The 44,129-nt window shown below is 54.7% G+C and carries 42 protein-coding genes; 36 read left to right on the forward strand and 6 right to left on the reverse strand.

The window, feature by feature from the left end:
- Positions 1 to 12 precede the first annotated feature (12 nt).
- Entirely contained in the window at positions 13 to 474 is a 462-nt protein-coding gene (locus VHE34_RS11925) for a hypothetical protein (RefSeq protein WP_325588099.1), read from the reverse strand.
- A 203-nt stretch (positions 475 to 677) separates the two neighbouring features.
- Between VHE34_RS11925 and VHE34_RS11930 the strand changes: the two genes are divergently transcribed.
- The 5 genes from VHE34_RS11930 to VHE34_RS11950 all read left to right on the forward strand — a co-directional run bounded on the left by VHE34_RS11930 (position 678) and on the right by VHE34_RS11950 (position 5,115).
- Positions 678 to 1,433, forward strand: a complete 756-nt coding sequence (locus VHE34_RS11930; RefSeq protein ID WP_325588101.1) for a response regulator transcription factor — start codon at positions 678 to 680, stop codon at positions 1,431 to 1,433.
- Positions 1,430 to 2,797, forward strand: coding sequence for a HAMP domain-containing sensor histidine kinase (locus tag VHE34_RS11935; RefSeq protein ID WP_325588103.1), 1,368 nt, complete (start codon positions 1,430 to 1,432; stop codon positions 2,795 to 2,797). Before VHE34_RS11930 ends, VHE34_RS11935 begins: the two co-directional genes overlap by 4 nt.
- A 108-nt stretch (positions 2,798 to 2,905) precedes the next feature.
- A complete protein-coding gene (locus VHE34_RS11940; RefSeq protein ID WP_325588105.1) occupies positions 2,906 to 4,105 on the forward strand; it encodes an acetyl-CoA C-acyltransferase in 1,200 nt (399 codons plus the stop codon).
- Positions 4,106 to 4,113: 8 nt separating this feature from the next.
- Positions 4,114 to 4,698, forward strand: a complete 585-nt coding sequence (locus VHE34_RS11945; protein WP_325588107.1) for a hypothetical protein — start codon at positions 4,114 to 4,116, stop codon at positions 4,696 to 4,698.
- A 6-nt stretch (positions 4,699 to 4,704) separates the two neighbouring features.
- Complete coding sequence (locus VHE34_RS11950) at positions 4,705 to 5,115, forward strand: hypothetical protein (protein WP_325588111.1); 411 nt, start codon at positions 4,705 to 4,707, stop codon at positions 5,113 to 5,115.
- Positions 5,116 to 5,142: 27 nt separating this feature from the next.
- Here the strand turns inward: VHE34_RS11950 and VHE34_RS11955 are convergent, their stop codons facing one another.
- On the reverse strand, positions 5,143 to 6,582 hold the full coding sequence (locus VHE34_RS11955) for an ATP-binding protein (RefSeq protein WP_325588113.1): 1,440 nt from the start codon (positions 6,580 to 6,582) through the stop codon (positions 5,143 to 5,145).
- 168 nt (positions 6,583 to 6,750) lie between these two features.
- Entirely contained in the window at positions 6,751 to 8,202 is a 1,452-nt protein-coding gene (locus VHE34_RS11960) for a molybdopterin-dependent oxidoreductase (protein WP_325588115.1), read from the reverse strand.
- An 86-nt stretch (positions 8,203 to 8,288) separates the two neighbouring features.
- Here VHE34_RS11960 and VHE34_RS11965 point away from each other — a divergent pair, with 86 nt between their 5' ends.
- The 3 genes from VHE34_RS11965 to VHE34_RS11975 are packed head-to-tail and all read left to right on the forward strand — an operon-like array spanning position 8,289 to position 11,668.
- Positions 8,289 to 10,688, forward strand: a complete 2,400-nt coding sequence (locus VHE34_RS11965) for an ABC transporter permease (protein WP_325588117.1) — start codon at positions 8,289 to 8,291, stop codon at positions 10,686 to 10,688.
- Positions 10,685 to 11,269 (forward strand): Crp/Fnr family transcriptional regulator, encoded by a 585-nt coding sequence (locus tag VHE34_RS11970; protein WP_325588119.1) that lies wholly within the window; start codon positions 10,685 to 10,687, stop codon positions 11,267 to 11,269. Before VHE34_RS11965 ends, VHE34_RS11970 begins: the two co-directional genes overlap by 4 nt.
- A gap of 45 nt (positions 11,270 to 11,314) precedes the next feature.
- Positions 11,315 to 11,668, forward strand: coding sequence for a hypothetical protein (locus tag VHE34_RS11975; RefSeq protein WP_325588121.1), 354 nt, complete (start codon positions 11,315 to 11,317; stop codon positions 11,666 to 11,668).
- A 2-nt stretch (positions 11,669 to 11,670) separates the two neighbouring features.
- On the opposite strand, the gene VHE34_RS11980 is transcribed toward VHE34_RS11975, so the two are convergent.
- From VHE34_RS11980 to VHE34_RS11990, 3 genes are read right to left on the reverse strand one after another with little or no spacing between them, the layout of a single operon-like run.
- Positions 11,671 to 13,248: a DUF4836 family protein gene (locus VHE34_RS11980; RefSeq protein ID WP_325588123.1), complete on the reverse strand. Its 1,578-nt coding sequence runs from the start codon at positions 13,246 to 13,248 to the stop codon at positions 11,671 to 11,673.
- A 2-nt stretch (positions 13,249 to 13,250) separates the two neighbouring features.
- Positions 13,251 to 14,606, reverse strand: coding sequence for a histidine--tRNA ligase (gene hisS / locus VHE34_RS11985; RefSeq protein WP_325588125.1), 1,356 nt, complete (start codon positions 14,604 to 14,606; stop codon positions 13,251 to 13,253).
- On the reverse strand, positions 14,603 to 15,076 hold the full coding sequence (locus VHE34_RS11990) for a low molecular weight protein-tyrosine-phosphatase (RefSeq protein ID WP_325588127.1): 474 nt from the start codon (positions 15,074 to 15,076) through the stop codon (positions 14,603 to 14,605). Before VHE34_RS11990 ends, hisS begins: the two co-directional genes overlap by 4 nt.
- A gap of 151 nt (positions 15,077 to 15,227) precedes the next feature.
- On the opposite strand from VHE34_RS11990, the gene VHE34_RS11995 reads away from it, so the two are divergent.
- From VHE34_RS11995 to VHE34_RS12125, 28 genes are all read left to right on the forward strand, one after another.
- Positions 15,228 to 15,470, forward strand: coding sequence for a hypothetical protein (locus VHE34_RS11995; RefSeq protein ID WP_325588129.1), 243 nt, complete (start codon positions 15,228 to 15,230; stop codon positions 15,468 to 15,470).
- 2 nt (positions 15,471 to 15,472) lie between these two features.
- Positions 15,473 to 16,393 carry a substrate-binding domain-containing protein gene (locus VHE34_RS12000; RefSeq protein WP_325588131.1) on the forward strand — a complete coding sequence of 307 codons (921 nt, stop codon included), beginning with the start codon at positions 15,473 to 15,475 and terminating at the stop codon, positions 16,391 to 16,393.
- 43 nt (positions 16,394 to 16,436) lie between these two features.
- Positions 16,437 to 18,152: a tetratricopeptide repeat protein gene (locus tag VHE34_RS12005; protein WP_325588133.1), complete on the forward strand. Its 1,716-nt coding sequence runs from the start codon at positions 16,437 to 16,439 to the stop codon at positions 18,150 to 18,152.
- A gap of 130 nt (positions 18,153 to 18,282) precedes the next feature.
- A complete protein-coding gene (locus VHE34_RS12010) occupies positions 18,283 to 18,684 on the forward strand; it encodes an NADH-quinone oxidoreductase subunit A (protein WP_325588135.1) in 402 nt (133 codons plus the stop codon).
- A gap of 38 nt (positions 18,685 to 18,722) precedes the next feature.
- Positions 18,723 to 19,313: an NADH-quinone oxidoreductase subunit B gene (locus VHE34_RS12015; protein WP_325588137.1), complete on the forward strand. Its 591-nt coding sequence runs from the start codon at positions 18,723 to 18,725 to the stop codon at positions 19,311 to 19,313.
- A gap of 5 nt (positions 19,314 to 19,318) precedes the next feature.
- Positions 19,319 to 19,843 (forward strand): NADH-quinone oxidoreductase subunit C, encoded by a 525-nt coding sequence (locus VHE34_RS12020; protein WP_325588139.1) that lies wholly within the window; start codon positions 19,319 to 19,321, stop codon positions 19,841 to 19,843.
- Positions 19,844 to 19,873: 30 nt separating this feature from the next.
- Positions 19,874 to 21,100, forward strand: coding sequence for an NADH-quinone oxidoreductase subunit D (locus tag VHE34_RS12025; RefSeq protein WP_325588141.1), 1,227 nt, complete (start codon positions 19,874 to 19,876; stop codon positions 21,098 to 21,100).
- Positions 21,101 to 21,110: 10 nt separating this feature from the next.
- Positions 21,111 to 21,611, forward strand: a complete 501-nt coding sequence (locus tag VHE34_RS12030) for an NAD(P)H-dependent oxidoreductase subunit E (RefSeq protein ID WP_325588143.1) — start codon at positions 21,111 to 21,113, stop codon at positions 21,609 to 21,611.
- Between the two features lie 4 nt (positions 21,612 to 21,615).
- Positions 21,616 to 22,968 carry an NADH-quinone oxidoreductase subunit NuoF gene (nuoF, locus tag VHE34_RS12035; RefSeq protein ID WP_325588146.1) on the forward strand — a complete coding sequence of 451 codons (1,353 nt, stop codon included), beginning with the start codon at positions 21,616 to 21,618 and terminating at the stop codon, positions 22,966 to 22,968.
- A 12-nt stretch (positions 22,969 to 22,980) separates the two neighbouring features.
- Positions 22,981 to 24,072, forward strand: coding sequence for a 2Fe-2S iron-sulfur cluster-binding protein (locus tag VHE34_RS12040; protein WP_325588148.1), 1,092 nt, complete (start codon positions 22,981 to 22,983; stop codon positions 24,070 to 24,072).
- A 2-nt stretch (positions 24,073 to 24,074) separates the two neighbouring features.
- Positions 24,075 to 25,133: an NADH-quinone oxidoreductase subunit NuoH gene (gene nuoH / locus VHE34_RS12045; RefSeq protein ID WP_325588150.1), complete on the forward strand. Its 1,059-nt coding sequence runs from the start codon at positions 24,075 to 24,077 to the stop codon at positions 25,131 to 25,133.
- 34 nt (positions 25,134 to 25,167) lie between these two features.
- Positions 25,168 to 25,695, forward strand: coding sequence for an NADH-quinone oxidoreductase subunit NuoI (gene nuoI, locus VHE34_RS12050; RefSeq protein WP_325588152.1), 528 nt, complete (start codon positions 25,168 to 25,170; stop codon positions 25,693 to 25,695).
- 182 nt (positions 25,696 to 25,877) lie between these two features.
- Positions 25,878 to 26,423, forward strand: coding sequence for an NADH-quinone oxidoreductase subunit J (locus VHE34_RS12055; protein ID WP_325588154.1), 546 nt, complete (start codon positions 25,878 to 25,880; stop codon positions 26,421 to 26,423).
- Positions 26,424 to 26,451: 28 nt separating this feature from the next.
- The gene (nuoK, locus tag VHE34_RS12060; protein ID WP_325588156.1) at positions 26,452 to 26,787 is read left to right on the forward strand and encodes an NADH-quinone oxidoreductase subunit NuoK; all 336 of its coding nucleotides are present in this window, start codon (positions 26,452 to 26,454) and stop codon (positions 26,785 to 26,787) included.
- A 1-nt stretch (position 26,788) separates the two neighbouring features.
- Entirely contained in the window at positions 26,789 to 28,717 is a 1,929-nt protein-coding gene (gene nuoL, locus VHE34_RS12065) for an NADH-quinone oxidoreductase subunit L (RefSeq protein WP_325588158.1), read from the forward strand.
- A 13-nt stretch (positions 28,718 to 28,730) separates the two neighbouring features.
- A complete protein-coding gene (locus tag VHE34_RS12070) occupies positions 28,731 to 30,197 on the forward strand; it encodes an NADH-quinone oxidoreductase subunit M (protein WP_325588160.1) in 1,467 nt (488 codons plus the stop codon).
- Between the two features lie 126 nt (positions 30,198 to 30,323).
- Entirely contained in the window at positions 30,324 to 31,718 is a 1,395-nt protein-coding gene (locus tag VHE34_RS12075; RefSeq protein ID WP_325588162.1) for an NADH-quinone oxidoreductase subunit N, read from the forward strand.
- A 179-nt stretch (positions 31,719 to 31,897) separates the two neighbouring features.
- Positions 31,898 to 33,166 (forward strand): ABC transporter permease, encoded by a 1,269-nt coding sequence (locus tag VHE34_RS12080; RefSeq protein ID WP_325588164.1) that lies wholly within the window; start codon positions 31,898 to 31,900, stop codon positions 33,164 to 33,166.
- A 551-nt stretch (positions 33,167 to 33,717) separates the two neighbouring features.
- Positions 33,718 to 34,581, forward strand: a complete 864-nt coding sequence (locus tag VHE34_RS12085) for a MotA/TolQ/ExbB proton channel family protein (RefSeq protein ID WP_325588166.1) — start codon at positions 33,718 to 33,720, stop codon at positions 34,579 to 34,581.
- Positions 34,582 to 34,732: 151 nt separating this feature from the next.
- The gene (locus tag VHE34_RS12090; RefSeq protein ID WP_325588168.1) at positions 34,733 to 35,422 is read left to right on the forward strand and encodes a biopolymer transporter ExbD; all 690 of its coding nucleotides are present in this window, start codon (positions 34,733 to 34,735) and stop codon (positions 35,420 to 35,422) included.
- A gap of 171 nt (positions 35,423 to 35,593) precedes the next feature.
- Positions 35,594 to 36,133 carry a biopolymer transporter ExbD gene (locus VHE34_RS12095; protein WP_325588170.1) on the forward strand — a complete coding sequence of 180 codons (540 nt, stop codon included), beginning with the start codon at positions 35,594 to 35,596 and terminating at the stop codon, positions 36,131 to 36,133.
- A 66-nt stretch (positions 36,134 to 36,199) separates the two neighbouring features.
- A complete protein-coding gene (locus tag VHE34_RS12100; RefSeq protein ID WP_325588172.1) occupies positions 36,200 to 37,030 on the forward strand; it encodes a TonB family protein in 831 nt (276 codons plus the stop codon).
- A 105-nt stretch (positions 37,031 to 37,135) separates the two neighbouring features.
- The gene (locus tag VHE34_RS12105) at positions 37,136 to 38,062 is read left to right on the forward strand and encodes a TonB family protein (RefSeq protein WP_325588174.1); all 927 of its coding nucleotides are present in this window, start codon (positions 37,136 to 37,138) and stop codon (positions 38,060 to 38,062) included.
- A 60-nt stretch (positions 38,063 to 38,122) separates the two neighbouring features.
- Complete coding sequence (locus tag VHE34_RS12110) at positions 38,123 to 39,931, forward strand: gliding motility-associated C-terminal domain-containing protein (protein ID WP_325588176.1); 1,809 nt, start codon at positions 38,123 to 38,125, stop codon at positions 39,929 to 39,931.
- 211 nt (positions 39,932 to 40,142) lie between these two features.
- Entirely contained in the window at positions 40,143 to 41,552 is a 1,410-nt protein-coding gene (gene mnmE, locus VHE34_RS12115) for a tRNA uridine-5-carboxymethylaminomethyl(34) synthesis GTPase MnmE (RefSeq protein WP_325588178.1), read from the forward strand.
- Positions 41,553 to 42,256: 704 nt separating this feature from the next.
- Positions 42,257 to 42,562 carry an AbiJ-NTD4 domain-containing protein gene (locus VHE34_RS31125; protein WP_414709878.1) on the forward strand — a complete coding sequence of 102 codons (306 nt, stop codon included), beginning with the start codon at positions 42,257 to 42,259 and terminating at the stop codon, positions 42,560 to 42,562.
- Positions 42,541 to 43,116 (forward strand): AbiJ-NTD4 domain-containing protein, encoded by a 576-nt coding sequence (locus VHE34_RS12120; RefSeq protein ID WP_414709879.1) that lies wholly within the window; start codon positions 42,541 to 42,543, stop codon positions 43,114 to 43,116. Before VHE34_RS31125 ends, VHE34_RS12120 begins: the two co-directional genes overlap by 22 nt.
- A gap of 518 nt (positions 43,117 to 43,634) precedes the next feature.
- On the forward strand, positions 43,635 to 44,129 hold a 495-nt coding region (locus VHE34_RS12125), incomplete at its 3' end, for a helix-turn-helix domain-containing protein (protein WP_325588180.1).

Raw genomic sequence — 44,129 nt, forward strand, 5'->3', positions numbered from 1 at the left:
GCGCGGGGCCGCCTAAAAGGTCAGCAGGAAGCTGCGTTGGTTGTGGAAGCCGTTGGAGGTGATCTCGGTGAAGCCTAATTCGAGGAGGCATTCGCATTCGATATGACGGGTGCGGTCGATCGATACGCGGAGGCTGGTCAGGGTGCCGAGGTGGCGGAGGTGGGCGATGGATCGTTGCCAGGCGGCCAGCGCGCTTTCGCGGTGGTCGAGGACGCCTTTGGGGGCGGTGAGGAAGATCTCGTCATGGCCGGCAATTTCGAGGAAGAACAGTCTTTGTGTGCCTGCGAGGGCCATCCAGCTGGTTTGGCGGGTGAGTTTTTCGCTGTCGTGCCATTCCTGCAACAGGAGCTTCAGGAACTGTTGTTCCCATTTTGGTGTTTGTTGGAGGGACTCGGCGAGCCAGCGGCTGATGTAGGCTGCGTCGGAGCGTTCGACCAGACGAAAGTGGATGCGGGGTTTTTTGAAACCGGGCATGGGGTTGGCAAAACGGCGCACGGCGCCGGTGCCCGAAGGGCCATCATAGGCCCTATGAGATTGCGAAGCAATCGGTACTGTTCGGGGGCCTACTTTGGGCTACGGGTTTTTGAAGCAAAGAAAAGGCACGCCGCGGAAGGGACACCGCAGTCAAATTAGACAGCGGCGGCGGGAGACGCCCAAGATACCTACATTTGTAGCCTATGAATCATTTGCTCCTCGTGGAAGATGATCCGGCCATTGCGAAGTTGATCCATTTGCATTTGCGTGCCCCGGACTACCGGGTGACGGTTTGTGACCGGGGGGCGGCGGCGCTGGCGGCTTTGGGCACCGGGACTTTTGACGTGATCATCCTGGATATCCTGTTGCCGGACGGCAACGGGGTGGATCTTTGCCGTCGCGTCCGGGCCCTTCAAAATTGGACCCCGGTATTGATGCTCAGTGCTTTGTCCGATGAATCGGACAAGGTGGGGGCGTTGGAGGCGGGGGCCGACGACTATATGACCAAGCCGTTTGGGGTGGCGGAGCTGCTGGCGCGGGTACGGGCTTTGTTGCGGCGGCGGCCGGTGGGGGCTGCGGCGGGTGCGGATTCGACGGGTTCTGGCTCGGGGCCGGCAGGCTTGGGAGCGGCTGCCGGACCGGCGGATGCGGCTGGGGACGGGATCATTCGGTATCGGGACCTGGTGATCGACCGGAAAAAACGGAAGGTGACGATGCGCGGCGAGCGGCTGGAGCTGACGCCGAAGGAGTTCGATCTGTTGTGGCTGTTGGCGGATCACCCGGGCAAGACGTTCTCAAGGCACGAATTGCTGGAGATGATCTGGGGTTTTGCGTTCGCCGAGTATGAACATACGGTGACGTCGCATATTAACAGGCTGCGGATAAAGATTGAGCCGGTGCTGAATAAGCCTGAATATATTCTAACCACCTGGGGAGCCGGTTACCGGTTTGCGGAATGAAACGCCTTCCTCTTTTCCGGCGGGCCTATGGGGTCGTCTTCCTGCTCATTTTAGTGCTCGGGATGCTTTTCACGGGCATCACTTACCTGGCGATCACGAATTTCTTCGAGGCGAGTACGCAGTTGCTGAACAAGGATGTGGCGGGGCATATCGCCCGGTTTACGAGTCCGTACGGCCGGGAGGGGTTCGACCGGCGCAAGGCGGATTCGGTGTTTTATGATGCGATGGTGATCAGTCCGAGTGCGGAGGTGTACTTTCTCGATACGACGGGGCGGGTGATGTATTTCAATGGAAAACGGGGGGAGATAAAAGAGTGGCAGGTGCCGCTGGAGCCGATCATTCGCTATTTGAAGGCGAACGGGAAGAAACATATTGTGGATTTGGATCCGCGGGATCCCGAGCGGTGGAAGATCTTTTCGGCGGCGGATGTGTGGAGGGAAGCGGAGGACACTGGTAAGTATGCCGCTCCGCTGCGGTTGGGGTATATCTACGTGATCCTGGGGAGCCATCAATTTCGCAGCGTTTCGCAGATGTTGTTCAATAGCCGGATCACGCCGATGGTGCTGGGTTCGGTGTCCTTTTTGCTGGCCGTTTCCCTGTTGATCACGGTCCTGTATATCCAGCGCATGCGGGAGGCGGATAATATCCGGCGGATAACGGCTTCGGAGAAGGAACGGCGGGATTTTATGATCAACATTTCCCACGATCTCCGGACCCCGCTGGCCATCGCCCGGGGATATGCGGAGACCTTAGTGATGAGGAAGGGGGAGCTGGGGCCTGCCGACGAGCGGGCGTATGGCGAGCTGGTGGTGACGAAACTGCGACAGGTGGACCAGATGGTGAACCAGCTGTTCGAGCTATCGAAGATGGAGTCGGCGAGCTTCGAGGCGCACCGGGAGCCTTTTGTGTTCTCGGAGATGATGCAGGAGGTGTTGCGTGCGACGGATCCTTCCCGACGGATCAACCTTGTTAACGGAATGGATGGGAGCTGGATCTTTGCCGACGTGTCGATGATGGAGCGGGTGGTGCAGAACCTGGTGGTGAATGCGTTGGCTTATACGGTGGAGGGGCCTGGTGGTGGGATTGTTGTGCGATTGGACTCTTCGGCGGAGGAGCTGGTGTTTACGATTGCCAATACGGGGGCGCCTTTGGCGGAGGAACTGGTGCGGTGGATCAACGATCCGGATGCGATGCGGCCTGCGCGGCCGGCGATCGGGTTGGCCATTGTACGGAAGATATTGCAACTGCATGGATATGGATTTGCAGTGGCGGTGGGCGATGGACGGAATGTGTTTACGGTGAGGATGGGGCTTAGTGATCCCCGGAGACCCTTCCGGGCGGAAGGGTCCCACAGAGATCGATAGGCGCGGCTTGGATTAAGGGTATTCGACAAGGGACTATTTCTGAACGAGACCCTGGAGACAATACCCGGAAGGTGGTAATTTTGTACCTTGCCTCCGCAAAATTGGAATATGAATCCTGTTTATGTTATCGATAGTGTAAGGACGCCGATAGGCAAATACGGGGGCGCTTTGAGCTCCATCCGTCCTGATGACCTGTTGGCCCATGTAATAAAGGCGTTGCTCCAGCGTAATCCCGGCGTGGATGTCGCGGCGATCGAGGATGTGATCGCGGGCGATGCGAACCAGGCAGGAGAAGACAACCGCAATGTGGCGCGGATGGCGGCCTTGCTGGCGGGATTGCCGGTGACGGTGCCGGGTAATACGGTGAACCGGCTTTGTGCCTCGGGTCTGCAGGCGATAATGGATGCGGCGCGGGCGATAGCTTGTGGGGATGGCGATGTCTTTATCGCGGGCGGCGTGGAGAGCATGACCCGCGCGCCCTTTGTGATGGCGAAATCGTCTTCTGCGTTCAGCCGGCAGCCGGAGGTGTTTGATTCGACGATCGGCTGGCGGTTTGTAAACAGGCGGATGGCCGAGATGCACCATCCGTTCTCGATGGGCGAAACGGCGGAGAATGTGGCCCGGCAGTGGAAGGTGTCGCGCGAGGCGCAGGATGCTTTTGGACTTGGCTCTCAGGAAAAATATTTTGCGGCTTTGGCGGCGGGGAAGTGGACGGATGAGATCGCGCCGGTGGAGATCCTGGGCGGCAAACAGGAGAAGATCTATTTTTCGGCCGACGAGCCGCCGCGGCGGAGTTCGCTGGAGAAGATGGCGGCGTTGCGGCCTGCGTTTGTGAAAGACGGGTCGGTGACGGCGGGGAATTCGGCGGGGATCAATGACGGCGCGGCGGCGATGCTGCTGGCGTCCGAATCCGCGGTGAAGCGGTTTGGGCTGAGGCCGCGGGCGCGGGTGGTGAGCATGGGGGTGGCGGGTGTGGATCCTGCGATCATGGGTGTTGGGCCGATCCCGGCGACGCGAAAGGCGTTGGCGAGGGCGGGCCTCTCGGCGGGCGATGTTGGGTTGGTGGAACTGAATGAGGCCTTTGCCGTGCAGGCGCTGGTTTGTATGCAGGAGCTGGGGCTTGATCCTTCAGTTGTGAATGTGAATGGCGGGTCGATCGCCATTGGCCATCCGTTGGGGTGCAGCGGGGTGCGGATATCGACGACGCTGGTGCATGAGATGGGGCGGCGGCCGGCCGTGCGCTACGGGTTGGCGACGATGTGTGTGGGGGTGGGCCAGGGGGCGGCGATTGTCTACGAGAATTTGTAAATTAGGTCATGGAATTTCGGACAAGACTTGTTACCCGGCGGCGGAATAAGCGGGCTTATGTGGCCTATGCGGGATTGTTCATCGCCGCCTGCGCCCTACCGGTGTATTTCATTCCTCCCATTCAAGATTATTATCCTTATGTTTTCGGGGCTGGCATTGCGGTTGTTGTGCTGGGCGCGTTGATCGCCCGGGGCGATGTGCGTAATTACGGGCTTTCGCCGGACGAACTGGTGGTGAGCCTCGAAGGCATCACCGTGGGAGCCGTCTTCTATCCCTTGCGGATGGTCCGTAATCTGAACTTTAATGTCGAGGCCTATAACGGGCTTTATGTCAACGATGGGGCGATGGTGTCGGGGAGTAATTCCGATGGGATGACCAACGAACTGTCGTTCGAGTCCGGGAGTGGGAAGGTGTCGGTGGGGTTTTACCTGGAGAGTAAGGCGCATGTGCAGCAGCTGGGGCTGGTGTTTGACGCGTTTTACCGTGCGCGGATCCCTTTTGTCGAGCGGAACCGGGGGCGGCAGACGTATCTTTTTCAACATTTGTCGGGGGTGGAGTTGGAGGAATTCAAGCGGAAGTATGGGTATGCTTAGGCCTGCATGCAATTTCAAACCAAAATAATCGAGGGGAATAAAAACCCCAATGCCCGGGTCGCCTGGGCCGGCGGTGGTCTACTCTTCCTCGCCATGGTCCTGATGTGTGTCGACGCTTACCGGCGATACGGTTTCTGGCTTTTTGGGCTGGCGATAATCGTGCTGCTCGTCGGCGCCTTCCGGTCCAAGGGGAATGTCGACGTCATCGATGTCTCGGAAACGGACGTGGTTATTAGCCCCGAGGAGATTCGGGTCGGGGATAGCGTCTGGTCCATGGCGCAGGTAAGCGGAATTCAGTTCCAGGTGGTGGGATATGATGGAATGGGTGATCCGGATGGATATTCTTTTAGCGGGTATGATCGCGGGTATAATTCCTACGGCAATCGCCGCGGGAGCGGGAGCTGGCCAACAGGATGATCGAATATGGATATGCGTGAGCAATCCTTAAAACAAGCTTTCCATTGTGACCTCTCTCAATACACGGCCGGTGTAGTATTCGTTCTTTCTAACACCATAGGTCGTGATCAGGGTGAGAAATATTGTTTTCTTCGTCCGGGTCTGGCGTCGAAAGACATTCACCTTGTTATCGAGATCACCGGCATATCTCTTATCGATAATGAACTCTTCGCCGGTAAATTTCATTTCACACAGATTGATCGTTCGGTCTTGCCGATCGAAGAGCAGGTCAATTTGGGCTCCCTTTTCTGTGCTTCCTTTTGGGGGCAGATAACGCCAGACCGATTCCTCCGAGAGCACGTCGGCGATCCCCAGCGCGATTTTAATCGGCCGGCTATGCTTGAGGCAAACCGATTCAAAAGAAAATCCACTCCAACTTATATATGACTGGGTATTGATATGCCGGAGCCAGGTCCCACTACCCGTCGCTTTTGCATTTTCGATAAACTTTTGATAAAACAACGAGTATTCATCCGACAGCTTATAGATATTCTCATTACTGGACTTTCCGAAGGGAACGTAATTTGAAATGAAGCCTGATTCTGTTAGTTCCTTCAAAGTTTTGGTTATGCCGCCGCCAGTCGTAAACCCGGCCTCTTTGATAATCTCGTCCCGAGTCATTCCGCCGGCTTTTTTCGCCAGCGTCCTTACGATCTTCTCGTGTTGCTCCGCTTTGACGAACAAGGATGCGAAGATATTCTGAAATTCTGTTCGCAATAAGCCATTGGCAGCAAAACACAGGCGATCGATAGTCTGTGCGGCGCTTTCTCCCGGTAAAATATGCTGAAGGTAATAGGGTATTCCTCCTATGGCCATATAAAGCTGTAGCGTCTGGTAATGATCGAGGATGACGCCCCGATATTTCAAATACGCATCTGTCTCCGCCAGCGTAAAAGGTAGCAGCCGTATGGTTTGGGTAACCCGATTATGCAATCCACCCCGATCATTGAGGATCTTCTCTATCATCCAGGACGCCGCAGATCCGCAAATCACTACCTTCAGGTTGGATCGTTTAGTTCCGGAACTATTCCACCAGTGGTCAAAAGCCCGAAGAAAATTGGAGCGGGGACTATGCAGCCATGGGAACTCATCAAAAAACAAGACAGCCGGCACATTTGGGTCCAGATTATCGAGCAGGTAGATGTCGAGATCATTAAATGCCTGAAGCCAGCCCGGGGCTGTAGCGATTGGGGTTGTACTTTTCAGTGACCGGCCTAGTGCCAGGCTGAAATTTTTGAGTTGATCAGGCAGCCTTGCTCCGTGGATGCCTGTCAATTCAAATACTATTTTGTCTTTCAGGTACGTTCGGACAAGGTAGGTCTTTCCTACCCGTCTACGACCAAATACGGCTATCAGTTCTGGATCATTTGTACTAAGCTTTTGATCTAAGATTTTCTTTTCCTCTATCCTGCCAATTACTTGATCCATAATCTTTCTTAGTCTCTAAATATTAAAAATTATATTCAAGTATGGCCAGGTATAATTTTTATATCTCGCCATTTCTAGTAAAAATAGTCAATTTTGGCGAGATATAATTTTTAATCGCGCAAACTCATGGGATGGCCCTGAGCCCATCGATCTGCCTGCCGCGTGGCGTTACAGCCCGCAGTAGTAGTCGTACCCGCGTTCGAACCAATAATCGCGGGGGCGGTCGTTGCTGAAGTGGATCTTGCCGATGCGTTTGAGGTTTTTGACGCCGTACTTGACGGGGATGATGAGGCGGAGGGGCGCGCCGTGGTTGACGGGCAGGGGCTGACCGGTCATTTCGTAGGCGAGGATGGTTTGGGGGTGGAGGGCGCTGGTGCGGTCGATGCCGATGTAGTATTGATCGTCGGGGGTGCTCATGCCGACATATTCGAGAGCGGCTTCCTTTTGGAGACCATAATGATTTATGAAATCGCTGAACCGGACGCCGCCCCACCAGGATATTTGGCTCCAACCCTCGATGCATTTGAATTCGAACGCATATTCCGTTTTGGGGAGGGCCTTTAACTCGTCGATGCTGATGGAGAGCAGGCCCTTGTCCTGGGTTTGGACCTGCAGGCGCCAGGCCGCGGGATCGAAGCCCTGGGGACGGGTGCCGACGTTGCTATTGACGCGGACATTTCGGGCGGCCTGGTTGGTGGGGTAAGTTTTGGCGAGGTGATTGTCGCTTAGCGTGGGTTTGAAGATCTTTTCGTCGGTATTGAGGAGCTTGCGGAGGGGCTTTTGGACGCCATCGCTTTGCGGGGCGTCTTTTATTCCGAACCAGGTTTTCCAGGCGGCTACGCCGAGGAGGGCGAATGCCGAAAAGCTGATAAATGTTCGGCGGTTGATCTGTTTTTGGATGGGCCGGGCGGGAACCTTTGGGGAAGCGGACGGGGCGGGCGCTGGGACAGGCGCTTCGGGTTTGTGCGGGAAATCCACCACCTCCCAACCGGTGACCATGGCCCTGAAATTGTTCCAGCCGGCGAGAATGACCTGGACGACATGGATCACGAAAAAGAGGCAATAGCCCAGCGTCAGGATAAAATGGATGATCCGGGCGGTGGCATAGCCGCCGAAACAAGCCGCCAACCATCCCAATTGCACAGGCTTATAGATCGCAAGGCCGGTGAGGACGGAAAAGAATCCCATGACAATGATCCCCGTATAGGCGATCCGCTGGGCGCCGTTGAACTTGCCTTGGGGCGGGATGGTTTTGCGGATGTGGAGATCGTGCAACAGCACCTGCCAGCCTTCTTTAAATGAGCGCTTGTTGGGGAAGAGGTGGCGCCACTCGCCGGAAAAGAGGGTGTACAGCACGTATACGGTCCCGTTAACAAAAAAGATCCACATGAACACAAAGTGAAAGGCCATGCCTTCGGCCAGCCGGTGGGAGAGGTTCAGCGTCTTATAGAAACCGTTGGGAAAGAAGGTGTAGAGGATATCGTGCCCTACCCTGACCTTGTATACGTCATTGGCCCAATAGATCAGCAGGCCGCTCCAGATCATGGCGAAGAGGACCGGGAAATTGATCCAGTGCATCCAGCGGATGGCCAGCGGGTGTTTTGGGACGAGCTTTTTCACGGGATCAAATTTAGCGTAATCCTCGAGAATTTGCCTATATTACGATATCACAAGAGTATCACAATTTATCGTTTATCTACAGCCTTATGCTGCGAAATTACCTTCTCGTCGCCTGGCGCAATCTCCTGCGCAACAGGACGATCGGCATCATCAATCTTTTCGGTCTTTCGATTTCCGTCGCCTTTTGCCTGCTTCTCTTCTACCATGTCCGGTGGGAGCAGAGCTTCGACACTTTCCATGTCAACAAGGACCGGCTCTTTCGCTGTGAGATGAGCACCTTCCGCGACGGTTCCGAAAAGAGCCAGCTGGCCTTTCCGTTGGTTGCGGGGCCCGACCTGCAACGAAACTTTCCGGAAGTGGCGGCCGTCAACCGGTTTCAGGCCGGGGGGCGGGAACTCGTGAAGGCGGGCGATAATGTCTACGAGGAGAAAGAGGTGGTTCGGGCCGATGCGAATTTCTTCCAGCTTTTTACTTTTCCGCTGTTGAAAGGGGATGTGCGGACGGCGCTGGCCGCGCCGGAGAATGTGGTGCTGTCGGCCACGGTGGCTAAAAAATATTTTGGGGAGCAGGACCCCGTGGGTCAGGCGATCCACCTTACGAATGAGCCGGGCCGGCTTTACCGGGTCACGGGCGTCGCGGCAGATGCGCCGGCCAACTCGAGCATTCAGTTCGGCCTGGTCTTGCCGGTGATGGGCGCCGATTACCAGGAGGATATAAAGGATGGCTTCAACCGGATGAACGATCTGCTGATGGTGCAATTAAAGCCCGGGGTGGACCGGCCCGCCTTTGAAAAAAAGATGAATAGCTGGGTTCGGACCTATATCGGGCCTTATATGGACACGGTATGGTACAAGGCGGAGCCTGCGCCGGTGCGCGCCAGCTATCATTGGATGTTGCGGCCGTTGGCGGAGTGTCATTACAGCGAGGCGCAGGGCTGGGGCCACTATGCCAACGCGAAAATGATCTACCAGCTGCTTTGCCTTGTCGGGGTGATCCTGTTACTGGCCTCCCTCAACTATTTGCTCGTAACGGTTTCGAATGCCGCGTCGCGTAGCCAGGAGGTGGGTGTACGGAAGGTGATGGGTGCGGGCAGGGGAGCGATCATCCTGCAATCCTGGCTGGAGACGCAGCTGGTGGTGGGTCTGGCGGTGGGTTTCGGCCTGCTGTTGTCCTGGATCGCGATGCCCCTGCTTCACGTGGCGATCGGCAGCGGAGTCAAGTTTTCTTCTTTATCGTGGATCGATGTGACGCTGGCGGCGGTGGTCCTGGCCGCCGTGCTGGCCATCCTCGCCGGATACTATCCTGCCCTGCTGATCTCCCGGCTGAAGCCCTTATCGGTCATGAAAAGCTTTTCGAGCGTTCGGATCAACCCCCGGTTCAGCCGTGTATTGGTGGTCGTGCAGTTTACTTGTTGCGTGGTGCTGATGGCCGCGGCGTATATCATCAGCCGGCAGCTGAGCTATGTCATGAACAAGGACCTGGGGTTCGATAAGAACCAGGTGCTGATCATCCACAATCCCTCATGGGACAGGGACTTCATCCACGATACCAAAGAACAGATGTATGCTTTTGCCCAATCCAGGCCCGATGTCATCGCCTATAGCGCCATGAATGGCGGGCCGACGGGATCCCACAATCGCAATGGGATCATCATTGACGGAAAACAGGAATGGTACCAGATGATGCAGGTGGACTACAACTATTTCGAGCTGCTGAAGCTGAAGCTTGTCGCCGGCAGGACGTTCTCCCGGGATTTTCCAACCGATACGGCCGTTGCGACGCGGCCCTGCGTGGTGAACGAGGAGATGATGCGGCTGCTGGGAAAGGATGCGCAATTGGGTGTCTATAATAAGGCGCTGAGGGGGACGATCATCGGGATAGTGAAGGACTATAATTTCGAGAGCCTGAGTAAGAAGATCGAACCCGAGCAGCACCGGCTGAGCGCCTACTATGCCGATCTGCTGTTCAGGATCAGGGGCGGGAATGTGGCCGCGACGATCAACGCGTTCGAGAAGGAGTGGAAGCGGGCGACGCATAATTATCCCTTTTCGTACGGTTTCCTGGACGACTCCCTCCGGCAGCGCTATGAGGCCGATCTGCGGGCCCAGCATGCGATGGAATGGGCCGGCGGATTTGCGATCCTGATCGCCTGTATGGGATTGTTTGGGCTGAGCGCGATAGCGGCGGCGAACCGAACAAAGGAGATCGGCATCCGGAAGGTGCTTGGCGCGAGTGTGGGCGAATTGGCGGGGATGCTGGCGAGGGGATTTTTGTCGATGGTGATGCTGGCTATTTTGATCGCCGTGCCGTTGGCCTGGTGGGGGATGAACCGGTGGCTGGCGGATTTTGCCTATCATATCGACATCCAATGGTGGATGTTCGCGGTGGTGGGGCTGATGGCGGTGGGGATCGCGCTGGCGACGGTGAGTTTCCAGGTGCTGCGGGCGGCGCGGGCCAATCCTATCGATGCACTACGCAGTGAATGATCGATTTTGAATCTATATTGCTGAATGTCGGCCGGCATGTGGAGCTGGATGCGGAGGAGACGGAGTATTTTATTTCGCTGTTGAAGTCCCGGCGGCTGGCGCGGAAGGCTTTGTTGCTGAAGGAGGGGCAGGCCTGCAACTATTTTTATTATGTGCATTCGGGGACGTTGCGGGCGTTTTGCCGGGATGACCGGGGGCGCGAGTCGACCATTATGTTCGCGCCGGCGGACTGGTGGGTGACGGATATGTATTGCTTTTTGAACAGGCGCAAGGCGATGATGGAGATCGAGGCGTTGGAGGCGAGTACTGTTTTTCAACTGAGCAGGAAGCAATTGGATGAACTGCTGAGCCGGTCGCCGAAGTTCGAACGGTGGTTTCGTATCCTGATGCAGAATGCGTATACGCGCGAACAGCTGCGGGCTATCGACAACCTTTCGCTGCCGGCGGAGGAGCGGTACCGGCGGTTCGTGGAGAGGTATCCGCTGATAGCGGCGCAGGTGACGCAGAAGCAGATCGCGTCGTACCTGGGTATTACGCCGGAGTTTTTGAGTGCTATCCGGAAGAAAATTAAGATAGTTTAAGATTTGTCATTTTGGACTGCGCGTTCTTTGCCCAAAACTCATTTTATGATTGTACTTATTGCGGGGCCGTATCGTAGCGGTACGGGTGACGATCCTGTTCTGATGCGGCAGAACCTGGACCGGCTGGAGGCCGCGGCATTGGCCGTCTGGCATCGGGGCCATTTGCCGATGATAGGTGAGTGGGTGGCGCTGCCGCTGATGCAACTGGCGGGGTCGCAGTCCATTGGCGATGCGGTTTGGGAATCGATTCAATACCCCGTAGCGCACCACTTGTTGGAGAAATGCGACGCGGTCTATCGCATCGAGGGGGCCTCGAAGGGGGCCGACCAGGATGTGCGGATCGCGATGGAACGCGGATTGCCCGTGTATCACCATTTAGAGGAGGTGCCGGCGCACTGACGCTACTTCTTACCCGCGGATTTGATCAACTGGCTGATGGTTGTCAGGCTGTTCTGACGGCTGTCAGTCATTTTGATCTCGAACAGGGTCTCCATTTCGCGGTCGTGAGTCTTTGCGGTGGCGAAGAGCACCTGGTCGAAGAGGCTGAGGATCATCTGCGCCTGTTTGTTCTTGGCCGAGACGTTGGGGGCGTTGAAGACGGGCGCCATATAGGCGCTGATCGCCTTTATATCGATGGCTACGGCGATGGGGGAGGAGCGGAACTCTTCCGACACCAGGGGGCTGGGACCGCGGCCGGGCTTATCGAAATAGTCGTCGGTGGCCTGCTGGGTGGGGCCCAGCACAAAGATGTTATTGCGGAGGGTACGGCTATCCTTCTTTTTGATACCGGCGGAGTCTTTCTTTTGCAAGGCGTCGAGGACCTTTGTGAATGCGGCCGGGTCTTTTACCGTCACGACCACGTATAGATCGGGTTTCCCCGGTTTAATACCAGAGGTATCCGTAGCGGGGATCGTTTTGCCGCTGTCGATCATGGCCAGGACGAGATCGCCTTTAAAGGCGGCAACGAGATCGTTTGTCGTCAGCTGCTTCTTCCCGAGCATGGAATCGAGGGTGTGGATATACGTTCCCTTCGACTGGGTTTGGGCCAGGTTGAGGAGGGCGTTGAGATCGATATGGATGGCGGCCATTCCGAGGAGATTACCCTGGGGGAGGTGCTCGATGAGCTCCGGGTTCAGCGGGCGGCCGGCGAAATCGAAGTTATAGCTCGAGTCATAGAACACGTGGACGCGGAAGCGGATGGCCCCGTTGTCAAATCGAAGGGTGCTGAGGGTGTGGGAGCGGCTGTGTTTCACCTGCTCGGCCACTTTCAGGAAGTTTTTGTCTACCGGCGCTTTTGACATGCGCATCGCGTCGGCCATCATGCCGAAGCCGGAGCCGTACTGGCTCCAGATATGGACGTCGCCGTCATCGGAGAAGCCCTTGTAAAAGGCAGGGTTAGTGATAAAGGGGTTGGTATCGGAGCCTTTCAGCGCGGCCTGGCATTTGTGGACGGCGGTCAGAAAGTAGCGGTGGCGTGTGGCCTCGGAGGGCGTTGTACCTTTCGGGGCTTTGACGACGACGCTGGCGACGAGCTTGTCGGACCAGCACCAGACGGTGTTGTTCCCATCCTTGCCGATGCGGGGCTTGCCGGGGAGGATGGTGAAGTTGCTCTTCTGCCGGCCTTTCAGGAGTTGGAGGAATTTTGCCGAATCGGTGAGACCCACGAGGATCGTGGTATAGTGGGCGCTGTCGGGGCCGAGAATATTCGTTTCGGAGATAACGACGCCCGGGTGGGGGTCGATGCCTGCGAAGGCCGGGTCGTTGACGAAGGCGAGCATCTGCTTGTTTTCCTGGCTGGGAGGCATGACGGAGGCGATGGCCTGCCAGTCCATCTTGCTGCTGATGGCCAGATAGTTGATATGGAAGATGCGGTCTGCGTCGGCGGGGATATGGCGGAACAGCGGGTTTTCAGAAGGGGTCTGGGCCTGGGTAAGGGTGATGCTGCATAGGAAGGCGAGGAGAACGAGGCGGAATTTCATGGTTAGGGGTTTAATAGTTGTTCGAACGTAAGTGTTTCCTGCTGGCCGGTGGACAGCAATTTTCGTTTGACCGTCCGCGTGCTCAGCTCTTCGCTGCCGAGTATAACGGCATAATGGGCCCCTTTCTTATCTGCGTATTTGAATTGTTTGTCGAATTTGGCCGTCTCGTGGTAGAGTTCGGCGGAGCGGCCTTTGGCGCGGAGCTGCTGTATGAGGCCGAAGGCGGCCTTTGCTTCGGCTTCGCCGAGGTTGAAGAAGAGATATTCGATGGAGGTGTCGATGTCTTTTGGGAAGGCTTTCAATTCTTCGAGGACGTCGTAGATGCGGTCGACGCCGAAGCTGACGCCGACGCCGGGGATGCCGGGGACGCCGAAGGTGCCGGTGAGATCGTCGTAGCGGCCGCCGCCGCCGATGCTGCCCATTTCGACGCCGATGGCTTTGACTTCGAAGATGGTGCCGGTGTAATAGTTGAGGCCGCGGGCGAGGGTAAGGTCGACCGTTAGCTCCGGGGCGCCGGGGTAGGTGAGGATCGTTTCGAGCTCAGTGATGCCTTTGACGCCGGTTTCGTTGTTGCCGAAGAGGGTTTTGAGGGTGGTGAGCTTTTCTTCGTTGGAGCCGCTGACGGCCAGGTATTTTTCGATGACGAGGACTTGATCGAGGTTGAGGCCGCGGTCGATCAGTTCGGCCTTTACTTTTTCGATCCCTATTTTGTCCAGCTTGTCGATGGCGACGGTGATATCGACCATCTTATCGGCGCCGCCGCAGATCTCGGCGAGGGCCGCGAGGATCTTGCGGTTGTTGATGCGGATCTCGACGGGGATGTTCAAATTTTGGAAGGCGGTGTGGTAGATGGAGGCGAGTTCGACTTCGTTGAGCAGGGAGTAGCTGCCGACGACGTCGGCGTCGCACTGATAGAATTCGCGGTAGCGGCCGCGTTGCGGCCGGTCGGCCCGCCATACGGGCTGCATCTGGTAGCGGCGGAAGGGGAAGGTGAGGGTGGCGTGGTTCATGGCGACGAACCGGGCGAAGGGGATGGTCAGGTCATAGCGGAGGGCTCGTTCGGTGAGTTCCTTGTCGTTCTTTCCGGCGAGGGCCTTTTCGAAGGCGGCTTTTGACTTTTCGACATTTTTTGGGTCGGCGAGGCCGTTGTTGAGGATCTTGAAGATCAACTTATCTCCCTCTTCGCCGTATTTGCCCATGAGGGTTTCGAGGTTTTCCATCGCGGGGGTTTCGAGGGGTTGATAGCCATAGAGCTCGAAGACGGTCCGGATGGTGTCGAAGATATAGCGGCGTTTGCGGACGGTGGTAGGGTCAAAGTCGCGGGTGCCTTGCGGGAGGCTGGGCTTATTTTTGCTCATTTGTATTTTGCGATGATGTGATCGGCGGCGATGTCGATCATTTTATATACTTCGTGGTAGCCGGGTTCGGGGCCGTACCAGGGGTCCGGGACGTCCTGGTCCTGGCCGGGGTCGACCTCGTTCATCAGGAGTTCGACCTTTGATGGGTCGAACTGGCGGCCCGCGATGCGGCGCATCTCGTCGACGACGTCGCCTGCCATGGCATATATTTTGTCAAATCTTTGAAAATCAGCGGCAGTGAAGCGGCGGGAGCGTTGGCGGCTGATGTCGATGCCGTTGTGTCGCGCCACTTTTTGGGACAAATGATGTGGGGCTTCGCCGGTGTGATAGCCGTTGGTGCCGGCGCTCTCGACGATCCATTCCAGGCCGGCGGCCCGGGCTTTTTCCTGCAGGATGCCTTCCGCCAGGGGGCTGCGGCAGATGTTGCCGAGGCAGACCATGAGAAACGACGACGGAGGTGTTTTTTCCATGGCGGCAAAGGTACGGAGGGCGAGCGAGTTTATGGAATGGCGACGGCAATGCATCTATTTTAATGACGTAGGTAGTTGTTTTTAAGGTTATTTGCTTAATTTGCCCGGCCTGGGGGCGTCGGGAGGCGTAACCAGCATAAATTAGTTAAAAATGGCAAACGAGCATCCGGAACAGGACAAGACCCGGAAAAGGGCGTATGAGATGAGGCGGGCCATATTGGATTATGGAATGGGGGTTATCATCTTTTGCATCGGGATCGTTCTGCTGATAGCGCCGAAGATCGGGTTGACGCTGGATCTCGACAACACGCTGCGATATTCCTTAGGAGGATTATTCCTGCTGTACGGCGGATTCCGCGTCTATCGCGGGAGGCAGAAAAATTACTATCATTGACTATGGGACTCGGTATTGGTAAAGGCATTCTGACCGGCGTTGTTATTTGTGGTGTGTTGAGCGGATGTGGTAACAAGCAGCCCAAGACCCCGCAGGAGACGCCCACCAGCGGTACGATACAAATCAGCGTGGATGAGTCGTTCCGGCCGGTGATCGACTCCCAGATCAAGGTTTTCGAATCTTCTTTCCCCAATGCGCATATTGTTGCACATTATCGCCCGGAGGCGCAATGCCTGCGGGATCTGTCCACGGACACGACGAGGCTGATCCTGGTCACCCGTGGCCTGACTCCCGAAGAGGGTAATTTCTACAATGACTCCTTCCATATCCGGCCGTTGTTCGGGGTGCTGGCTTATGACGCGGTCGCGGTGATCGTGAACAAGCGCTCGAAGGACTCGATCTTCGAGATAAAGGACCTGCAGGCCATGCTGAGCGGGGAAGATACGAATCACCAGCCGGTGATGGACGGGGTGTCGGCGACGAGTACGGTGCGGTATGCCAAGGACTCTATCCTGAAGGGGAAGGCGTTGGGGAAGAATGTGACGGCGGCGCGGAACAGCGAGGAGGTGATCAATTATGTGGCAAATAATCCCCGCGCGGTGGGTTTTGTCGGGGCGAGCTGGGTGGCGGATCTGAACGATCCGGGTGATACGAGCTTTAATAAGAATGTGATCGTAGCGGCGGTCCGGTGTACATCCTGCCTGGGTCCGACCTATGTCAAGCCGTATCAGGCAAATATTGCATTGAAAAGATACCCCCTGGTTCGAAGTTTGTATTTTATTCTGAAGGAGGATTTTAGTGGGATCGGGAACAATTTCACCAATTTTCTGCAGTATGAACGCGGACAGCTGATCTTTAGCAAGGCGTATCTGTGGCCGGCGAGGATGAATTTCCAGATCGAAGATGTACAGATGGGTAAGTGATTTTTGTATAAATTTACACACTTATAAAACAAACGACTACGTAATGAAGAACAAGATGCGAATCAGCTTACGAATCAGTTTAATCTTCGTAGCAGGCGTTGCAGGTCTCTGCAATGGTGCATTTGCTCAGACGGTGGAGCAGGGGAAGAAGTTCCTCTATTATCAGCGTTACAAGAGTGCTAACGATGTGTTTGACAAGATACTGGCAGGCAATCCCAACAATATAGACGCGATCTACTGGAAGGGGCAGACCCTATTGGCCGACCACGACTCGACGGCGGCTGGTGACCTGTACTCCAAGGCCCTGCAGACGAACGGCAATGCGCCGATGCTGCTGGCCGGGATGGGGGGTGTCGAGCTGCGGATGGGGAAGACCCAGGATGCCAGGCAGCGTTTCGAGACGGCGATCAGCCTGACGAAGGGGAAGGATATCAATGTGCTGAATGCGGTTGCCGACAATAATATCGATGCCCGCAACGGGGATGCGCAATATGCCATCGAGAAACTGACCCAGGCGACGCAGGTGAAGAACTTCAACAATGCGGAGACGTATCTGTTGATGGGCGATGCGTACCGGAAGCTGATCGACGGCGGCAACGCGGTGCAGTCCTATCAGAAGGCGCTGGCGCTGGACCCGAAGCTGGCGGAGGCGAAGTATAAGATCGGGAAGATCTATGAGACGCAGAAGAACGTGGAGTTCTATCTGCCGGCCTACCAGGATGCGGTGCAGATAGACCCGAACTACGGGCCGGCCTACTATGCGTTGTTCAACCATTATTTTGAACATGGGGATGCCACCAAGGCGACCGAAGAGCTGAATAAATACCGGGCCGTATCCGATCCGAGTGCGGAGACGGATTATGCCGTTGCGTCCCTGCTGTTCGTCGACAAGAAATATGACGAGGCCATTGCCGCTGCAAAGACCGCCATTCAGACGCAGGGCGATAAGGTGTATCCCAAATATTATTTGTTGCTGGCTTATTCCTACGATGCGAAGAAAGACACGATGGCGGCGAAGGATAATCTGAACCTCTATTTCCAGAAACAGAAGCCGGATGCGTTGGTGGCGGCCGATTATGAGTTCAAGGGTAAGGTGCTGACGCATTTCCATGAGGACAGTGTGGCGGCGATCGATGCCTATAACAAGGCGATCGCAATGGATACGGCGAGGAAGGAAAAGCTGCGCATCATCAAGGAGGCTTCCGATGACGCCAAGGCTGCCGGGGCGAAGGGCGCTTACGCGTATTGGCAGGGAGTTGCTTTTCCTTATATCGACAATCCCAGCGAGAGCGATATCTACAACTGGGGTTTTGCGAATTATTCGGCGGGTAATTACCAGGCTGCCGACAGCATTTTCTGTGGGGTTTATGAGTCCAAGTATCCGAATAGCTTTTTCGGTTACCTGTGGTGTAAGAACTCTGCTGTCGCGTTGGATGATTCCCTGTGGTCGAAGGGGTTACCGCTGGAGCCGTATCAGAAGCTGGCAGCGATTGCCCGGAGCCTGGATTCCACGGCCAAGGCGGCTAACAGCCCTGATTCCGTCAAGTACAAAAGATATGCTATAGAGTCTTATTCCGTGTTGGCGGGTTGGTATAACAACGTGAAGAAGGATAAGGAGACTGCGACCTTCTACCTGGATCAGTGGGCGGCCATCGACCCGAGCGATCCGACTCCGGGAAAATTCAAGGCTATCATCAACCGGCCGGTCAAGCAGCCGGCCAGACCTGCGGGGGGCGCCAGGAGGAGCGGCGCGAAGTAGTTGTATAAATACAATAATTAGTTGACTATAAGGGGACCGGCGCGATTTTTAATTTCGCGCCGGCTTCATTTTTTGTTGGAAATCCGGAATGCTGGCTTATTTTTGCCGGTGAAATCCTATAATCTTCAATATGGACATCACCCTACTTCAGGTCGCAACTCCCAGTCTGAATAATTCTACCAGTTATTTCCCGATCGGTGTCCAACTTTTGTTCGCTCTTGGCTTTGTCGGGGCAGTCCTTGGCGTTACCCATCTGCTGGGCCCCAAGCGGAAGACTGCCGAAAAACTCCAGAACTTTGAAAGCGGGATCGAGGCGGTCGGCAATGCCCGGCAGCCGATGGCGGTTAAATATTTTTTGATCGCGATCCTGTTCGTGCTCTTCGACGTGGAAGTGATCTTTTTCTACCCCTATGCGGTAAATTTCCGCGGACTGGGGTGGAGCGGTTTTGGGGAGGTATTGATGTTCGTTGGCTTTTTTCTTGCAGGCTTTATATATATCATTAAGAAAGGAGCGTTGTCCTGGGAGGATTGATTGCTTCGTGAGGTTTTAACATTAAAACATTTGGTTATATGGCACGTCCGGTAAGGTTCAATATTCATCCCATCCAAGCTGATATCAAAGACAATATCAGCCTTGCCAATATGCCCGAGGGTTATACGGGCGAAGGTTTTTTCACGACGAAATTGAGTGATGTCGTGGGGCTGGCGCGCAAGAATTCTCTTTGGCCCATGCCTTTTGCGACTTCCTGCTGCGGTATCGAGTTCATGGCGACGATGGCGAGCCACTACGACCTGGCTCGATTCGGGGCGGAGCGGCTGGGTTTCTCTCCCCGGCAGTGCGATCTGCTGATGGTGATGGGGACCATTGCTAAAAAGATGGGGCCGGTGGTGAAGCAGGTATACCTGCAGATGGCCGAGCCGCGTTGGGTGATGGCCGTTGGGGCTTGTGCGAGCAGCGGGGGTATCTTCGACACCTATTCGGTATTGCAGGGGATCGACCAGGTGGTCCCGGTGGACGTCTATGTCCCGGGTTGTCCTCCCCGGCCGGAAGCCATTCTCGACGGGTTTATGCGTATCCAGGATCTGGTGGGGCAGGAGAGTATTCGCCGGCGGAACAGTGATCAGTACAAGGGTCTTTTGCAGAGTTATGGTATTCAATAAAACTTATGGCATTAACCAACGAAACGATCAAGGATCGGCTTATTACGAAATTTGGAGAGCAGCTTTCCCACTTTGAAGAGCCGTATGGCTTACTGACCTTCGAGGCGCCCAAGGACCTCAACTTAAAAGTCATGCAATTCCTTTTTGACGACGAGGAGTTGCGTTTCCAGTTCCTGACCGATCTGACGGCGGTGCACTATCCCGATCAGAAGGGGCGGGAGTTGGCGGTCGTTTATCACCTGCATAATCTTACGGACAATATCCGGTTGCGCTTCAAGGTTTTTACATCGAGCGAGCAGCCTGATGTCTTTACGGCTACGCAGCTGTATTCCTCGGCCAACTGGATGGAGCGGGAGACCTACGATTTCTTTGGGGTTAACTTTGTCGGGCATCCGAACCTGAAGCGCATCCTGAACGTCGACGAGATGGAATATTTTCCTTTGAGGAAGGAGTTCCCGCTGGAGGATCAGACGCGTATTGACAAAGATGATTCTATGTTCGGGCGCGGGCCGTTGCCGGCGACGGTCTGACTTGTCGGGGACCATTTAAAAAGTGAACACATGAGCACAGAGCAACACATAAAGTTACGCGAAGGCAGTATCGAGAAGACGACGACCACGCTGAACCTTGGGCCGACGCACCCGGCGACGCATGGGGTGTTTCAGAATATCCTGGAGCTGGACGGGGAGCGGATCGTGTCGGCGGAGCAAACGGTAGGGTATATTCACCGGGCGTTCGAGAAACTGGCTGAACGGCGGCCTTTGTACCAGATAACCACGCTGACCGACCGGTTGAACTATTGTTCCTCGCCGATAAACAATATGGGATGGCATCTCACCTGTGAGAAGCTGTTGGGGGTGAAGACGCCGAAGCGCGTGGATTACCTGCGGGTGATCATCATGGAGCTGTCGCGGATCTCCGACCATCTTATCTGCAATTCCGTTGTGGGGGTGGACTCGGGCGCATTTACGGGCTTCCTGTACGTTATGCAATACCGTGAGTTGATCTATGAAATTTACGAGGAGGTTTGCGGTAGCCGGCTGACGACGAACATGGGTCGGATCGGCGGGTTCGAGCGGAATTTTACTGCCGCGGCCTGGGAGAAGCTGGAGAAATTCATGGCCGAGTATCCGGCGGTGTTGAAGGAGTTCGAGAACCTGTTCAACCGGAACCGGATCTTTATGGAGCGGACGATTGGGGCGGGGCCGATCTCGGCCGAGCGGGCGCTCAACTACGGGTTCACCGGACCCAATTTGCGGGCCGCGGGTGTGGACTATGATGTGCGGGTGCATACGCCGTATTCGTCTTATGAAGACTTTAGTTTTGATATTCCGGTGGGTTCGACGGGGGATTGTTACGACCGGTTTTTAGTGCGTAACGGCGAGATGTGGCAGTCGCTGCGCATTATTGAGCAGGCTTATCGCAAGATACAGGATATGAAGGGGGCGGAGGCGGAGGTGTATCATGCCGATGCGCCGGAATACTATCTGCCGGCTAAATCCGATGTATATACAAAGATGGAGGCGCTGATCTGGCATTTCAAGATCGTGATGGGTGAGACCGATATTCCGCCGGGGGAAGTTTACCAGGCGGTCGAGGGGGGAAATGGGGAGTTGGGTTTTTACCTGATCTCTGATGGCGGGCGGACTCCGTACCGGCTGCATTTCCGGCGGCCCTGCTTTATTTATTACCAGGCGTATTCGGAGCTGACGAAGGGGGCGATGTTGAGCGATGCTATTATTGTTATGAGTTCGTTGAACCTGATTGCAGGGGAGATGGATGCCTAATGTTCTAAATATGGTAAAATTTTCAGACGAGAAGTTAAAGAAGGTGGATGCCATCATTGCCCGGTATCCGGCGGGAAAGCAGAAGAGTGCGTTGTTGCCGATCCTACACCTGGCGCAAGAAGAGTTTGGCGGGTGGCTGAGTGTCGAGACGATGGACTATGTGGCGACGATCCTCAAGATCGAGCCGATCGAGGTGTATGAGGTGGCTACCTTCTATTCGATGTATAACCTGAAGCCGGTGGGAAGGTATATGTTCGAGGTGTGCCAGACGGGGCCTTGTATGTTGAAGGGCAGCGACGACATCATCGGCTATATCCAAAAAAAGCTGGGTATTGGCGTCGGTGAGACGACGCCGGACGGGCTTTTTTCTTTGAAGACGGTGGAGTGCCTGGGGGCTTGCGGATATGCGCCGATGATGCAACTCGGGAAGAATTTCCGGGAACATCTGACGCCGGAGAAGGTGGATCAAATTATCGAAGAATGCCGGCGGACTGCAGCGGCAAATAACTAATATTATGGGTAGAAAACTTTTGTTAGAGAAGGCCAATGTTCCGGGCATCCGCGGGTTCGAGGTGTATCGCCGTGAGGGTGGATATGCGAGTGTGGAGAAGGCGCTGCGGAACATGACGCCTGACCAGGTGACGGAAGAGGTGAAGAAGAGTGGTTTGCGGGGTCGCGGGGGTGCGGGTTTTCCGACGGGGATGAAGTGGAGCTTTCTGGCGAAACCGGAAGGAGTGCCGCGATACCTTGTTTGTAACGCCGATGAATCGGAGCCTGGGACCTTCAAGGACCGGTATCTGATGGAGTTCCTGCCGCACCTGCTGATCGAGGGTCTTGTCGTTTCTTCGTATGCGCTTGGGTCGAAGGCGACCTATATCTATATCCGCGGCGAATATGCATGGATCCCCGACATTCTCGAGGCCGCGATCGAAGAGGCGCGGGCGGCGGGTTTTGTGGGGAAGAATATTCTCGGCACCGGGTTCGACTGCGAGATCTATGTGCACCGGGGCGCCGGGGCGTATATCTGTGGGGAGGAGACGGCGCTGATCGAGTCCCTGGAAGGCAAGCGGGGTAACCCGCGGATCAAGCCGCCGTTCCCGGCGGTGAAGGGGGTTTGGGATTGCCCGACGGTGGTGAATAATGTGGAGACGCTCGCGGCGGTGGTGCCTATAATCAATATTGGCGGTGAGGAGTATGCGAAGATCGGGGTGGGGAAGTCGACAGGAACGAAGCTGATCTCGGCTTGTGGCAATATCAACAAGCCGGGGGTGTTTGAAATCGACATGACGATCTCTGTGGAAGAATTCATTTATTCGGATGAATATTGCGGGGGGATTGCGAATGGGAAACGGCTGAAGGCTTGTATCCCGGGCGGTTCCTCCGTGCCCATTCTACCGGCCAATTTGCTGTTGAAGACGGTGAAGGGGGAGAAGCGGATGATGAATTACGAGAGCCTTTCCGATGGTGGTTTTCCGAAGGGATCGATGATGGGATCGGGCGGGTTCATTGTGTTGGATGAAGACCAGTGTGTGGTAAGGCATACATTGACGTTGGCGCGGTTTTACCGGCATGAGAGCTGCGGGCAGTGTTCGCCTTGCCGGGAGGGGACGGGTTGGATGGAGAAGATCCTGAAGAATATTGAGACGGGCAAGGGGAAGAAGAGTGATATTGACTTGCTTTGGGATATTCAGCGGAAGATCGAAGGCAATACGATTTGTCCCCTGGGGGATGCGGCGGCGTGGCCGGTGGCGGCGGCGATCCGGCATTTCCGGGATGAGTTCGAGTGGCATGTGGAGAATCCCCAGGAATGTTTGGTTAGGAATTTTGGTCTCGCACATTATGCTGATCCTCTGGAGGTGACTGCATAGAAAATTATAGCTATGGCTGACGAAAAGAAATTATTCAAGGTAACGATCGACAACATTACGGTGGAAGTGGAGCCGGGGACGAGCATTCTGCAGGCGGCCCGGCAGATTGGCGGGGATGTGGCGCCACCGGCGATGTGTTATTATACGAAGCTGAAGGGCAGTGGCGGGAAGTGCCGGACCTGCCTGGTGGAGGTTGCGGCGGGAAGCACGGCCGATCCGCGGCCGATGCCGAAGCTGGTGGCGTCCTGCCGGACGAATGTCATGGATGGCATGGTGGTGAAGAATATCACGAGCGAGAAGGTGATCGATGCGCGGAATGGCGTTGTCGAAATGCTGCTGATCAACCACCCGCTGGACTGTCCCATTTGCGACCAGGCGGGCGAGTGTCACCTGCAGGACCTTTCGTATGAGAACGGCCTGCCGGGTACGCGGTACGAGTTTGCGCGGCGGACCTTTGAAAAACACGATCTGGGCCCCTATATCCAACTTCATATGACACGTTGTATCCTGTGCTATCGCTGTGTGTTTACGGCCGATCAGCTGACGAACAAGCGGGTGCATGGGGTGTTGGACCGGGGGGATCATGCGGAGATCGCGACCTATATCCATAAATCCCTCGAGAACGACTTTATCGGGAATATCATCGATGTTTGCCCCGTGGGGGCGTTGACGGATAAGACATTCCGGTTTAAAAACCGGGTATGGTTCCTGAAGCCGGTCGACGCGCACCGGGAGTGCAGCCATCCGAACTGCAAGGGGCATGTGACTTTGTGGTATCGCGGGGATGAGGTGTTCCGGGTGACGGCGCGGAAGGATCAGTGGGGTGAAGTGGTCGACTGGATCTGCAACGAGTGCCGGTTTGAACGGAAGAAGACCTCCGACTGGACGATCGAGGGACCTACCAAGGTGTCGCGGCATTCTGTTATTTCGCAGGGACACTATGTGGGCGTCGAGCGGCCGCAGGAGGTGCTGTATGATGTGCTGGATGGGCGGAAGCCGAAGCTGTTGATGGATATTCACTCGGTGAGCGAGGTGAACCGGCCGGAGATCGATCTTTCGAAGATCGAGGGGCCTGCGCATTCGACGGATTTTGAAAAGAAATAATTATGCATCTGACTTTACTGGCTTTTGACTGGGTATTGTTGTTAGAGAAGGCTGTGCTGATCCTGATCATTATCAGCGTGTCGCTGTTGGTGGCGATGTATGAGACGTGGGGGGAGCGGAAGGTGGCGGCCTTTATGCAGGATCGGCGGGGGCCGAACCGGGCGGGTCCCGGGGGTATCCTGCAGCCGTTGGCCGATGGGTTGAAGCTGTTTATGAAGGAGGAAATTATCCCGTTGACGTCCTCGCGCTTTTTGTTTGTGCTGGGGCCGGGTCTGGCGATGCTGACGGCGATGATGACGAGTGCGGTGGTGCCGTGGAGCAGTCATTTTCATTTGTGGGGCCGGGACATTTCGATGCAGATCGCGGATGTGAACATCGGCATCCTGTATATTTTTGGGGTGGTGAGCATGGGGGTGTACGGGATCATGATCGGCGGCTGGGCCTCGAACAATAAGTTTTCGCTGTTGGCGGCGATCCGGGGCGCCTCGCAAATCATTTCCTACGAGTTGGCCATGGGGCTTTCGATCATTGCGTTGCTGATGATCACGGGGTCGTTGAGTTTGAAGACGATCGTCGAGCAGCAGCAGGTGGGTCACTACTACGTGCTACTGCAGCCGCTGGGTTTTTTGATCTTTTTGATCTGTGCTTTTGCGGAGTGTAACCGGACGCCGTTTGATCTATCGGAGGCCGAGAACGAGTTGAACTTCGGATACCACCAGGAATATTCTTCGATGAAGCTGGGCTTCTACCTGTTTGCCGAGTATGTGAATATGTTTATTTCGAGTGCGGTGATGGCGACGTTGTATTGGGGTGGGTACGATATCCCGTTTGTGAACGACGCGGCATTGGTTGGGCATTGGGGGCAGAACCCGGTGGCGGTGTTGCAGGTGGTGAGCCTTTTTGTGAAGATCCTTATTTTTATCTTCTTCTTTATGTGGGTGCGGTGGACGATCCCGAGGTTCCGGTATGACCAGCTGATGCGGCTGGGGTGGAAAGTGCTGATCCCGCTGGCGCTGGCGAATATGCTGGCGACGGGAGCGTTCATTTTGTGGAAAGGCTAAATAAACTATTTTTGCGATCATTTAAAATTCGAATATGCAACCATTAACGAGCCGGGCGAAGGCGGTGGACCGCAAGCCGATGAATCTGTGGGAGCGGATGTATATCCCGGCGATAGCGAAGGGTATGTCGATCACCTTCGGGCATATGTTCAAAAAGAAGCCGACGGTGAACTATCCGGAGAAGCAGCGGCCGTTCAGTCCCGTGTTCCGGGGGCTGCATGTGTTGAACCGGGACGAGCAGGGGCGCGAGCGTTGCACGGCCTGTGGGCTTTGTGCGGTGGCTTGTCCTGCCGAGGCTATTACGATGGAGGCGGCCGAGCGGCTGCCCGGTGAAGAGAACCTGTATAGGGAAGAGAAGTATGCGGCGAAATATGAGATCAATATGCTGCGCTGCATTTTCTGCGGGCTTTGTGAGGAGGCTTGTCCGAAGGATGCGATTTATCTGTCGGAGACCTTTGCGCCTTCGAACTATACGCGGAAGGGTTTTATTTATGGGAAGGAGGAGCTGCTTATTCCCAACCCGGTGACGCAACCGGAGGAGTTTGCGAAGGCGAAAGGCTGACCGAGCGGAGCGAAGGTCGCGGAGCGCAGCGGAGCAGACATTGGCGGATATGATGGGGCGCCGAAGGCGACCGGAGAAGACAGCGACCTGGTGGGGCAGAAACTGAGGATAGGGGTGCGTTGGGGGTGTTTTTTGAGCGGTTGGGGGAAATGATTGAAAAGTCCTAATTATAATAGCTGCAAATGGGTACTACTCAGATATTGTTTTGGTTCTTAAGCATATTGGCCATTCTTGGGGCCATTTTGGTGGTGACGAGCAAGAATCCCGTCCATAGTGTGCTGTGGCTGATCGTGGTTTTTGTGGCGATCTCGGGCCATTATATCCTGCTGAATGCGCAGTTCCTGGCCATTGTGAACCTGATCGTATATGCGGGGGCCATCATGGTGTTGTTCCTGTTCGTGTTTATGCTGATGAACCTGAATTCGGATACCGAGCCGCAGAAGAACCGGTGGTTGAAGATTGCGGGGGTTGTCACGGGCGGGGCCTTGTTGCTGGTGCTGGTGGCGGCTTTGAAGGAGGCGGACCTGAAGACGCAGGTGGCGGAGATGGGACGTGGGGATATCGGACTGATCAATAACCTGGGGATGGTTTTGTTCCATGACTATGTGGTGCCGTTCGAGATCTCGAGCGTCTTGTTTTTGAGTGCGATGGTGGGGGTTGTGGTGATCGGGCGGAAGACGCCCGAGGAGCGGACGGGGGCGATTGGGGATCAGAAGTATGGGGGATAAGCGGGAGGCTGGATTTGAATCATTGACTATGCCAATTAACTACTATATCTTTCTTGCGGTGGCGTTGTTTTGTATCGGGGTGGCCGGGGTTTTGACGCGGCGGAACGCCATTATCATCTTCATGTGTATAGAGCTGATGTTGAATGCGGTGAACCTTCTGCTGGTGGCGTTCTCGAAGATGCATTATCATGCGCTGTCGGCGGGGGCGCCCAACCCCAATGCGGGGATCGACGGGCAGCTTTTTGTGTTTTTTATCATGGTGGTCGCAGCGGCGGAGGTGAGTGTTGGGCTGGCGATAATTGTGATGATGTACCGCAATACGCATTCGGTAGATGTGAATTTCCTAAATCGGTTGAAACATTAATATGACACAATTAGTTTGGCTGGTCCCTGCGTTGCCTCTTGCCGGATTCCTGCTCAACGGTCTGTTTCGAAATCAATTGTCGAAATCCCTGACGGGGATCATCGGGAGCGGCACGGTGTTGGGGGCATTTGTGGTGAGCCTGCTCCTATTCGGGGAAGTGCGGCACGAGGGTTTTCAGCCGGCGGTGGTGACGCTGTTTGACTTTATTTCGGTGGGGAAGCTTTCGATCCCATTCGCTTTCCAGGTGGACCAATTGTCTTCCCTGTTCTTGTTGATCATCACCGGGGTGGGTTTCCTGATACATTTGTACTCCACGGCATACATGCATGAAGAGAACGCACCGCAATTCGCCCGGTACTTCTCCTACCTGAACCTGTTTGTCTTCTCGATGCTGCTGCTGGTGCTGGGCGCGAACTTCATTATCCTCTTTATCGGCTGGGAAGGGGTGGGGCTTTGTTCCTACCTGCTGATCGGCTACTGGTTCCGGAATATCGATTACGGCAATGCGGCGAAGAAGGCCTTTATCATGAACAGGATCGGGGACCTCGGTTTCCTGATCGCGATCTTCTTTATGATCTCGAAGTTCGGGTCGGTGTCTTTCGACCAGGTGTTCGGGAAGGCTTCGACGGTGCCCGTGGGGGTGATGACGGCCATTACGTTGTTGTTGTTCGTTGGGGCGACCGGGAAATCGGCGCAGATCCCGTTGTATACCTGGTTACCGGACGCCATGGCGGGTCCTACCCCCGTTTCGGCGCTGATCCATGCGGCGACGATGGTGACGGCGGGTATTTATATGATCGCGCGTAGCCACGTATTATTCGACCTTGCGCCGGTGACACAAACGGTGGTGGCGGTGATCGGGCTGGCGACGGCCTTGCTGGCTGCTTCCATTGCGTTGAAACAAAACGATATTAAGAAAGTATTGGCGTACTCTACGGTTAGCCAGCTGGGGTACATGTTCCTGGGTCTTGGGGTGGGCGCGTATGATGGGGCCGTGTTTCATGTGATGACGCATGCGTTCTTCAAGGCGTTGTTGTTCCTGGGCGCGGGCTCGGTTATTCACGCCATGGGCGGGGAGCAGGATATGCGGAAGATGGGCGGGCTGAAGAAATGGATGCCGGCGACGCATATCACGTTCCTGTTGGGGTGTCTGGCCATATCGGGGATACCGCCGTTTTCGGGCTTTTTCTCGAAGGATGAGATCCTTTCCGCAGCCTATGCCAAGAACCCCGTATACTATGTGATCGGGGTGTTTACGGCGCTGCTGACGGCCTTTTATATGTTCCGGTTGTATGCTACGACATTCCTGGGTCAGTTCCGGGGAACGCATGATCAGGAGCACCATTTGCATGAGAGCCCGGGGGCTATAACGATCCCGCTGTGGGTGCTGGCTATCCTGGCGGTGATTGGCGGTTTTGTGGGAATACCCGATTCGTGGATGGCCAATGGCCATCGGCTGGGCGCTTTTCTTTCGCCCGTGTTGGGTGAGAATGCCCATGGGTTGGAGGTGGAGAAGGGGACTGAGCTGATGCTGGTCGCTGTTTCGGTGGTGCTGGCGGTGATCGGGTCGCTGGCGGCGGGCATGCGGTATGGCAAGAAACCGGAGCTGGGTGAGCCTACCGGCTTTGGGAAGGTGCTGGCGAATAAGTGGTATGTGGATGAGTTTTACCATGCGGTTATCGTTCGGCCGTTGGATCTGCTGGCGCAGTTCCTGGTGTTCTTTGATAAAAATATCGTGGATGGGATCGTGAACGGCGTCGGGCGTCTTGTGCAATACGGGAGCCGGCAGTTGCGGCTGCTGCAGAGCGGGCAGGTGGGCGGATATGTGCTGTTGATGGTGTTGGGCATATTGATCTTATTTCTTGTAGAATTGTTTACGGGGAGTCCGGCGGTAAGCTCTGCGGCGGGCAAGGTTGCACTCCCTCACTAAATAAAAGACCTTTATGATTCCTGTTTTACTGATTTTCATTCCCCTTGTGACCGGGTTGATCGGTTTCCTGCTGAAGAGCGAGAAGACGGCCCGGGGTTGGGCCCTTTTGTCCTCGCTGGTGACGTTGGTGGTGGCGTTGATCGGGGCGGGCGCAGGCAAGACCAGTCCGATTTTGCACGCCGATGTGGCGTGGCTGCCGGATCTGGGGAGCCGATTTGCGGTGGGACTGGATGGCCTTAGTCTCATTCTCAGCCTGCTGACGGCGATCAGTTTTCCATTGATCTTTATCGCTACCTGGCGGGATCAGTACAAACGGGCCTGGAACTTCTATGCGCTGATGCTGTTGTCGCAGGCGGGGCTGCTGGGGGTATTCCTGGCGCAGGATGCGTTGTTGTTCTATTTCTTCTGGGAGCTGGCGTTGATCCCGGTGTACTTCCTGTGCTCGCAATGGGGCGGGGAGCGGCGGATCGCGGCGACCTTCAAATTCTTCGTCTATACCTTCCTGGGCAGCCTGTTGATGCTGGTTGGGATCATCTGGCTGTACTTCCACACGCCGGACCATAGCTTCTCGATGGCTTCGTTCTACGATGTACACAATCACATGTCCAACTCCGATCAGACCTGGGTATTCTGGCTGCTGTTCGTCGCCTTTGCGATCAAGATGCCGATCTGGCCGCTGCACACCTGGCAGCCCGACACCTATGAGCAGTCGCCGACGGCGGTGACGATGGTGCTGAGTGCGATCATGGTGAAGATGGGGCTTTTCGGGGTGATCCGCTGGCTGGCGCCGGTGCTGCCGATCGGGACCTGGGCCTGGGGCGATACGGTGAGCACGGCCTGTATCATCGGGATGATCTATGCGTCGCTGGTGGCGATAAAGCAGGATGACCTGAAGCGACTGCTGGCTTATTCTTCCATTGCGCACGTGGGCCTGATGGCGCTGGCTATTTTTGCGACCGACGCTACGGGGATGCAGGGGGTGATGATCCAGCTGTTCAATCACGGCATCAATATACTCGGGATGTGGATAGTGGTCGATCTGATCGAGCGGCAGTTTGGGACGAGGAAGATCTCCGAATTGGGTGGCCTCGCTAAGAATGCGCCGGGACTGGCGATACTCCTGGTGATCGTTGCGTTGGGGAATGTGGCGCTGCCGTTGACGAATGGGTTTGTCGGGGAGTTCCTGCTGTTTACGGGGGTGTTTACGTCGACGGCGACTGCGTACAGTGTTGTGTTTACGGTTGTGGCGGCGGTGACGATCATCCTTGGGGCGATCTACACCTTGAATATGATCCAGCGGGTATTCTATGGGCCGACGAATGCTTTGACGGAGAAAGCGGTGGATATATCGTTGAATGAGAAGATGGTGTTGAGCGTGATCGTGGTGATGATCATTTTCATCGGGGTGTTTCCGAAGCCGGTGCTGGAGATGACGAAAGATGCGGCGGAGTACATTTTGACGAAGATGGCGTATAAATAAGAAGATCTTTACGAATTACGAATTATGAATGCCGGACGGACCGGAGGGAGGTCGTCCGAAGGACAAACATGAGTGGATGAGCGAGTTGAATTGGGAACATGATTAATACGAGATGAAAATATAACTATGAACGCGATTGTACTTTCGGCTGTTTGGGGGATTGTGATGATGTTCAGCGGCATTTTTACGGCGAGTAAGAGGGCGATTCGCAATGTGGCGGTGGTGGGATTGGCGATCTTGCTGGTTGTGAATTATCTTGATCTGCTGGGGCATCACCTGTTCAACATCGATGTGCACAAGATGCTGTATTTCGATACGTTCGGCATTTTGGGCAATTCCATTGCGTTTGGCAGCACTTTGCTATATGTGCTGCTGTCGGGCCGGGACATGGAACGGGTGGGCGATAACCTGGCGGAATACTTTGCGTTGATCTTCTTCGTGCTTTGCGGGGTAACGATCATTACGACGTTCAATACGCTGTTGATGCTGTTTTTGGGGATCGAGATCATTTCCATCCCGTTGTATATTTTGACGGGATCGGACAAGCGGAACCTGAAGAGCAATGAGGCAGCCTTGAAATATTTCCTGATGGGGTCTTTTTCGACCGGACTGATGCTGCTGGGGATCGCGTTCTTGTATGGCGCTTCACCGACGGGGACCTTCTTCATCGACGATCTTTGGAGCGGCAAGGCAGTGAGCCCGGTGTTTATGGCGGGTTTGCTGTTGTTGCTGGTCTCGATGGCGTTCAAGGTGAGCGCTGCTCCTTTTCACTTCTGGACGCCCGATGTGTATGACGGGGCGCCTACGGTCTTTACGTCTTTTATGGCGACGATCGTGAAGGTGTCGATCTTTGTGGGATTTGTCCGCCTGTTCGATGAGGCCTTTGGGGAGAGCCGGGAGCGCTGGCAGATCTTTGTGGCCATTATTACGGCGGCGACCTTGTTCATCGGGAATGTGACTGCGGTGTTCCAGCAGAGTGTGAAGCGGATGCTGGCCTATTCTTCTATCGCGCAGGCGGGGTTCATGCTGCTGGCGTTGCTGGCCCTGAACGGGGTGGCCAAGGAGGGCATTATCCTTTATGCGGCGGCGTATAGCATTGCGACGATCGGCATTTTTGCGATCCTTATCCGAATGAAGGACTATACGTTCGAGGGTTTTAACGGCCTGGCGCGGCAGCAGCCGGTGCTGGCGGCGACCTGTACGATCTTCCTGCTCTCGCTGGCGGGTATTCCCCTGACCGGCGGGTTCTTTGCCAAATATTACATGCTTTCTTCCGTCGTTGCGACGGGCCATTTCCTGTGGCTGGTCATTTTCTCCGTGCTTTGCGCGGCGGTAAGCGTCTACTACTATTTCCGGGTGATCCAGGCGATGTATTTTAAAGAGGGGGATGGGACGACGGAGACGGAGCCGGGGGCTGGATTCAAGGGCTTGTTGGTGGTGCTGGCGGCTATCGTGGTGATCCTGGGGGTTTGTCCGCAGTCGCTGCTGAGCCAGCTGACGAAGATGATCTATACCTGGTAGGATGGGGTTGCGTCAGGGATCGGAGCGGTAGCTCCGAGGCCGGAGCTTGCGCAGGCCGAGGACTAGAAGCGGCAGCTAATGATTGGCCTTCGGCCGGCGGCTTCCAGCCGCCAGGGCCCGGCCCGCAGGGCGACGCCCAAGATTTGTGCTACGTGGTCCCTTTTTCGTAATTTGCCTCTATGAGGCTTTCTGACACTATTTCCCTGGCTTATCGGACTATTCGTGGCAACCGGCTGAAAACCGGGTTGACCGTGGCGATCATTGCCTTTGGCATTATGGCGCTGGTGGGTATCAATACGGCTATTGACGCGATGAAGCAGAAATTTACCGAGAGCTTTTCGGCGATGGGGGCCAATGGGTTTACGATCCACAGCCGGAAATGGTTCCAGTTCAACAGGGACGGCGTGAAGAGCGAGCGCAAGGGGTTGCGGGAGAAGAAGTCGAACGCGAATGTGCCCATCAGCAAATACCAGGCGGAGACGTTCGTGGCGCGTTATCAGTATCCGGCGCTGGTGGCCCTTTCCTTTAACGGAGTGCAGGACGCGGTCGTGTCGGTGGGGGACCGGAAGACGAACCCGAATGTGCGGGTCCTTGGCGGCAACGAGAACTACCTGGAACTCAATGGATACACGCTGGCGGCGGGCAGGAACCTGAGCGCGCTGGATATCCGGACGGGGCGGAATGTGGCGATCATCGGCAGTACGCTGGCCGAGCGGTTCTTTGGGAAGAATCCCGAGACGCCGGTCGAGAAGATAATCAACATCAACAATCTTCCATTCAGGGTAATCGGCGTGCTGGGGTCGAAGGGTTCGACGCTGGGGATGGACCAGGACAATGTGATCCTCACCTCTTATACCAACGTCCGCCATTTCTTCAATAGCAATCCGAATGCGTCCTTCAACATCATGGTGAAGGTGCATGATGTGAAGCTGATCGATGGGGCGATCGACCAGGCGCAGGGGGTGTTCCGGCCGATCCGGCGGCTGGAGGTGACGGAGGGGGACAACTTCAACATCGATAAGAGCGATACGTTTGTGAAGATATTGCTGACGAATCTCGGATTTATAACGGGGGCGGCGTTGTTGATCGGGGCGATAACGTTGGGTGGGGCGGCGATCGGGTTGATGAATATCATGCTGGTTGCGGTGAGGGAGCGGACGAAGGAGATCGGGCTGGTGAAGGCGATCGGCGGGAGGAGGCGGAATGTGCGGCAGCAATTCTTGTTTGAATCCTTGCTGATCAGTCTGCTTGGGGCGGCATTTGGGGTGATACTGGGGGTATTGTTGGGCAATGTCGTATCGGTGTTGATGTCGACGGGCTTTATTGTGCCGTGGGGGTGGATTGTCGGGGGGATCGTGTTGTGCAGCCTGGTGGGGTTGTTGGCTGGGTTGTATCCTTCTATTAAGGCGGGGCGGTTGAATCCGATCGAGGCGTTGCGGTACGAGTAGGGGGCCTTGTGGCTTTGCTTCGGCGGGCTTTGTTGCGGTGCTTTGTTGCGGCGGGCTTTGTTGCGGCGGGCTTTGATTCGGGGCGTTTGCTGCGGCGGGCTTTGTGACATGTGGCTTGTTGCGGCGGGATTTGTGACGGCGACTTTCCTTGAGGGATATGCTTCTGCGGGGGGGCGTGAACGAACTTGTACGAAGATGTTTTACGGGACCTGGTGACGCGGACCGGGGTAATTTCCACATGAACTTTGAATTAAATTAGTGTAGATTGGTGTATTTCTGCATGATAAAATTTCCTAGATTGCGTGCCCGCGGTATGCCGGGCGCTGAATCCTCTCCCAATGGGACCCGTGCTTTTGCGAGCTTTGTCGCGACGGGCTATCGATCAGGTTCTTGCGACCGTAGTTTGTACAAGTGAAAATTCCTTATCTTGTGTGGTCTATAAAATTTTATCTATCCAATTTCATCTATTGAAGAGCTTTTTTCCTTAGAATTGTACAATCATTTTCTATTACATACTTCAATTTTTTTAAAAACACTAAAAACAAACGATCATGGCTGAAACAAAACCGACTGCCGCGACAACAGCAGCAAAGAGCTCCTCATCTGTTCAACCCAAAAAAAGGGGCAACTCCATTTCCTGGGTCGCACCGTTGGTATGTATTATCGCCGGTTACTGTATCTGGAGGTTCATCCTTGGTAGCCCCGACAATTTTACCAAGCCCGATCTTTCCGGCGGTTTCTGGCCCCATCATGAGAACCCCAAATCCGGTATATCCCGTATGTACCAGGGTGGTATCATCGTACCGATCCTGATCGGCGCGTTGTTGACGGTTATCACTTTCGTGATCGAGCGTTTCCTGACGATCAGCAAGGCGACGGGCAATGGCAATATCGCCGAGTTCATCCGCAAAGTTCAATATCACCTGGCCAATAAGAATGTCGATGCGGCTATCGCCGAGTGTGACAAGCAGAAGGGTTCGGTCGGTAATGTCATGAAGGCCGGTCTGCGTAAATACAAGGAAATGATCAGCACCGAGCTGGACACCGAGCAGAAAGTATTGGCCATTCAGAAAGAAGTTGAAGAGGCTACTGCGCTGGAACTGCCGATGCTGGAAAAGAACCTGGTATTCCTTTCGACGATCGCTTCGGTCGCAACCCTGATGGGTCTGCTGGGAACGGTTATCGGGATGATCACTTCTTTCGCCGCGCTTGGTGAAGCAGGTGGTGGGGAAGCTGCACAGCGTCTGTCCCAGGGTATCTCCGAGGCCCTTTACAACACGGCTCTTGGTATCGGTACTTCGGCGGTTTCCATCATCATGTACAATATCTTCACCACGAAGATCGACGGTATCACTTACGGCATCGATGAGAGCGGTTTCACGCTGACTCAGAGCTTTGCTTCCCTGTACAAATAGACGGGCCAGGGGGCTTCGATGAAGTTCATTGGCGAGGTCCGGCTGCGGAGCGGCCGGTTCGGAGGAGAGCGAGGGACGTGAAATGTTAAAACCGGCCCTGGATTTGTGGAAAAATGTGAAAATTGGGTCTATTACTTAAACAAAATTTACAATGGGAAGAGCAAAAATACCACGTAAGAGCACGAATATCGACATGACCGCGATGTGCGATGTCGCCTTTCTGCTGCTGTCCTTCTTCATTCTGGCGACGAAGTTCAAGCCGGCTGAGGCGTTGAGTGTCGTTACGCCGAGCTCGGTGTCTTCGAAGATCGCGCCAGACAAGAATGTGGTGCAGATCACGATGGATCGTGAAGGAAAGGTGTATTTCAGTGTCAGTGACGCGAATATGAGTGAAAAGAAGGACATCATTGAGACTGTGGCTACTGCGAAGGGGATCAACCTGACGGATGCGGAGAAGAAGAATTTCTATGCCAATCCGACCGCTTATATCGGGGTTCCTTTCAGCCAGTTGAAATCGTATCTGGACCTTGGTCCGGACCAGGTGAAGGCTTTTAAGCAGCCGGGGATTCCGACGCAGGATAGCACCAATAACGAGCTGATCGATTGGATACGGGCGGCTGTGACGGTCTCTGCGAATGGCGGTTTTAACAGCGGTCATATGGTGCTCCTGGTGAAGGGGGACGATGCGGCCAAGTATCCTTCCTTTCAGGGGGTGATCATCGCCTTCAAGAAGAACGATCAGTTGAAGTTCCAGCTGGTTACGAATCCGGTGGCGCCGCCTCCGGGATCGGAGTTGGATAAGCTGCAGAAGGTTTCGGGCAATAAGAGTTCGGAGCAGTAGGTGTTACCGGTTGGTAATGGAGAATGATAAGGTGTTAAGGCTCAATAGATTATTGAAGTATGAACCGGGTGTGGCCTGGTTCTCTTACACATGAGAAAACGATCCGTTCCCGCTGGGTGTTGAAGGCAGAGATATTAGGATTTATTTGTAACTTTAAAAAAAGCTATTGTCATGGCAGAAATGGATACTAGTAGCGGCGGGGGTCATAAGAAGGGCCCCGGCGTGAAAAAAGGGAAGAAGCTGTCCACGCGGGTGGATCTGACGCCCATGGTGGATCTGGGTTTCCTGCTGATCACGTTCTTCATCTTCACAACGACGATGAGTCAGCCGACGGCGATGAAGCTCAACCTGCCGAAGGATGTCGATAAGCCCGACGAGCAGAACAAGCTGAAAGAGTCTGCGGCGTTGACGGTGATGCCCTCCAAAAACGATATGGTGTATTATTACGAGGGTCTGGACCCTTCGAAGATCCAGGTTTCTTCTTTCAGCAAGAATGCGATCCGGGACGTGATCCTGGACAAGAAGCGGAGGACCGATCCGAAGGATTTCATGGTGATCATCAAGCCCACGAAGGATGCTACGTATAAGAATACGGTGAACATCCTGGATGAGATGAAGATCGACGACGTGAAGCGTTACGCCCTTGTGGATATCACGCCGGATGAGTACAAGTTCGTGACTGCTACGGAGCAGGCGGCTGGCATAAAATAAATTGGGCGGGTTCCTTATGGAATCGGGCCTGAGTTGAATCTTAATGGTAGAAAACACCCATTTACAATGGAAATCAACAAAATACTAAACGCCGATATCCTTGATATCATTTTCGAGGGGAAGAACAAGGAGTACGGCGCTTACGATCTGCGCAAGACCTACAATAAGCGCCTGGTAAAGGCGATTATTGGGACGGCGGCCGTTATCCTGTTGTTGTTCATTGGATATTTTGTATCCAATATCAATGGCGGGACGAAGAAAGCTGCGCCGGTGGTTACGGATGTGCAGCTCGAAGACGTTACACAAGAAAAGAAAAATGAGCCGCCGCCTCCTCCGCCGCCCAAGGTGGAGCCCCCCAAGGTGGAAATGGCCAAGTTCACGCCTCCTAAGATCGTGAAAGACAATGAAGTAAAAGAAGAAGAAAAGCCACCGGAGCAAGAGAAGCTGGAGGACACGAAGATCGGTACGGTTAACCAGGAAGGTATCAAGGACGAAGGGATCACGGCTCCCCCTGTCAGCGATGCCGGTAAAGGTGTGGTCGAAGCGCCCAAGAAGGACGATGAAGACTACGACAAGACCTTTACGAAGGTGGAGATCGAGTCCGAGTTCCCCGGTGGACCTGCGGCCTGGCTGCGATACATGAACAAGAACCTGCGTTACCCTGACGATGCCGTCAACAATGAGATCCAGGGTACGGTGGTTGTGCAGTTCATCGTGGACAAGGAAGGTAATGTGAGCGATGTACAGGCGATCAGCGGTCCCGAGAATGGGGGGTTGCGTGAGGAAGCGGTACGCGTAATCAAGAAGAGTGGTAAGTGGACGCCTGCGGTTCAGAATGGACGCCAGGTGAAGTCTTACAAGAAGCAGCCGATCGTGTTCAAGCTTGAAGCGCAGTAAGATTGGATCATAATTTTTTGAGGCCCGCTCCGGATGGAGCGGGCCTCTTTGCTTGTTTGCGGTTGTGGGTGTACGTTATGGAATTGGTTGTGTTGCGCATCTTGTATGAAACTATTACTTATGGATGCGATGACCAAGCGGACGGAGTCCGCTTCGTTCGCCGGTGCGAACAATCATATTGCGGATTGCGGTGAAAAATTAAATTCTCTCTATTTTTCGCCCCAATTCATTCTGGACGCGGACGTCCTCGATATTGTATTCGATGGACGCAATAAGGAGTATGGTGCGTATGAGTTGCGAAGGAGCTATAATCGCCGGCTGGTGAAGGCGATCGGGATCACGTCGAGTGTGTTGCTTTTATTTTTTGTCGGGTGTTCGGTTGTGGGGCGGACACAGGGGGAGAAGGTGCGGCCGAACAATGTGGAGGATGTGAATCTGACAGCGGTGAAGGATCCTGTGGCTGAGCTGCCGCCACCGCCGCCGCCGAAGCCGGTTGTGCCGCAGGTGGCGATGAGGGTGTTTACGGTGCCGAAGATTGTCAAGGAGGTGCCGGAGAACGAGCGGCCGCCGGAGCAGGAGCAGCTGGAGGATGTGAAGATCGGGACGGTGAATGTGGATGGGGCGAAGGACGATGGGACGGTGGCGCCACCAGGCCCGGTGGGGGATGGTGGCCGGGGTGTTGTGGAAGCGCCGAAGAAGGAGGATGAAGGCGCGGTGTTTGTGCCGGTGGAGTTTGAGGCGCAATTCCCGGGTGGGTTGGCTGCGTGGGCGCGCTTCTTAAATAAGAATTTGCGATATCCGGAGGATGCGCAAAATAATGAGATCCAGGGCCGGGTGATCGTGCAGTTTGTCGTCGACCGGGATGGGAATGTGAGTGATGTGGAGGCGATCTCGGGGCCGGAGACGGGGGGATTGAGAGAGGAGGCGGTGCGGGTGATCAAGAAGAGTGGGAAGTGGGTACCGGGGAATCAGAATGGGAAGTATGTGAAGAGTTATAAGCGGCAGCCGGTGAATTTTCAAATGAATGAGTAGTCAGGCGGCGTTGTTATCTGCGGGATTAGTCTTAATTTTAAGGCGGACCAAGGCCCATTCATGTTGCAGCGTTTTCTTATTAACCTTCGCGGGACCCGGTATCTCCACCCGTTCATTCTTTTTCTTTCACTCTTTGTTGGGATAGGTGAATGCATTGGGCAGGCGCCGTTGGCGGTGAATGCGGTGGCGACGAGCGCGTGTTCGCCGGGGGGGTCACAGATCACGGTGGCGGGTGTGGGTGGGACGGGGAACTATACGTATTCGGTGGATGGGAGCGCTTTTCAGGCAAGTGGTTCTTTCCCTGGCCCCTATGCCAGCGGACCGCATTCGGTGGCGGTGTTCGACAGGACTCTAATTGTTACGAATACCCTGATTATCGACTGTTTTTCGTTCACTACGAACACCAGCACGGCGACTTGTGGAGTGGCCAACGGCTCGATGACCATCAATGTATCGGATGGGGTGCCCCCGAGCGTGCCTCCCTATCGATATTCCATCGATAACGGCGTTTCATACCAAGCGAGCAGTCTGCCCACCTTCACTTTTTCCAATATACCCGGAGGCATGTACGATGTGATTGTCAAGGATGCGAACAACACGATTGCGACACAGTCGGTAATCGTCGGTGGATTGTCGGGTGCGTCGATCACACCGATACCCTCTCCGGCGGGTTGCAATAACAACGACGGCAGCATCGATGTGCAGACGACGGGAGGGCTGGCGGGCATTAGCTACAAGCTGGACAATGGATCGTATGGGTCGTCGAATGTGTTTACGGGGCTGGCGTCGGGAGATCATACGGTGTATGTAACGGACGGGAATGCCTGTTCGACATCGGCGACGGTGACCGTGCCGGTGAACAATACCCTTTCCCTGACGATGGGAGCCGATGCGACCATTTGCGAGGGGAAGAGTACGACGCTGAGCCCCAAGAGCCCGAACGGTGTTTCTTTTGCGTGGACTCCTGCGACGGGTCTGAACAATACGACCACTCTGACGCCGGTGGCCAATCCGACCACTACCACTACCTACACGCTGGTGGCAACCTGGGGGGTCTGTACGCAGACCGGGACGGAGACGGTGAATGTGAATCCGGCGCCGATTGCTGACGCCGGGCCATCGGATACGACCTGCTATGGGAAAAGTACCACCCTTCAAGGCAGCGGGACAGGACCGGGGGTGCTTACCTACCTATGGAGTCCGACGACGTTCCTGAGCAGCCGTACTGCTGCATCGCCCACGGTGATCAAGCCGACGGCTACGACGATCTATCTGCTGCGGGTGACGGACGGCAATGGATGCACTTCCCTGAACAATACTTCGGCAACGGTGGTGGTGACGCCGCCGCCGCAGGTGTATGCCGGTGCGGATACCAATGTGGCCGCGGGGCAGCCGGTGCCCTTGCATGCCACGGACATAAGCAATAGCGGGTTTGTCAGTTATGACTGGACGCCGGCGGCGGGATTGATCCCTTCGTCGGGCACGGATGTGGTGGTGGTTGCGGCTTCGGTGACGACGAGCTATGTGGTGACGGGAACTACGGCGCTCGGGTGTTTGGGGGTGGACACGGTGACGGTGAAGGTGTTCAATACCGCCGACATATATGTTCCTTCGGCTTTTTCGCCGAATCACGACGGGCATAATGATGTGTTACGGGTGATCGGGCCGAGTATTCGGGAGTTGAAGGTGTTTGCGGTATATGATCGGTTGGGGAGCCAGGTGTTTACGACGTCCAATTTGTCGGTGGGGTGGGATGGGACCCGGGGAGGGACGGTGTTGCCGGCGGGGACCTATGTCTGGATGGCGGTGGGGGTGGATTTTGCGGGGAAGTTGGTGGAGAAGAAGGGCACGGTGGTGTTGGTGCGGTGAGGTTTGGGGCATTTGGGGTTTAGTGGGTTTTGTGGGGTTCGCGGGTTTTGCGAGAGTTGCGGCGCGGTGCGCGGCGGCTTGGTTTCCAAGGGATTGGGGGGCGGTGTTTGCGGCGTCGTGGGTTGCGGAGCGTAGGGTTGGCGGCGGAGGCTTGCCCTCGGCTTGTGCGGTGGAATTTTGAACCGGGGGCAGACGGTGTTATCTTTGCAGAATGCTTGGAAAGTTAACAGGTTGGGAGGATACGATCGTCGCTGTGGCTACTCCGCCGGGGGTGGGGGCGATCGGTGTGATCCGAGTGAGTGGCCGAAAAACCTTTGCAATAGTCGATACCCTGTTTCCAGCCAAGAATCTATCTGAGCAGGCTTCGCATACGATGCATGTGGGGCTACTGAAGGAAGGTGACGAGACCCTTGACGAGGTGGTGTTGATGCTGTTTCGTGGTCCGAGGAGTTTTACAGGAGAGGATGTGATCGAGATCTCCTGTCATGGGAGTCCCTATATTCTCGAGCGGGTGGTGAAGGCCCTGGTTCATGGGGGCGCCCGGCTTGCCAAAGCGGGAGAATTTACTCAACGAGCTTTTTTGAACGGCCGGCTTGATCTGGCCCAGGCGGAGGCGGTGGCGGATGTCATTGCTTCGAATACCGCCGCGAGTGCGCGGGCGGCTCTGCATACTATGCGGGGCGGATTTTCGAGGGAGCTACGGGAGCTTCGGGAGCGGCTGATCTCTTTTTCTGCGTTGATAGAGCTTGAGCTGGATTTTTCCCAGGAAGATGTGGAGTTTGCGGACCGGACTGCGCTTTACCGGTTGATCGGTGAGGCGGAGGAGATGACGGCTTCCTTGCTGGCTTCGTTCCGGTTGGGGAATGTGATCCGCAGTGGGGTGTCGGTGGCGATTGTTGGGAAGCCGAATGCGGGGAAATCTACCTTGCTGAATTCCTTGCTTAATGAGAATAGGGCTATTGTTTCGGAGATCGCGGGGACGACTCGGGATACTATTGAAGAGGTGTTGAATATCGATGGGGTGCTGTTTCGGTTGATCGACACGGCGGGGATCCGGGAGCATACTTCCGATGTGATCGAGCAGATTGGCGTAGGGAGAAGTTTGGAGAAGATGGAGCAGGCGGATATCGTGGTTTATCTTTTTGATGTGGTGTCCGAGGATGCGGCTGCGGTGGCTGTTGTGCGCGATGAACTGACGGCGAAGGGGAAGAAGTTTTTGTTGGTGGGGAATAAGGTGGATGCGTTGGTGGGGGTGGGTGTTGCTTCCGGCGATACTGCGGATGATGAGCTTGTACGCGGGAGGTTTCCTTCGGAGTTGTTGATCTCGGCGCGGGAGTCGCGGCATGTGGATGTGTTGAAACAGCGGCTGGTGGACCTGGTGTTGCAGGGGGCCGCCGCCGGTGAGGGGACGATTGTGACGAATGCGAGGCATTACCATGCGTTGCAGCAGGTGGCGGATTCGTTGGCGACGATTCGGAGGGGGTTGGATGAGATGCTGCCGGGGGATCTGTTGGCCTTGGACATCCGGCATTGTTTGCATTGGTTGGGAGAGATCACGGGGGAGATTACGACGGAGGATAGACTCGATTATATTTTTTCGAAGTTTTGTATTGGGAAGTAGATAAGCTGCGCGGGATGCGGGTTTTACACGGCAAATCAGATAGTTACATTCCTTCTGTTTGTTGATATTATGCTTTTCTTTGACTTTAGTATTGCTTTTCGTGGTGCGGATAGGGTCACTAATTGTAAATTTAATGACCATAGGTCAACGTGAGTGAACGTGTTGCTGGAGTTATTGTGTTTCAATCAACCAGACTTCAGTTCCTATAGGTACGTCCTCTTTACGAACTTCTGGCCCTAGGAGAATATCGCGAAATTCGTTGAATCCAATTCCACAGATCTTTGTGTCCAGAGTAGATTGGTTTGGGCGGACAAGGCGGACGGGAGTACCAACGCGGACCGGCTTCTCACCTAGTCCGGGTAACAAGACGACTCCGCGCCCGGTAATTAAAAATACCTGTTCAACGGTGAATAGGAGCATCGAAGGCTAAGGTAGGGTAATATTCGGCAAGTTCAGATGTAGGCTGAAAATCAGGTGTTTTCACTGTTGATACTTTCTCTTTTTTGTGTTTTATTTGACTTTAGTGATGGTTTTTATGGTGCGAATTGGGTTGTTAGTTTTGGAATTAGTGACCATAGGAGCACGCGAGTGAACGTGATGCACCTTTTACGCCCCTTTTTCCACACAGTTGCATAAGTACTCGGCGCAGCATCTTTATCCTCGCATATTTGTTTGTAACTTCGAAATAAGCATAATATAAAGCGATGAGTAGTCGATTTTCTGAAAGAATTGGAAAAAGAGAGCCAAGGTCCGCGATTCAGCTAAGTTCGATGGATGACAAATTGCGTAACAGTTTATGGAATGTATTAAACTTCTATATTTTCGAGCCTCTTCTCAAAGAGGATTCGCAAACCTTAACTTATAGCCGATTCAAAGACCTATTTCAATCGATTTGGTTTAATTTTTTCAAGGAGCCGATAGATCAAATTTCGTTCAATAAGTCCTCTCTTATAGATGAAATGCGGAGGCGCTTTTTGCTTGGGACTATTTGGAGGTCTACGATTTTATAGATTTTTTATTTCAACTTCGAAACCAACCAATCCAATCTGAATTTTTTATAATCGATATTAATCTTGTTTTGGAACGCGAACTTTCGGGCTATAGAGTAATAAACAGATTGTTGGCTCCAATAACAAGCGAAGTGGAAGTCCTTGAAATTGAGAAGGCATTGAATAGTATCGGAAATAATAAGAAATACAAGGGGGCAAATATCCATTTAAATGAAGCACTGATTAAATTGTCAGACCGAGAAAACCCAGACTATAGAAACTCCATAAAGGAATCTATTTCTGCTATTGAATCGATAAGTAAGGATATAGCCAATAATAAAAAAGCGGATTTAGCGATGGCTATGAAGGAACTGAAGCGGGTTATTAATATCCACCCAGCCTTAGAGCAAGGCTTTGTGAAAATATATGGGTATACAAGCGACGGTGATGGCATTAGGCATGCTCTGACTGACGAACCCAATCTTGGGCAGGAAGATGCTTTATTCATGCTTGTTGCTTCAAGCGCATTTATCAATTATTTAATCGCAAAAGCAGAAAAGGCAGGAAAAGATTAAAAGGGCAATCAGCGTTGGTACAATTGTACATAGATCAAATGAATGCAAAGGAATTTTCGAAAGAAATAAATTTTTTGGCAAGTATTGCGAAGTATGGTCCTCATCCCTTCATGAATTTGGGCCCTGACGCAATTGTACGGATGCATCGGGTAGGAGAGGGCATGATTTCGTTTATTGCAGTTAAGGGTGTACGTACCGGATGAATGTTACCCCGTCATTCCGGAGCAACCTTTCCCCCCTGTTCCGGGCCATGCTTTCCCCCTTGTTATAGGGCAACAGTGAGCCGTTGATGCCGATTTTCGATTTGGATATCGAGTCATTCCGGCACATGGTTACCCCCCTCTTTGGCCAGGGCGATGTCATTCCGGCGTATGCTTACCCCTCCCCGGTAGCTGCCGGAAGACTGCCATTCCGGCGCATGGTTACCCCCCTTTGGGTCTGCATAGAGCGAGATAGTTGCTGCTTTTTCCTGTCATTTGCCCCTTCAATTAAGGGATATGGCAGCAAAAGCAATAGCAATGGAACCAGTAAAACAGATCTTACGTCTTCATCAGGATGGCTTCTCCATCAAGGCCATCGTCCGGCTGACCGGTATCAGCCGGCCTACCGTCAAAAAATATCTTCGGCGCATCCACCAGGCGGGGCAGGAGAACCTGGCGCCTACTACCGGCAATGAACCTTCCTTATCGGCAACCGTCTACAATGTAGACACAGTGCCGTCTGCATCCCCTCGCCACCAGGCGCTGCTGGATCATTTTAACTATGCAGAAACCGAACTCACCAAACCGGGAGCCACCAAGCAGTTGCTGTGGCTGGAATACAAGGATCTGCACCCGGGTGGCTATGGCTACAGTCAGTACTGCTATCACTTTAGCCAGTGGCTGCGGCATAAAGAGGTCGTTATGCATCTCGAACACAAGGCGGCAGAGACGATCATGATCGACTTTGCCGGCAAGAAGCTGCGTTATACGGACCTTGCCAGTGGAGAGGTGGTGGAATGCCAGGTCTTTATC

The organism is Puia sp. (assembly GCF_035546395.1).
GTDB lineage: Bacteria > Bacteroidota > Bacteroidia > Chitinophagales > Chitinophagaceae > Puia.

What these genes read in the sequence shown, in the direction of transcription:
- nuoI (WP_325588152.1), top strand. Translation starts at nt 25,168, where the DNA reads ATGCAACCATTAACGAGCCGGGCGAAGGCGGTGGACCGCAAGCCGATG.
- VHE34_RS11990 (WP_325588127.1), bottom strand. Translation starts at nt 15,076, where the DNA reads ATGGAAAAAACACCTCCGTCGTCGTTTCTCATGGTCTGCCTCGGCAAC.
- VHE34_RS12080 (WP_325588164.1), top strand. Translation starts at nt 31,898, where the DNA reads ATGAGGCTTTCTGACACTATTTCCCTGGCTTATCGGACTATTCGTGGC.
- nuoF (WP_325588146.1), top strand. Translation starts at nt 21,616, where the DNA reads ATGGGTAGAAAACTTTTGTTAGAGAAGGCCAATGTTCCGGGCATCCGC.
- VHE34_RS11935 (WP_325588103.1), top strand. Translation starts at nt 1,430, where the DNA reads ATGAAACGCCTTCCTCTTTTCCGGCGGGCCTATGGGGTCGTCTTCCTG.
- VHE34_RS12085 (WP_325588166.1), top strand. Translation starts at nt 33,718, where the DNA reads ATGGCTGAAACAAAACCGACTGCCGCGACAACAGCAGCAAAGAGCTCC.
- nuoK (WP_325588156.1), top strand. Translation starts at nt 26,452, where the DNA reads ATGCCAATTAACTACTATATCTTTCTTGCGGTGGCGTTGTTTTGTATC.
- VHE34_RS11980 (WP_325588123.1), bottom strand. Translation starts at nt 13,248, where the DNA reads ATGAAATTCCGCCTCGTTCTCCTCGCCTTCCTATGCAGCATCACCCTT.
- VHE34_RS12015 (WP_325588137.1), top strand. Translation starts at nt 18,723, where the DNA reads ATGGCACGTCCGGTAAGGTTCAATATTCATCCCATCCAAGCTGATATC.
- nuoH (WP_325588150.1), top strand. Translation starts at nt 24,075, where the DNA reads ATGCATCTGACTTTACTGGCTTTTGACTGGGTATTGTTGTTAGAGAAG.
- VHE34_RS12110 (WP_325588176.1), top strand. Translation starts at nt 38,123, where the DNA reads ATGTTGCAGCGTTTTCTTATTAACCTTCGCGGGACCCGGTATCTCCAC.
- VHE34_RS12030 (WP_325588143.1), top strand. Translation starts at nt 21,111, where the DNA reads ATGGTAAAATTTTCAGACGAGAAGTTAAAGAAGGTGGATGCCATCATT.
- VHE34_RS12020 (WP_325588139.1), top strand. Translation starts at nt 19,319, where the DNA reads ATGGCATTAACCAACGAAACGATCAAGGATCGGCTTATTACGAAATTT.
- VHE34_RS11950 (WP_325588111.1), top strand. Translation starts at nt 4,705, where the DNA reads ATGCAATTTCAAACCAAAATAATCGAGGGGAATAAAAACCCCAATGCC.
- nuoL (WP_325588158.1), top strand. Translation starts at nt 26,789, where the DNA reads ATGACACAATTAGTTTGGCTGGTCCCTGCGTTGCCTCTTGCCGGATTC.
- VHE34_RS12090 (WP_325588168.1), top strand. Translation starts at nt 34,733, where the DNA reads ATGGGAAGAGCAAAAATACCACGTAAGAGCACGAATATCGACATGACC.
- VHE34_RS11925 (WP_325588099.1), bottom strand. Translation starts at nt 474, where the DNA reads ATGCCCGGTTTCAAAAAACCCCGCATCCACTTTCGTCTGGTCGAACGC.
- VHE34_RS12105 (WP_325588174.1), top strand. Translation starts at nt 37,136, where the DNA reads ATGAAACTATTACTTATGGATGCGATGACCAAGCGGACGGAGTCCGCT.
- hisS (WP_325588125.1), bottom strand. Translation starts at nt 14,606, where the DNA reads ATGAGCAAAAATAAGCCCAGCCTCCCGCAAGGCACCCGCGACTTTGAC.
- VHE34_RS11970 (WP_325588119.1), top strand. Translation starts at nt 10,685, where the DNA reads ATGATCGATTTTGAATCTATATTGCTGAATGTCGGCCGGCATGTGGAG.
- VHE34_RS12010 (WP_325588135.1), top strand. Translation starts at nt 18,283, where the DNA reads ATGGACATCACCCTACTTCAGGTCGCAACTCCCAGTCTGAATAATTCT.
- VHE34_RS12025 (WP_325588141.1), top strand. Translation starts at nt 19,874, where the DNA reads ATGAGCACAGAGCAACACATAAAGTTACGCGAAGGCAGTATCGAGAAG.
- VHE34_RS11965 (WP_325588117.1), top strand. Translation starts at nt 8,289, where the DNA reads ATGCTGCGAAATTACCTTCTCGTCGCCTGGCGCAATCTCCTGCGCAAC.
- VHE34_RS12040 (WP_325588148.1), top strand. Translation starts at nt 22,981, where the DNA reads ATGGCTGACGAAAAGAAATTATTCAAGGTAACGATCGACAACATTACG.
- VHE34_RS11940 (WP_325588105.1), top strand. Translation starts at nt 2,906, where the DNA reads ATGAATCCTGTTTATGTTATCGATAGTGTAAGGACGCCGATAGGCAAA.
- VHE34_RS12070 (WP_325588160.1), top strand. Translation starts at nt 28,731, where the DNA reads ATGATTCCTGTTTTACTGATTTTCATTCCCCTTGTGACCGGGTTGATC.
- VHE34_RS11995 (WP_325588129.1), top strand. Translation starts at nt 15,228, where the DNA reads ATGGCAAACGAGCATCCGGAACAGGACAAGACCCGGAAAAGGGCGTAT.
- VHE34_RS12095 (WP_325588170.1), top strand. Translation starts at nt 35,594, where the DNA reads ATGGCAGAAATGGATACTAGTAGCGGCGGGGGTCATAAGAAGGGCCCC.
- VHE34_RS12055 (WP_325588154.1), top strand. Translation starts at nt 25,878, where the DNA reads ATGGGTACTACTCAGATATTGTTTTGGTTCTTAAGCATATTGGCCATT.
- VHE34_RS12005 (WP_325588133.1), top strand. Translation starts at nt 16,437, where the DNA reads ATGAAGAACAAGATGCGAATCAGCTTACGAATCAGTTTAATCTTCGTA.
- VHE34_RS12000 (WP_325588131.1), top strand. Translation starts at nt 15,473, where the DNA reads ATGGGACTCGGTATTGGTAAAGGCATTCTGACCGGCGTTGTTATTTGT.
- VHE34_RS12075 (WP_325588162.1), top strand. Translation starts at nt 30,324, where the DNA reads ATGAACGCGATTGTACTTTCGGCTGTTTGGGGGATTGTGATGATGTTC.
- VHE34_RS11945 (WP_325588107.1), top strand. Translation starts at nt 4,114, where the DNA reads ATGGAATTTCGGACAAGACTTGTTACCCGGCGGCGGAATAAGCGGGCT.
- VHE34_RS11975 (WP_325588121.1), top strand. Translation starts at nt 11,315, where the DNA reads ATGATTGTACTTATTGCGGGGCCGTATCGTAGCGGTACGGGTGACGAT.
- VHE34_RS31125 (WP_414709878.1), top strand. Translation starts at nt 42,257, where the DNA reads ATGAGTAGTCGATTTTCTGAAAGAATTGGAAAAAGAGAGCCAAGGTCC.
- VHE34_RS11955 (WP_325588113.1), bottom strand. Translation starts at nt 6,582, where the DNA reads ATGGATCAAGTAATTGGCAGGATAGAGGAAAAGAAAATCTTAGATCAA.
- VHE34_RS12100 (WP_325588172.1), top strand. Translation starts at nt 36,200, where the DNA reads ATGGAAATCAACAAAATACTAAACGCCGATATCCTTGATATCATTTTC.
- mnmE (WP_325588178.1), top strand. Translation starts at nt 40,143, where the DNA reads ATGCTTGGAAAGTTAACAGGTTGGGAGGATACGATCGTCGCTGTGGCT.
- VHE34_RS11930 (WP_325588101.1), top strand. Translation starts at nt 678, where the DNA reads ATGAATCATTTGCTCCTCGTGGAAGATGATCCGGCCATTGCGAAGTTG.